The organism is Cupriavidus sp. IDO (genome assembly GCF_000812465.1).
Classification (GTDB): Bacteria; Pseudomonadota; Gammaproteobacteria; order Burkholderiales; family Burkholderiaceae; genus Cupriavidus.
Genome location: NZ_JWMA01000055.1, coordinates 56929 through 108713, shown reverse-complemented (window position 1 = coordinate 108713; position 51785 = coordinate 56929). Strand labels below are relative to the sequence as shown.

The window sequence follows — 51785 nt, the reverse complement described above, 5'->3', positions numbered from 1 at the left end:
CGGCGGCGGGCGCGAGCGGCGCGGCCACGGACACGACCTGGTGGGAAACCGCCCCGGGCATCGAGGCGAAGGGTGCCGAGGTGTGGCGAGCCCGCAAGCAGGGCGAGGACTTCCAGCGCTACAAGGTCGGCGTGTTCAAGCACGCAGGTGAGGGTCCGTGGCGCCAGGCGCTGCTGGCCGACCTGCTGCGTACCAAAAGCTCGATCTACGCCGACGTGCACCAGTACTTCTACGGCCACCCGCCGGTGGAGGCGTCATGAGCATCGAAGTCAAGGTTGCTAAGGGGCATGGCCAAATGGGCGGAGCTGCATGGTTTGACCGCCATCGCAAGACGCGGATGCGGGCCTACCACATCTTCAGCATCCGCCGCATGGTCTGCGCCGACGGCCATCTGTGGATCGCGATCATCGGCCCGTATGCCATTGCGTTCGGCCACAAGCTCAACAAGGGCCGTCGCCCGGCGGAAAAGGCATGACCCCCAAACAGGAGGAATCGTGAAGTCCATCAAATTCGCACTCGTCACACTCACCGCGGCTCTGACATTGACCGCTTGCAACGATGCGCAGGTCGCATCGCGCAATCTCTCGCAGGCCGCTGACAACTTCGAGATCAACCGCCGCGTCGTGTTCTACAACGGCATCACGGCTGACTACATGCTCAGCATCGAAGGGCTGTGCTCCCTCGATGCCGACAACGCCCGCAAGGTGTCCATCACCTGCAAGACGGGCCCCTCGACGTTCAAGAAGCACTACCTTGGCCTATCCGACAACGTGACCTACTTCATCGAGCAGTTGGAACCGGCCGGCGTCAGCACCTTCCACTACAAGGTGGTGTTCAAGCCATCGGTGATTTTGCCGGACATCGTCGTCAAGTGATTGCGGGGGGGAAATCGTGAGGGGCTGGCGGAATGCGAACGGACGAGGCCTGGCGGCACGAGTGCGAGGTGCGCTGGCCGGCGGAGCGGCCGGGGCAGGAGATCGCGGACTTCCTGCGCAAGGTGGAGAAGCATCGGGGCCGGCCGGCAGCGGAAAAGCTTCACTCCGACGTCCGCGCGGCCCGGAAGGTAGCCCGGGAAAGTACGGCAACCAGCGGATCGAACACGAAGGGATGACCTTCGACAGCAAACGCGAGTGGCAGCGATACCTCGAGCTTCGCACCCTCGAGCGGGCCGGCGAGATCGAATCCCTGCAGCGCCAAGTGGCATTCGAGCTGGCGCCTGCGGTGGTGATTCAAGGCCGGAAGCGCCCGGCGCTGCGGTACATCGCGGACTTCGTCTACCGGGAGAAGGGTGAGACCTGGGCAACGGTGGAAGACGTGAAGGGCAAGGTAACTGAGGGATACCGCATAAAGCGGCACCTGATGGCGGTACGGGGAATTCAGATCAAGGAGGTGCGGTGATGCTGGATCTGGACAAGCTCGAGCGCCAGGCAGTGGAGGGCAATTTGGACTGGCGCACCGCGCATGCACTCGTTTCCCATGCGCGCAAGCTGGAGTACGAGATTGCACGCCTGCGTAGCGCACAGCCCAACACTGGGGAGGTGTACGCATGGGAATCGACAACGGCTGCGTACATGAAGTACGTCACGGACGAGCGCTACCACAAGTTCTCAGCAGCTGTGCAGAAGTGGTATCAGCCGATCCGCTGCATGACAGGCCCGGTCATGCCTTCCGAACTGGATCTGGCCCTGACGGAGCAGGCAGCCCGCGCCGCCGGGTTTGAGGTTCGCCGGTACCGCGTCCGGGATTTGGAAGTGATCCATGTCCGGGAGCCTGGCGGTAGTTGGCGCCGCTATGACCCGCTGAACAACGACGGAGAGGCCTTCCGCCTGATGGTCAGTCTATGCCTGGCGGGGTTTGTGTACGGAATGGAATCGAAAGCGCACGGCGCGCCGGCTCTGCGGCGAGTAATCGTAGCCCGCGCCGCGGCGGAAGCCAGCATCACAATGGGAGAGGACTGATGCGCTGGACTGTGGAAGATGAGGGCAAGCTCCGCGAACTCTGGACAAGCGGGAAATCTTTCCGGGTCATCGGCGCCGAGCTTGATCGATCAGCCGAATCGGTCTACCGGAAGGGGAAGGACCTGGGTTTGGGCTCGAAGCCGTTTCAGGGCGAAACCTCCCCGACCTGGTTGCTGCTCACCCGGGTTTGTCAGGACCGCCGCGGGCGGACGGTACACGAGATGGCCCAGATTGCCGGGGCGAGCCGTCACACCATCGATGGCCTGATGCGAAACAAGGAAGCCGCCGGCGAGGCGCATGTGATGGGTTGGAAGAAGCGCGCCGGCTCGCCGATTCCCCTCTGGCTGCCGTTCCCCGGCAAGAGCAAGCCAAAGCCTGCGGCCATGACCAATACGGAGCGCTGCCGCGCGCGCAGGGCCAGGCTGAAGGAGGATGATCCGCTCGCCTACAAGGCCATGATCGATCGTAACACCCTCAATCGGGCCCGGCGTGTCGGTAGCGTGCGGAAGCAGCATTCGGTCGTGCGTGCTCTGTTTGGCATGGGAGTGCGGGCATGACGGCACGGGCGAAGGGCGGCGCGCTGGCCAGGCTGGCCGGCATGTGGTGTGGCAACCCGGAATTCCGTCGGATGGTGGCCAGCAGGACCGGCAAGCCGTGCGAGACATCTGACGACGCCAAGGCCTACATCCTGGAGCGGTGCGGAATCGACTCCCGGGTCCAGTTGGATCACGTACCAGCGGCCGAGGCCAAGTTTCACGCCAGCGTGCGCCTGCCGTGGGTGCGCTGGCAGCAGGGAGCGCGACGTTGATCCATCCGAGCTACATGTACCACCTGACGCCGGAGGAGGTTGCTATCCGGCGTCAGGAGGAGGCACTACGGGCGGATAGGGCGTGTGGGGGCTGCCTACACCGGTCGCCATTCGTGGATGCCACCGGGGAGCCGGCAAGGCAGTGCAAGTTCAAGAAGCGGGAATACGGGCGTAGGTGCGAGTTATTCGAACGGGGATAGGGATGACGCAAGACGAGAGCCAACAGATCGAGGAGCTGCTGCTCGCGTGGTACGCCTGGCAGGCATCGTGGGCCCCGGCGCTGGGAGCGGGGCGCGCGGATCCGGCCTGCCGGGATTTCCAGATCTCGAAACAGTGGCTCAGCCAGGACGAGCGTCGTGAGCTCGAGGAGCGCGCCGCCATCAAGCGTCAGTCCGAGCAGGTAGATGTGTGCGTGAGCGAGCTGGCGGACTGGCGCCACCGGGCGGCCATCCAGGTGAGCATGAAGAACAAGGCCTGTAAGGCCGAGGTGTTCCGGTCGGCACGGTTAGACGGCAAGGATCACGAGTACTACCAGGAGGCTAAGGCCGCTCTCCTGCCGATGTTACGGAAGCGCGGCCTGATTCGAACACAGGAGGCAGCTTGACCGAGAAGAACGAGAAGCAGGTAGAGCGCGAGGCGTTTGAAACTGAACTCACTTGGCGCGCGGATCCCATCCATTGGGATACCTGGCAGAAAGCATGCGCATGGCAACGAAGAGCCATGGCGCAGCAACCGCAAGACGAGGCGGCGGATACTAGCCGCGTCACGGTGGCCTATGACCTGTCTCCCGCCAATGTTGAGGGGAAAGTTCGTGACGGCCTGATTGCGATGGGATGGACTCCGCCGCCAGCCGCTCCCGTAGCGAAGGGGCTGACGCAGCAGATTATCGACATGCTCGAAGCCAGCGCCGCAGCATGGGACAACATGCTTGCAGACGAGCCCGATGAAGTCGTGCGCGACCGCATGCGGGCCAGGGCGAACGAAAACAGGGGCAACATCGAACGCATCCGCGCCATCCTCGCCCAAGCCGCCCCGAGCGCCAGCGCCGAGAAGTGTTTCAAGTGCGGACATGCTGCGCATGGCGATTCGTGCGTGAATGTCGCGCCGAACGCATCGCCTGAGCCAAAACTGGCGGTCTGGTATGGCTCGATGCCTGAGAGCAACGGCAATCGCAACTGGACAGCGATCCTGCACAACGGCGATGCGTGGGATGGGATCACACTTGACCGTTCCGAGTATCCCGACCGGGTTCGCTATGAGGCCGACCGCGCTCGATACCTGCTGGGTGAGTTGAAGGATAAGCCATGCATCTTGGACTATGACGCTGACAAGTGCGACGCGCCGGGCGCATCGCCTGCTGATCCTCGCATGGAGGCTTTAGCCGCCGCCGGAAGGCAGGTAGAGGAGTCCGCAGCCCGTCGCAAGGCGCGTGAGGCGAGGCTGGGCCTTTCTGGCGCATCGCCTGCCGCGCTGGCGGATGGTGAGATTCACCAGATGGAAGCCATGCGCGAGAAATGCCCGTGGGCCATCCAAACCGGAGAGCGAAACGCCTATATGTGTGGCTGGAGGGATAGGGCCAGTCTCGCCGCATCGCCTGCAGACCAGGTGGGAGAGGCGACCGCAGCCGCACGAGACGTGCTGGCCGAGCGCCGTCGCCAGGTCGAATCCGAAGGCTGGACGCCGGAGCATGACGACAAGTACATCCACGGTGATATGTCTAGCGCTGCAGGCTGCTATGCCACGCAGGGCCGCCACCATTACCCAACACCTGGCAATCCACCTCCGAACTGGCCGTGGGCCGCCGAGTGGTGGAAGCCGAAGGACTACCGCAGCAACCTGGTCCGCTCCGGCGCCCTGATCTTGGCAGAGATCGAGCGCTTGGACCGCGCCGCCATGAGCGCCAGCAAGGAGGGTGCGTGATGGGCTGGAGCCTCGGATATGACAGTAACTGGAGCCGGGACATTGGCTACGGCGTGCCTGCCATCTGCGACCACCCCGACTGCAACAAGAAGATCGACCGGGGCTTGGCGCATATCTGCGGCGGCGAGCCATACGGCGGGGAAAGCGGCTGCGGGCTCTACTTCTGCGCCAACCACCTTTATGTTGCGAAGGGGCCTATACGGTGTGCGCAATGCATGGATGGTCATAGTCCATTCATCGCCAAGCCAGACCACCCGGATTGGATTGTATGGAAGCTGGAGCACGCGAGCTGGCAGCAATGGCGCGACGAGAACCCAGCGGAAGTCGAGCGCATGAAATCCACGCTGGCCGCCATGAGCGCCACGCCACTGGCAGCCGAGACCATCAAGGAGCCGAAATAATGCCGACGGGCTACACAGCAGCCATTTCCAAGGGCATCCCTTTCAATGTCTTTGTCATGACCTGCGCACGCGCAATGGGCGCGCTGATCATGATGCGGGACGAACCTATCGACTCGCCTATCCCGGAACGCTTCGAGCCGTCTGATTTCTATACCAAGAAGGCGGAGGCGGCCCGCGCGGAAGTTCAGCGCTTGCGAGGCCTTTCAGATGCTGAGGCCGAGTGTGAGGCCGAAGCCGATCACCAGGCAATGTGCGCGCGGTATGCAGGGTATCGTCAGGAATCGGTGGATTTGCAGGCCAAATACGAAGCCATGCTCGAGCAGGTGCGCGAATGGCTGCCGCCAACACCTGACCATGAAGGATTCAAGGCATTCATGCTGGAGCAGCTTGAATCCTCCATCCGGTCCGACTGTGATGCTTCCTGCTGGCAAGACCCGGCCAAGCAGACGGGATGCGACTGGAGAGCGGCACAGATTGATTCCAATAGCAGGCTGGCGGAGCGCTCCGAGCAAATGCATCGAGAGGAAATCGAGCGCACCGAAGGTCGCAATGCATGGCTGAAGGCTCTCCGCGAGAGCCTGCCATCAACGGAAAACGAGTGCGCACTATCACATGCAGATCGCATGGCAAGCCGCCCGCGCCAGGCCCAGGCCGAGCCGGAGGGGTGGATTCCGGTGACTGAGCGGCTTCCCGAGGGTGACTGCGTCTTCACGCTGTGCTTCCGGGAAGGGCATACTTACGTAGATTGCTTCTACGACGGAAGCGATGGAGAAGAGCCTGCCTGGGAAGAGCAAATGCCATCGCACTGGATGCCGCTGCCAGCTGCTCCCGACGAATCCGACCTCAGCCCGCTGGCAAAGACGTATCCTCGTTACCAAGACTGAGAGGACGGAGATGGAACTGAACCTAGAACAGATCAAGGTGGCGGCGCTGGCGGTGACGCCGGGACGGTGGGAGGCATACGGAACCATCGTCCGGGATGTCGATGGCGGTGAGGATCAGTTGGCGCAAGGGCGTGACTTCGAGCACGCACGCTACATCGCTGCCGCCAACCCGGTCGTCGTGATCGAGCTCATCGAGCGGCTGGAGCGGGCCGAGGCGCGCGGCGACGCGGCGCTTGACATGGCCTTCAGGTATGGAGGGATAGACGGCGAACACCACAAGACTTGGGTCATCGACCAGATGTGTCGGGCGCTTCTCGGGGAGGGATATGATGCGTGGGTCGCAGAGGCCAAGGTTGGGGAGGATGGGCCAGAGACCAATGAGTGGGATGTCGGAGTCGCGCCGTGACGGAAATGATGAAAGCTGGCGAGTACCACCTGTTTTTTTGGGGCGAGATCAATAATGATGGTCTGGCGACGGCGAAGTTTGGCCCTGAGCGCAACTACTGGTTCGCGACGCCGGAAGATCGGGCAATCTTCAAGGCTGAAGTGTCGCTCTTTGCCAAAGCTGCCGGCCAGATCGTGTGCTTTAGTGAGAGCGATGGCCCATTGGCGATGAAGCGGACCATCGCAAAGATGACGCTCGTCTATGATGGCCAGCGTTACCCTTACGAGTACGACTTCGGGTACGGATACGAAGCCTACGGCGCAGAATATATGTTCTTCGATGGAAATTATGGCTGTGACTGCAATCTGAGCCTGTTTCTCCAGCGCGCATACCCAGACGCTGGGATACCCGAGTTGAAGTGTGGTGATGCGATTGAGGTCGATGACTTCGAGATTGAGTATCGGGATTGATGTGCCTCGATAGCAGTGTATTGCGTCGCCAATGGTGAGAGGAGATGGGTATGAGCGAAGTGAAAGCGAAGCCGCATAACACAGCCAGGCTTGCGCCAAACCTGTATTGCAAAGCCTGCGGCTGGCCGATCATCCACGTCTGCTGCAACGATGAGATGAGCGTGGAACCGTGGGGCACGGACTATTGGGGCTACTGTTCAAACAAGGGATGCAAGAACCACGAGGGCGAGGATTGGGGCCAGTGCGGGCTTGATTTCGCATTTCGGGATGACATGGCGCGGCCGGACGGGGAGAGGCGATGAAGGTATCTGAACTGGAAGGGGCGCTGCTGGACTATTGGGTAGCACGAGCGGAGGGGAATCTGACCCTCCAATCCACTGGGCCGGACGACGCAATCGTGGAGCAATATGGTGTCGGCGGCGAAATCGAAGGACGGTCGCCTCTGGCTAGCTGGGCGCCGTCGGAAAACTGGGACACGGGCGGCCCAATCATCGCGCGCGAGCGAATTGCACTTTGGGCATGCGACTCAGGATACAAGGCTGCTCACCCAGCCGTTGCAGATCACGGATACTACGACGTTGAACTGGGGGTCGTTGATGTTGGTGGCCTCGACGGCATGGAGGGCTCGACGCCACTGGTTGCCGCCATGCGCGCCTTCGTTGCCAGCAAGTTTGGCGACGAAGTGTCAGAAAAACCAAGCTTGTAAAACAAAAATCTCTTTGATATATTGACGACGTGGGGCGCGAGGTGCGCCCAAAGTAAGCCCGCTAGGTGAAAGCCAGCGGGCTTTTTGCATTGGAGCCCGCCATGTTCCTGCCGACCTACTGCTTCCTGCTGTGGGGTGTGGGCTCGCGCGCGGTGTCCGCCCAGCCTGGCACGCCAAGGAACAACCATGACCGTTCGCGCGAAATTCAAAGTGACCCGCCTCGCCCAAGTCGAGCACTGGGACAAAGCCAAGGGGCATATCCACGAAGTGGAGATGCAGCCGGTGACGTCAGGCTCGAAAGAGAACGAGGGCTTCTACGCAGCCACCCCCGGCGGCTCGATCAAGCTGATGACGATCAACGATGAGGCAGCCAAGCATTTCAAGCTGGGCGCCGAGATCTACATCGATTTCACGCCGGCGTAAGCCTGGTGGCATCTGGTTGGCTCCCCCATGCGAGCCGTCCCTCGTCTTCCCCGAAAGGTAACCATGGTAATCACTTACAGCTCCATCACCACCTGGTCTCGCGTCACCACCGCGCTTCGAGTGTTCGTTGTCACTGTCGCGGAAGCCGTGACCGACACGATCCGGTATTTCGTTTCCAAAGTCGTCGACTGGGCTCGTTCCGTCGTCGGCAAGCCGGCGCATCTGGCGCTCGCCGATACGCGGCCCATGGCAGGCCTGAACGCCCGCGAGACGTTCCATTTGCGCGCAGCCAAACGTGGACGCCCCGTGGTGATGCCACGTTGGCGCATGTGCGCATCGGTTTAAGTGTTACCGGGCTCCTTCAGGAGCCTCCTCAGCGAAGCGGAAGAGTGCCGGCGCGGCCGGGTGATCGGGCACCGAGCGTGCCAACGGCTTGTCCGTTTCGCTGAGGGTGAAGGGAGCAAGCTTCGCCGGACTGATCACCGGCATGCGCGAGATGAGCCCGCGCCATCCTCCCCCAATGTTCTGCTGGCGTAACGCTAAGCCTAGGTTCCCCGCTTAACGTTACGCCAGCGACACAGTTGTCTCCTCTCAGGCTTGCGCCTGGGTTTGTGCCTGCCGGCGGCGCCGAGCGGGCTTTTTTTATTTCCGCAATCTCGGTGCTGGCGGGTTTGTGGCGCTTCGCTCTTGCCTGGCGCGAATCCTCTTGAGGCGATCAGCGATATGGCAAAAACCGCGAAAACCGCAAAGACCGGGGCGTCCGAGGCGGCCAGGGAACCGGGCGTAACGCTCATTGGCGAGACCGTTCTGATGCGCTCGTCGCTCTGGCTGAATGGCCGGCGCACGGTGGCTGCCATCGTTACAGGCATCGAAGAGGAAAGTTTTGGTCTTGGTGGCGCGCTTGCGATCGTGTCCGTGACGGCATTCCCCCCAGGCTCGCCATCGCGCACGATGGGGGATGTCCCGTTGTACGCGACGGAGCCGGAGTCTGACGTGATCCCTGCCGCCTGGCCGAGGCCGTAGCATGCTCGACATCTCAGTGCGGTTCGACGTAAAGGCGCTGAACAAGCAGCTCGACGCACTGGCAGTAAAGCAACTGCCGTTCGCCACGGCACAGGCGATCAACGCCGTGGCGAAGAAACTGCAGGCAGCTGAGCGGGAGAACATGGCGAAGGTTTTGGACAAGCCGACGCCCTTCACGCTGAACTCTGTAAGCGTCAAGCTGGCCAACAAGAGCAGCCTGACGGCGATGGTGTATGTCAAGGACATCGCTGCGGCGTATCTGCTTCCATATGAGGCTGGTGGCCCGAACAAGCTGAACGCGCGCGCCCTGATCAAGCCGGTTGGCCAGAAGGTCAACCAGTACGGCAACCTGCCGCGCACGACGGTGAAGCGACTGGCCGCGAAGAAGAATGTCTTCATCGGGAAGGTCAAGACCAGCGCTGGTGAGGTGGACGGTGTGTGGCAGCGGTCCAAGGCGACGCGCGGCAAGAAGGCTGGCCTGAAGTTGCTGGTCAAGTTCCAGGACGCGCACGAGGCGAAGCAGCGGCTCGGGTATCAAGACCTGGCCCGCAAGGTGGTTGGCGCGTCGTTCAGGCGTGAGCTCGGCGCAGCGCTGGCGCGGGCGGTGGCTACGGCCAAGAGGTGACGCGATAGGCATGCGGCGGGTCCTTCCCCCTCCCTAATGCAGCGGGGGCAATTGCGCACCCCGATTTTCCCCCAGCTATGAACTTTGAAAGGTGTTCGCACCTGTTCGCACTTGTATGACAACCCCCATTTCCATCCGCGAGTTTGCGCGCCGCGAAGGATGCTCGGACACGCTGGTTCGGAGGGCTGTAAAGCAAGGCAGGCTGCGGCTTTCCGGGGAGAACGGGCTGGACGCTTCTCTCGTTGGAACGGCCTGGCGCGAGGCCAACGCGAAGGGTGCGAACACTGCGAACACCGGTGCGAACACCCCTGCGAACAGTTCGCAGCCTGTTCGCACTCCGGAGCCGGCGCGAACCGAAGCGCCGCTGAAGGTCGGCGACGACGAGGATCTGGCCGGCGCGGCTGATCGCCTGATCAAGTCGGGCGATGTCGATATGGTCGATTACGCGACCGCCCTTCAGAGGAAAGAGAATTACCTCGCGCTGCTTCGCCAGCTCGAGTACGAACAGAAGTCCGGTTCGCTTGTCGATCTTGAAACCGCAACTGCAATCCTCTTCGAGGAGTTCCGGGCACAGCGTGACGCATGGCTGAACTGGCCGACACGGGTCGGGCCGATCCTGGCTGCCGACCTGGGCGTTGAGGCCGATCGGGTAACTGAGGCCCTTACAGCGCATGTCCATAAGCAAATCGCCCAACTCGGCGAGCCGGAGGCCAATTTCTCGGAGCGAGAAGGTTGATTGGCTCCGCGCGTCTGTGCGCAAGGCATGGACGCCGCCGCCCCGTATCAGTGTGCCCGAGTGGGCGGACCGGTACCGGAAGCTGGCCAAGGAAGCCGGGAGTACATCTGGCAACTGGTCGACAGCGACGGTCGAGATCGCGCGCGGGCCGATGCTTGCAGTTACCGAGCCTGGCGTGCACGTGATCACCACAATGGTGAGCACCCAGCTGCTGAAGACAGCATTGCTCGAGAATGTGTTCGGGTACTTCGCGCACCTGGATCCATGCCCGATTCTGCTGCTGCAGCCGAAAGAGGATGCGGCGGAGCAATTCAGTAAGGAGCGGATCAGCCCGCTCATCCGGGTTACGCCAGCCTTGCGTGATCTGGTCGGTACCAGCAAGACGCGCAACGCAGACGAAACCCTGCTGTTCAAGGCGTTCCCCGGCGGCTTTCTGGCGCTGGCCGGCGCTGGCAGCCCGGACAACCTTGCGCGACGGCCGGTGCGGGTGATCCTGGCGGATGAGGTCGACAAGTACCCGGTGACGCGCGAAGGCGAGCCGATTGCGCTGGCCGAAGAACGTACCGCGACGTTTGGCGTCAACTGGCTGTCGATTCGGGCGTGCTCACCCACGGTCGAGGATGAAAGCCGCATCGAGGCCAGCTATAAGGAGTCGGACCAGCGGCGCGCATCCATGACGTGCCCCCACTGCGGTCACCGGATGTTTCCGGACTTCTTCAAGCACGTTGAATGGGAAAAGCGTCGCGACGAAAGCGGTAACGTCGTCGAGCATTTCCCGAAGACGGCTCGTATCTCCTGCGAGTCGTGCGGCCAGATCTGGTCGGAAGGTGACCGGCTTCGCGCGCTACAGACGGCGCGTTGGCATCAGACGCGGCCATTCGAGTGCTGCGGCGCTCGGCATGTTCCACTGGATGCATACGAGCGCGCATGGCGCGGTCCGGAAGACTCGCGCAAGTCAACCACCGACGCAGCAATAGCCGTGGTGTGGGACTGGTGGGAGAGTGACCGCCATGCGGTCTATCGCGCCAAATGCCCTGAATGCGGCGAATGGAAGGTCGACAACGAGCATGCTGGGTTCCAGGCCAGCAAGATGTTCAGCCCCTGGCAGAAGGACAAGCCTTCTGACATTGCCGCGAAGTGGCTAGCCGCGGGCGCGGACGAAGAGAAGAAGCAGACCTGGTGGAATACGCAGGCCGGGCTGCCTTATCGCCCGAACTCGGGTAAGGCGTTGCGCCTCGAGGCGCTCGTTGCGCGCGGCGAGGTTTGGGCGGCCGAGGTGCCGGATGGCGTTGCAGTGATCACCGTCGGCGTCGACACTCAGGGCGATCGCTTCGAATGCGAAGTTGTCGGTTGGGGTCGCAACGAGGAAAGCTGGTCGATCGATTACGAGGTGATCGAGGGCGATATGGAAACGCCCGATCCATGGGGCCGGCTGGATGACTACCTGAAGCGTATCTGGTATCGCGCCGATGGCCGCGGGTTCGAAGTAATGGCGGTGTGCCATGACTCGGGCGGCAATCACACCCAGAAAGTCTATGACTTCTCGAAGGCGCGGCTCGGCCGGAAGGTCTGGGCGATCAAGGGCGAGTCGGCTGTCAGCGGCAAGCGCAACCCGGTCTGGCCCATCAAGAAACCAACCCGGAAGACCAAAGCATCGTTCCGCCCGGTGATCCTCGGCGTGAACGCGGCGAAGGACACGATCCGCAATCGACTGCACCTTGAGGAGCACGGCCCCGGCTTCATGCACTTTCCGAGCGATCGGGACATCGGGTATTTCGAGCAACTGACGTCTGAGCGCTCGGTCGTGAAAGTCACGAATGGCCATAAGTACCGGGTCTGGGAGTTGCCGTCTGGGCGCGCAAACGAGGCGCTCGACTGCCGTGTGTATGCCTATGCTGCGCTGTGTGGTCTAACTCATCTTGGGTTGAAGCTGAACCGGCGGGCCGATCTCGTCGCTATGCCGCTCGACTATGACGCCGTTCAGCAGGTTTGGGCGCCTAGGCAGCCCGCTGAGCAATCCCCAGAACAGGCGCCGACGACGCCAGAAGCAAAGCCCGTCAGGAAGAAACTGACGGATCGCCTCGCATAGGAACGGAAATGGCCATCACTGACGGAATGAGTACCGCCGACATGCAATCGAGGTTGGCCGCGCTGCAGGCGGCCTACTTCGATCTGTCGGCCGGCGCGAAGATCGTGACCGGCACCTACAGCCAAGGCGACGGGACGAAGTCGGTCACATATCAGCAGAGCGACATTGCACAGATTCAACGAAGCATCCTGATGCTCCAAAAAGCATTGGGCCTCATCTCCTGCTATCCGCGCGCGCGAAGGATTCTCTTCTAAATGTCACTCATCGTCGATTCTTCCGGCAAGCCCTTCGGGGATCTGCCGGCCGGCGGTCGTGCGCGCGCTGATACTGGGTTGGGGGGTACGGTGCTCTCCGTGCCGCCGTACTCAAATGCCTATCCCTATGAGGCGTCGAGCAACCAGACGCCCGAGATGGGGAACTGGCAGCCCTGGATTCGCTCGCCGGATTCGGAAATCAACGTGTACCGCGACCAGATGGTTGCGCGTCACAGGGATCTGGCTCGCAACGACGGCTGGGCCAGCGGTGGCATCACCCGCATCCTGGACAACACGGTTGGCGCACACCTACGGTTGTCCGCGAACCCCGACTATCTGGCCCTTTCGATGTACGCGAAAGGGTTCGATGCGACGTGGGCGGACGAATTCCGCCGCGCTGTCGAGGCACTTTGGCGTGGCTATTCGGAAGACCTTGGCCATTACAACGACGTCACGCGCGAGCTGACGATCTCGCAAATGCTTCGCCTTGGCCTGAGGCACAAGCTGGTCGATGGCGATAGCTTGGTCGTCTCGTACTGGAAGCCAGAGCGCATCGGCCGCGGTGCGGCGAAGTATGCGACGGCGTTCCTGCTTGTCGATCCTGACCGCCTGTCGAACCCGTATCAGATGATGGATACGCGGAACCTGCGCGGCGGCGTGGAGATTGACGATGACGGCGTGCCGATTGCTTATCACATCCGCAAGGCCGAGCAGAACGACTGGTACAACGCCGTCGAGTCGATGGTATGGGAGCGCATCGAGCGCGAAGATCCGGACGGCTGGCGGCGCGTGATCCACGACTTCGAGCGCGACCGCGCCGGCCAGCACCGCGGCATCGGCGTATTCACCCCGGTTCTCAAGCACGCGAAGATGCTTGCGCGGTACTACGGCGTGGAGCTGCAGGCTGCCACGGTGGCCACGATCTTTGGCACGTACGTGACGAGTCCGTTCGACCCGGCAATGATCGAATCCGCCATGGACTCGGACGGCGGGGAGCTTGGTTTCTACCAGGATCTTCGCGCCGACTGGGCGAGAGAGCGGCCGGCGATGCTGAACAACGTCCGCGTGCCGACCCTGGCGCCTGGCGAGGAGATCAAGCAGGTCGCCGCGGCGCACCCGCACAGCGGTTTCGGTGAGTTCGCTCACGAAATGCTGCGCTCGCTCGCGGCTGCCCTGGGCGTTTCTGCCGAACAGATCACGCAGGACTGGTCGAAGACGAACTATTCGAGCGCCCGGGCGGCCTTGCTTGAGAGCTGGAAGACGCTGTCCCGGCGGAACACCGAGTTCAAGGTCGGAACCGCGACGCCCATGTATGCCACCTGGCTGCAGGAAGTGATGGAGCGCGGTGACTTGGACGAGGTGCTTCCGCGCAATTCCCCTGACTTTGTTGAAGCCGCAACGGCGTACGCGCGCTGCGACTGGCTTGGCGTGGCCCGGGGCTGGGTCGATCCAGTGAAGGAAAAGCAGGGCGCGATTCTCGGGCTTGATGGCGGTCTGTCTACCCTGAAGCGCGAGTGCGCGGAGCAGGGCCTTGATTGGGAAGAGGTATTGCACCAGCGCTCGATCGAGGTTGCCGAGTTCAAGCGCCTTGGCTTGCCGCCACCGAAATGGTTTGGCGATGCCGCAGCTGAAGCATCCGGGCCGGAAGAGGAGCCCCAACCGCAATGAAGAACTATCCATTTGCCGCGGCGCGGATCTTCGATGTGCCGGTAGCGATTCACCCGCTGAAAGGCCAGGTTATCGCGAAGGCTCTTGCTAGCCGCTTCGGTATCGGTGAAATCTCGTTTGCCGGCGACGCGCCGGTTATCGTCAAGCCCATGGCCTGGGACGAATCGGACGACGGCGATAGCGAGGCCTACGAGGAAACTCCCTACGATCTGAGCCAAGGTGTCGCAATCATCGACGTCTCCGGGACGCTGGTCCAAAAGAGCAGCAACCTGCGGCCATACTCGGGGATGCTCGGATACAACGCGATCCGCCATAACTTCCTCGCGGCACTGAATGATGATGAGGTCAAGGCCATCGTCCTGTCAGTGGACTCACCAGGTGGCGAGGTAGCGGGCTGCTTTGACCTGGCCGACCTGATCTACAACTCGCGGAGCATCAAGCCGACACTGGCAATCCTGAGTGAATGCGCGTACAGCGCGGCATATGCTTTGGCCAGCGCATGCGAGCAGATCACCGTTCCGCGAACAGGCGGTACGGGCTCGGTCGGCGTGATCTGCATGCACCTCGATCAGAGCAAGGCTATCGACAAGGCCGGTCTGGCTGTGACGATCATCAAGTACGGCGACCGCAAGGCAGACGGAAACCAGTTCACCCCTCTGTCGAAGGAGGCTCTGGAGCGATTCCAGGCTGACGTCGACGAGATGGGCGAGCTATTTGTCGCTACCGTCGCCCGCAATCGCGGCCTATCTGTCGATGTTGTCCGCGACACGCAGGCCACAACGTTTCTCGGCGCCGCCGGCGTCGAGATCGGCTTCGCCGACGCCGTGATGGCGCCGGACGAGGCGTTTCGATCCCTGCTCGCTGAGCTGGGCTGACACTCCCCACCCAAGAGGTTCCAAATATGAGTATTCGCACCCTCGCGGCGCGCGGGCTCTCGTTCGCCCATCTCGCCGGTTTGTCCGCAAAGGCCAAGGCCGAGGACGACGAAGAGAAGAAGGACGCCAAGGCCGAAGACGAGGAAGAAGAGAAGGAAAAGGCCAAGGCCGAGTCGGAAGACGACAAGAAGGAAGACGGCAAGTCTGCCAAGGCCGAGGACGACGAGGACGACAAGAAAAAGGCCGAGGAAGAGGACGAGAAGAAGGACGCCAAGGCCGAAGAGGACGAGGACAGCGACCCGGACGCTGAAGACGATGACGGCGAAATGCGCGGCAAGAGCGCAGCCGCGCGCGCCCGTCGCCGTGAGCAGGCTCGTTGCGCCGCGATCTTTGCCTCGAAGGCCGCCGCACGCAATCCGGTCCTGGCCGCCAACCTGGCATTCAAGACGCGCATGACGCGCGCCGAGGCGATCGCCACGCTGGAAGGCACGCCGGCCGCCGCTGGAAACTCGGATCGCGCCGCTCGCAACCCGGGTATCGGCGTCAGCGCGGCCAAGCAATCGCCTCAGCAGGCCATGGCGGCGCGCTGGGACGCAAACCTGAAGGCCGCCAATCCTTCCCGCCGCTAAACACTTTCGTCCGAAAGGAACTGAACCATGGGTAACCCCACTTACACGCCGTTTCAGGAGACACTCCATAACGGCGGCTTTATCGTCTCGCAGGCCAACGGCCATCAGTCCATCGATCAGGGCACGCTGACCGGCGGCGTCAAGGTTCTGGCTGGCACTGTGCTCGGCACCGTGACGTCGGCTGTCACCGCCGCCGCTGCGGCGCTCGGCGCGAACACCGGCAACGGCACGTTCGGCGCGATCACCCCGCAGGCTGCGCCGGCAACGATGATCGGTGTCTACAACATTCTTTTCACCGCAGCGACGGCCTTTACGGTCACTGCGCCGGACGGCCAGACCGCAACCGGCTCGACCGGCGTCGCATTCAGCGCCCTCGGTGTCGGCTTCACGATCACCGCCGGCGGAACCGCCTTCGTGGCCGGCGACACCTTCACCGTCACGACCACCGCTGCGCCTGGCAACCCGGGCATTACCTCGGCCGCTGGTGCCAACACCGGTAACGGCACGCTGGGCTCGCTGACCGCCGCTGGCTATGCCGCCAAGGTGGGTGTCTACGCTGTCGAGTTCGACGATGCGACCCACTTCATCGTGTCCGATCCGACGGGCGCGGAAGTTGGCCACGGTACGACCGGCGTCGCCTTCAAGGCAGGCGGCCTGTCGTTCACGATCACCGCCGGCGGTACCGCTTTCGTTCCGGGAGATAGCTTCGCTGTGACGGTAGCGGCTGGCTCTGGCAAGTACAAACCTTTCGACCCGGCCAACGTGGACGGTTCGCAGGTTCCCAGCGGCGTTCTGTTTGCCACCAAGGACGTCACGACCGTCGACAAGCCATGCGCCGTGGTCGTCCGTCAGTGCGAAGTGAACTCCTCCGAACTGGTGTGGCCGACTGGCATGAGCGCCGCCGCGATCACGGCCGCGCTGGCGCAGCTGAAGGCCCTCGGCATCCAGCCGCGGTAACGCGCAACTGATCTGACCAGCAAGCCGCCTCCGGGCGGCTTTTTCGTTTCCGCAAATCAATAGGCCGCCAGCAAGGCGGCTTTTCTTTTTCCCCGAAAGGAACAAGCCATGGCTGGCGAAATTATTGACATCTTTAACAGCGACGCATTCAGCGCGCTGACCCTGACGCAGGGCGTGCAACGCAACCCGTACCAACCGGGTGCGCTGGGAACCCTGAACATCTTCGACCCGAACCCGATCCGTACCACCGCAGTGTCGGTCGAAGAGCGCACCGGTACGCTGAAACTCATCGGCTTCAGCGAGCGCGGCACCGAAGGCACGCAGCGTACGACCGAGAAGCGCAAGATGCGCTACTTCGACGTGCCGCGGCTGATGCACGACGACACGATCCACACGTACGAAATCCAGAACATCCGCGAGTTTCCGGAAGGCCCGACCGGCCAGATCGTGACGGTGCCGATGCAGCTCGAGCGCGAAGTCGCCCGCCGCCTGGCTGGCCCGACTGGCTTGCTGGCCAGCGTCGAGTACACGAAGGAATACCTGCGCCTCGCCGCCGTGCAAGGTCTCGTGCTGGATCCGAAGGACGGCTCGGTCCTGTACAACTGGTTCGACGAGTTCCAGATCACGCAGGCCACCGAAACCGGCTTCAACCTGGCCGCCGGCACCGCCAACAGCCTGCGTCCGATCATCAACGGCATCAAGCGCTCGATGGCCCGCAAGGCGCAAGGCGCGTTCACGCAGCAGACGACCATCATGGCGCTGTGCGGCGATCAGTTCTACGACCAGTTCACCAACCATCCGGACGTGATCCGCACGTTCCTGAACTGGGAAGGTGCGAAGGACATTCGCAGCGCTGCATTCGGTGATGCGTTCAGTTCGGTCGATTTCGACAACATCCTTTGGGTGAACTACCGCGGTTCGGACGACAACAGCACCATCAAGATCGCTGACGACAAGGTGAAGTTCTTCCCGGTGAACGCGCCTGGCATCTTCCAGGAGGTCATGGCGCCGGGCGAGTCGGCCGAGTTCATCAACCAGCCGGGAGCGCCGGTGTATGTGCTGCCGATCGTCGATCGCGATCGCCGCATGTGGTGGAAGATGGAAGCGTACGCATACCCGCTCTATCTGTGCACTCGCCCTGAAGTCCTGCTGTCCGGTCGCGCGGGGGCGTAATGCCTATCAGCTGGGACAAGATGGTACTGGGCCCGCTGATGGGGGTCTTCGGCGAGGCGGTGACATACATGCCGGCCGCCGGAGGCTCCTATGCGATCTCTGGCGTGTTTGACGACGCGTACCTCAAGGAAGTGATGTTCGAGGACGCGTCGCAAGGCGTGACGGAAGTGAGCGCGGTGCTCGGCGTCCAGTTGTCCCAGTTCACCGCAACTCCGGTTCAGAACGACCAGCTTTCCGTGGCGAGCGTCAATACGACATACGTCGTGCGCGAGGTTCGCCCGGATAGCCGCGGCGGCGCAAAGCTGATGCTGTCGAGAGTGAGTAGCCCATGACGACATCCGCCGATATTCGTTCGCTGTTTGTGACGGCGCTCAAGGGTGCGACGAATGCAGGGCAGTCAGTCTACTCGCCGTTTGACTGGCCGACATCACCATCGTCATATCCGCTGATTCTCGTCCACACGCGGAAAGAGCGGAAGGTCTCTCTCGGGCCGAATACGCCTCAGTTTGACGTGTACACGACAGTCGAAGTCGTAGCCCGGACAAAGTCTGCGGCGCAGGTCGGAGATGCCGGTTCTGCCGTTGCATTGGCTGCCGCCGAAACCCTGAAGCTCCAGATTGAGACGGCGCTGATCAACAACCCGGCGATCTGGGCGGATCCGGCCGGCGGCCAGCGCATCGAGCAATTCACGTCGGTCGATTCGGAGATCAACACGAACTCCGAGGGCGATATGCCAATGGCAGAACTGGCTATGTCGATCGAGGTGAAGTTCTACCAGGGTCCGGAGTTGTTCTTCCCGATCCCGACCAACCCGCTGCAAACCGTGGACATCTACGTCGATACGGCTCAACCGTTCGATCCGAATGGCACGTATTCCAACCCGCCGTTCCCGTCTGCTGTGAAACCCGCACCACGCACCTCCGGGCCTGATGGCCGCAATGAGGGCGCTTTGACTATCACATTGCCCCAGTAGGAGCACCACTCATGAAGGTCTACCCGAGTCCCGGGCTCTCCGTGCGAGACCCGGTCACGAAGCAATTGCTCGACGAGAACGGTCTGGAGGTCGCTGACGGCGACCTGCATTGGGACCGCTTGCTGAGAGACAAGGACGTGACGCTGACGCCGCCGGCGAAAGCATCGAAACCCGCCATCGGGGGTGACAAAGCATGACTATCGGCTTCAAGCAGATTCCGTCGAATCTCCGCGTCCCGTTGTTCTATGCGGAAGTCGACGCCTCGCGGGCGAACACCGCGAACAGCAACCAGCGCGCGCTGATCATCGGCAACATTCTGTCGACCGGTGTTGCGGTCGCGAATACGCCGATCATCTCGCAGGGCGTGGCAGACGCGAAGACCCAGGGCGGCCAAGGTTCGATCCTCGCCCAGATGGTCGACACGTACCGCAAGAACGACACGTTTGGCGAACTGTGGCTGCTGCCGCTCTCCGACGACGCGTCGGCGGTCGCGGCCACCGGCACGATCACGTACACCGCAGCCAACACTGCGGTGGGTGTCCACTCGCTGTATATCGGCGGCATGCTCGTTTCGGTGACGCTGGCCACGGGTCAGACGGTCACGCAGATTGCGACGGCTGTCGCTGCGGCGATCAATGCGATCGGCGATCTTCCCGTCACTGCAACGTCGTCGGTCGGCGCTGTGACGATCACGGCCAAGAACAAGGGCCTCACCGGCAACGACATCGACATCCGCGTGAACTATCGCGGCGTGCCGGGTGGCGAAGTGACGCCGACGGGCCTGACGTTCACGATCGTCGGGATGGCGAGCGGCGCAGTGAATCCGAGCCTGACGACCGGCCTCGCGAACCTGCAGAGCATGCCGTTCGACTTCATCTGCATGCCGTACACGGACACGACCAGCCTGAACGCGCTGCAGTCGTTCCTGAACGACACGACCGGCCGCTGGAGCTGGAGCACTCAGGTCTACGGTCACTGCTTCCTCGCGTATCGCGGTACGAGCGCGTCGCAAACGACGCTTGGCCTGACTCGCAACGACCAGCACGCGTCGATCATGGGCTTCTACGACAGCCCAACCCCGAACTGGAGCTGGGCGGCAGCATTCTGCGCGGCTGCGGCATCGAGCGCTCGTGTGGATCCTGGCTTGCCGCTGCAGACGGTGGTGCTTCAGGGTGTGCTGGCGCCCCCGCTGGCCTCGCAGTTCTCCCTGTCGCAGCGCAATACCAACCTCTACGACGGCATCTCGACGTTCACGGTCGGCACTGATGGCACGGTGCGCATCGAGAACGCGATCACGACGTACCAGCTCAACGCGTTCGGCCAGCCGGATAACAGCTATCTCGAGGTCGAGACGATGTTCCTGCTGACGTACGTGCTGCGCTTCATGGCGACGCTGGTCACGACGAAGTACGCGCGCGTCAAGCTGGCGGCCGACGGCACCAGGTTTGCGCCGGGCTCGAGCATCGTCACGCCGAGCATGATCCGGGCCGACATCATCGCCGCGTATCAGACGCTGGAGTACAACGGCTTCGTGCAGAACAGCCAGGCATTCGCGGCAGGGGTCATTGTTCAGCAGAACTCGAGCAATCCGAACCGCGTCGACGTTCTCTGGCCGGGCACATTGATTAACCAGCTGCGCATCTTCGCGCTGCTCGCCCAGTTCCGCCTGAACTGATACCGCATCTAGGCCGCCTCCAGGCGGCTTCTCTATTTGGAGGGCCAGATGGCCGATACCACCAACCGTCTTGCCGGGATTGCGTTCATCTCGGTCGATGGCCAGAGCTACATGCTTCAGGCCGATCTCACGTATCGCGTCTCGACGATCGAGCGTGAGTCGCTGATCGGTCAAGACGCCGTCCACGGCTACAGCGAAAAGCCGTCGACGGGCATGATTTCCGCGACGCTGCGTGATGCGAAGAATCTGAGCGTTGCTTCGCTCAACTCGATGACCAACTCCACGGTCGTCCTGCAGCTTGCGAACGGCAAGACCATCATCGGCCGCAACATGTGGACCGTCGACGTTCAGGAAGTCAAGACTGCCGAAGCGACGCTCGATGTGAAGTGGGAAGGCCCGAGCGTTACGGAGGCTTGATATGCAACCCGAAGAAAAAGTCCTGAAACTCCGCAAGCCCGTCAAGCTCGGCTCTGGCGAAGATGCCATCACCTATGAGTCGCTGAACCTGCGCGAGCCGACGGCCGGCGAGCTCGACAAGGCAATGTCCGCTTCGACCAACATCGGCATCGGCATCATGCTGATCCATCTGGTTGCCGGTGTGCCGAAGCTGGCCGTCGAGAAGCTCAGCCAACGCGATTTCACGGAGGCGAACGAGTATCTCGGGGGTTTTACCGACGATGGCCCGACGGATGCGGAAGCGTAGTCGCCGATGTCACGCACTTCTTCCGCTGGGGGCCAGAGGATGCGTGGCGGCTGAGCCTGTCTCGCCTGCAATGGTGGGTTGAGCAGGCGATGCGAATCAAACAGCAAACGGAGCAGTAAATGGCGGCAGCATCGACGTTCCAGGTCACGATTTCTGCGGTCGACAAGGCTACCGCCTCGATTCGCAAGATCAAGGCGTCGATTGCCAACGTCACCAAGCCGGCTACCGATCTCAAGGCGTCGTTTTCTGCCTTGAGCAAGGAGGCCGGTCTTGACCGCGTCGCCAAAGGCATCAAGTCCATTGGCGGAGCGGCGCAGGATGCTGCGCGCCATGTCGCCTCCATGGTTCCGGCCTTTGCCGCCATCGCTGGCATCGGGACCGTGGCCGGCATTGCCGCGCTCGCGACCGAGTTTGGCAAGGCCGGCGCGGAGATCGGGCGCACGTCTGGCGTGATTGGGGTATCGGCTAGCGAGCTCCAGGCGTTCCGAGGTGCCGCAAAGCTTGCAGGCCTGTCGTCCGAAGACATGACCGGCAGCCTCAAGACTCTTGGGCGAACCATCGAGGATGCCACCTTTGGGCGAAACCAGGACGCCCTGGTGATGATGCAGAAGTTTGGCATCACGCTGCACAAGACCAAAGACGGCGCCGTTGACGCGACCCGGGCGCTCAAGGAGGTGGCTAACGCCATCGTCGCGCAAAAGGGCAATGTCCAGGCGCAGTCCCTCATAGCCGGCACGTTCGGCGTGGAATCGCTGCTCCCTTTGCTTCAGAAGGGGGAGAAGGGCATTGACGAGTTCGTCGCCAAGGCTCGCGCGATGGGTCTGGTCCTGAGCGACAAGCAGTTGGCGAAGGGCGAGCAGTTCAACGCCAATATGCTCAAGCTGGAGGCGTCCGCCACAAAGCTGAAATATGCCTTTGGCGATGCCATGGCGCCGGCTGTGGAACGAGTTATCAACGCGGTCGGCAGGCTGGTGGAAAAGTACGGCGATGTCGCAGCGACAAAGATAGCCGAGTACGTGGAGAAGTTTGCTACCTGGCTAGATCACGTCGATTGGGAAAAGACTGCGGATTCGTTGGGAAAGTTTGTGGATTCCATCGGCGGCGTGAAGGGCATCGCCATTGCCATTGCGGCAATTTCGTTTGCCGGGCCGATCGCTGGCGTCCTCAGCCTAATCTCGAATCTGACCCTGCTGGCGACCGTAGCGGCGCCGGCGGCAATTCGGGCTTTGGCAGGCCTTGGGACTGCAGCTGCCGGCGCGAGCGCTGGCGCGGCGGGTGCTGGGGCGGCGGGTGCGGCGGGCGCGGGAGCAGCTGGCGCGGCGGCAGGCGGTGGCCTACTGGGGACGCTGGGGAGATTTCTGGTCAACCCGTTCACGGTTGGCGCATTCCTTGGCCTACGCTCCGGAGATCTGAATTCCGGAGAGGATGAGGAGCTCGCCCGCCGACGTGGGTCTGCATCAGGGCAGGCGTCGGCTAGCGATGCAGTGGGATTCTTCCAGAGCAAAGGGTGGACCAAGGAACAAGCGGCCGGAATCGTTGCCAACTTGCGGCAAGAGAGCCAGATGAATCCGGGGGCAGTGGGCGACAATGGGAAGGCCTATGGAGTCGCGCAATGGCATCCGGACCGCCAGGCCAATTTTGCCAAGTGGGCCGGAAAGGACATACGGAAATCGAGCTTGGACGAGCAACTGGCTTTCGTTGACCACGAACTCAGGAAGGGTACCGAGCAAAGCGCCGGACGCGCGCTGGCCAGCGCCAAGACGGCGCAGGAGGCCGGCAACATCGTTTCCCGCCTATATGAGCGACCGGCGAATTCTGATACCGAGGCTGCGCGCAGAGCCCAGGGTGCTGGGTCGATTGTGGCTGCGAATCAGCCGGGCGCGACTGGAGATGCCGGCAAGGTGCACGTCGAGATTCAATTGACGGGCGCTCCCGCCGGCACGAAGGCGTCGGTGCGATCGACTGGAAACGCGAGCGCCTCAGTCCGGATTGGAAACGCTAACGTAACAGGGCCGTCCGTATGAGCTTTTCAGCAAAAATCGGCGATGCCGTCGGCAGCATTGGCGGAGTCGCAAAGGCGGCCAGTGATCTCGCGAAGCTGTTCGGCGGCGGAAGCGACTACTGGAAGCGACTGCGCCAGGCAAGCTACAACGGCGTGCCGTTTGCGGTCTTGAGCGAAAGTGGTAGCTTCGGGCGACGCTCTGTTGTCCATGAATACCCTAACAAGGAGACTCGGCCGTGGGTCGAGGACTTGGGGAAGCAGACTGGCGTTTTTCGCCTGACCGGCTTCCTTGTTGAAAACAGCCTTGTATACGGCGGCGGCTCGGTCTTCGACCAGCGCGAACGGCTTAATAGGGAGATCGTTGGCTTCGCGAATGGCAAGACGAGCGCCCCTGGCCTTGGCACGCTAATCCACCCAAATTGGGGGGCAGTTAAGGTCAACTGCATGGAGGCGGAGTTCGGCACCAGCTGGGATCGCGGCAGGGTGGTTGAGGTCCGGTTCGTGTTCGTCCTGGGCGGGGATCGCCTCTACCCGCAGGCGCAAAAGCCGACCGCTAGCGCTGTCGCGAGCGCGGCATCAGCGGTCAATGCGGCGTCGCTACTGAGCTTCGTCAAACGCATCGCAAGTGCGGTCGTCGCCGGCGCCCAGGTCATCCAATCGGCTGTTTCGACGGTCATCGGGTGGTATCAGGCGGTCACGACGCTGATTCACGACGTCAAGCGGTTCTGGAACTCCATTTCGACGTTGGCGGGAAACTTTGGGCGCCTCTTCGGCGGTGGAAATACCGGTTATGCGGGGGCCAACAAGAAGGCCGCCAGTACCGCAACGGTTTCCAGTCTGATCTCGGCCGACACAGTGAACCGTGCGGCAGTGGCAACGGCCGGAAGCGCGCTTACTGCGGCGGCGGCCAACGTAGGAACCGACCAGGCGACGTTCGCCGGTGCCGCTCAGGGTGTTGTTACCGCTCTGGCTGCATCCGCAGCTTCCCCGGCTGACGCAATCCGGTTGCTGTCTAGCCTGATGATGTACAGCCCGACGGCCGTTGTTGGGGCGTCGCAAGTCGCGCTAGCCCAGACGACGATGCAGAACTGCTGTGCCGATCTGTTCCGGCGCGCGACGGTTGCCCAGATTGCCGTGTCCGCGTCAGTCTATCAGCCGACCTCGGCAGACGATGCCTCGTCGACGCGCGACAGCATCACGGCGCTTCTCGATAACGAGATCACGATTGCCGCGAATCAGGGCGAGGACGGCGTATATACGGCACTCCGGACCCTGCGTCAGTCTGTTGTCGCCGACCTTGATGCGCGCGGCTCTGGCCTGGCAGCAATAGCGGTATTTAGCTTTGGCAACACGCTGCCGGCGCTCACCCTCGCTAACCGGCTGTATCGCGACGCGACCCGAAGTGATGAACTTGTGGCGCAAGCGGCGCCTATCCATCCTGCATTCGTTCCGACCAGCTTCAAAGCACTCTCGAGCTAAGCGATGGTTGATGATGAAATCCTGCTCTCGATAGGCAACTACATGCTGTCGGGGTGGACGAGTTTGCGCTGCACAAGAGGCATCGAGCGGTTTCCAAGCGATTTCGAGCTTGGCATGACCGAACTGTTCCCAGGGCAGGCAAACGATGTGGTCGTGCAGCCAGGTGATGAATGTCTGTTGGCGATTGGTGGTGACCCGGTTGTGGTCGGATACGTAGACCGGGTTGTGCCGAGTATCAGCGCGAATATGCATGAAATCCGCGTCGCGGGGCGAGGCAAATGCCAGGATTTGCTCGATTGCGCGGCGGAGTGGCCAAACGGTCAAATCAGCAACTGCACGGCGCTGGATATAGCTTCCAAGTTGGCCGTGCCGTACAACATCACGGTCGACTGCGATGTGACAGGCCTGCCAATCATCCCGCAGCAGAACATCATGCTCGGCGAGACGGCGTACGAGATCATCGAACGGTCTGCGCGGTTCAATGCGCTGCTTGTTTACGAGGATCGCTATGGGCATCTCAGGCTCGCCCGCGCAACGCAGACCGATGTAATGGCGAGCGGCGTACAGGAAGGCATCAACATGGAGAGCGCTTCCGTCGAGCGGTCGATGGATCAGCGCTACTCCGAGATCGTGGCCGTGATGATCGGCACGAACAACCTTCTTGACCTGAATGCGGTCAATGCGCCGGCCTTCACGGCAACAGACCCGAATGTCACCCGGCACCGCCGGCGCATCATCATCTCGGAAGCGGGCGAACTTGGATGGGAAATCGGCAAGCAGCGAGCGGTGTGGGAAGTCGCTCGGCGTCTCGGCCGCTCGGAGGTTGTCCGCCTGTTCGTCGATAACTGGCGAGACGTCGAGGGCAACCTCTGGGAGCCCAATAAGCTGATTGATGTGCTTATTCCATCTCTGAAAGTTGCAGGGGACCAGGGCGGTACGGTGCCGAAGCGCTACCTCATCAGTGAGGTGACATATCACCTCGGGCTAGAAGGCACGCACGCCGAGTTGACGCTGATGGCTCCCGAGGCATTCATGCCACAGCCGGTCCTTATTCAGCGGCAATTCGCCGACGTCATCGGAACAGTCCCGCAGCAATGAACGATCAGCATGGAATTCTTGAGCGCGCCGCGCGCCGCGTGCTGCTCTCGCTCGCCCGCGCGCTGGTGACGACCGTCAATGATTCTGGCGGCGTCCAGATGATGCAGGTCAAACTGAACGCCTTGGAGACGCGCGACAACACGCCGCGCATGTCCGAGTTCGGGCTTTCGTCGAATCCACCGGTTGGGTCGGACGCCATTGTCGTGTTCCTTGGTGGAGACCGGTCCAATGGAGTCGTGCTCGGCACGGTGCATCAGCCGTCCAGGCCGAAGAACCTCGCGCCTGGCGAAACGATGCTCTACAGCCAGGACGGCAAACAGATCTACCTGACTGCTTCGGGCGGCATCGTGGTCGATGCGAAGAATCAGGCGGTGACGGTCAATAACGCCACGACGGTGACGATCAAGGCCGCAACGAAAGTGCGCATGGAAACACCGCGCTTTGAGTGCACGGGCGACGTCGTAGACAACTGCGATACGGGCGGCCGCAGTATGGCCTCCGAACGGGTCATCTTCAACGGCCACAACCACGATGTGCATAACGTCCAGGGCGGCGGTAGCACGATTACCTCCAACGCACCGAACCAAACCGAATGACCGATACGACGACAGTTTGGGACGTGGCGAACGCCCGCGGCGATTGGCAGATGTCCGGTGCGTTGCTCGCGACCGGCAACGACCTTTCGACAGCAGTTCTGATCTCCCTCTTTACCGATCGCATCGCTGAACCGGATGACGTGATTCCAGACGGATCAAACGATCCCCGTGGCTGGTGGGGCGACGAATTCAGCGCGGTCAAGATCGGCTCTCGGTTATGGCTGCTGACCCGAGCGAAGCAGACGCAAGAGACGCTGCAGCGGGCCTATGACTACATCGTCGAGGCGCTGCAATGGATGATCGATGACGGTGTCGTGGCGAAGTTCGACGTCCTGGTTGAGTGGACGGCGGCAGGCGAACTCGGCGCGCAGGTCGTCGCATACAAACAGGACGGCTCGACGGTGGCGAACGCCTACACGTGGGCATGGCAAGGACTTAACTGATGCCGTATTCCAGACCACTGCTGACCGATTTGCAAACGCAAGTCGCGTCCGACATCGCCTCCAGCGTGCCGGGCTCGGATCCGCTGCTGCGTGTTGCGAACCTGAGAATCACCGGCAACGTCCAGGCTGGGCTTGCGCACCTCCATTACGGCTATCTCGATTGGATCGCAAAGCAGGCCGTGCCTTGGACGTCAACCGACGAGTATCTGGCGGGATGGGGAGCGTTGAAGGGCACCTATCTGAAGGCTGCCACTCCTGCCATTGGCTCGGTCACGTTTCCTGGCTCGTCCGGGACCATTCTGGCCGGCACGACTGTCGTCCGTGGCGACGGCTTTACGTACACGACCAACGCAGACGCGACCATTTCAGGATCGTCGGTCACTGTCGCGGTGACCGCAACGGCGCCCGGGGCGGCCGGAAATTGTGCCTCTGGCACGGTCATGACGCTTGGCACTGCGATCGCCGGTATTCAATCCGGTGGCACTGCATCGGCTGCCTTCACTGGCGGCGCTGACGTCGAGACGCAGACCGCGTTCAGTGGCCGCGTGATGTCCGCATTCCAAGCCTCGCCGCAAGGTGGTGCGCAATCGGACTATAAGACTTGGGCACTTCAGGTCGCCGGTGTGACGCGCGCATGGGTGGCACCGAACGGATTCGGCACCGGAACCGTGGTCGTCTATTTCATGATGGACGTGTCGGAAGCGGCGCACCAAGGCTTTCCGCAAGGAACAAACGGCGTTTCGCAGTACGACCAAGGCCCCGGAGGCGTGCCACGCGGCACAGTGGCGACTGGCGATCAACTCACGGTCGCTAACTACATCATCAATCTGCAACCCGTAACGGCGCTGGTCTACGCATGCGCGCCGATTCAAAACTCGGTCAACTTCACGCTCACCGGCACAAGCTCTTGGAGCACGTCGACGCGGAATGCTGTGTCCGCAGCTATTTCCGGCGTGTTCCTCGCCAATGGAGTTCCTGGCGGCACGATCAATCTGTCCGACATCGAATCGGCGATCGGCGCGGTACCCGGTACGGCGGGATTCGTCATTACGTCTCCAGCCGGCAACATCACGAACACCGCAGGCCAGCTTCCCGTATTGGGCACTGTGACGTTCAACCCGTGAGGTGAGTAATGCTAGCGCCCAATCTCACCTCTGCTGACTACCTGCGCGCGTTCCAGGCATTGATGCCGCGCGGTCGGGTATGGCCGCGCGACCCTGATGCGGTTCAGACGCAGGTCTTTACCGGCCTGACACAGATTTACGCCCGGAACACCGCTCGAGCGAACTACCTGCTCGTGGACGCCTTCCCGGCGACGACATATGAGCTTCTCCCCGAATGGGAATCGACGCTCGGGCTCCCAGATCCGTGCGCCGGAGAGTCGCCAACGGTCCAACAAAGACGGGCGCAAGTCGTCGCGCGCCTGGCGAATAGCGGCGGCCAGTCTGCGGCGTATTACATTGGTTTCGCGGCGAAGCTTGGCTATGGAATCACGGTCACGAACTTCGCACCGTTCCACTGTGGGCAAAGCACGGCCGGCCAGCAACTCGGAAACACGGACTGGTTTTTCGCCTGGTCGGTCAACGCGCCACTCAACACCGTAGTCCGCTTCGCGGCGGGCCAATCCACCGCCGGCGAGCCGCTCGGCAGCTGGAACAACAACGTCCTCGAATGTGAATTGAACGCCGTGAAGCCCGCGCACACGGTCTTGCAGTTCCGCTACTCGTAAGGAAATCCATGTATCAAATCGATAACTCGACTGCGGCAGTGTCGCAGCCGGCGGCAACTGCTGCCGGCACGGCAGGCTTTTTCACCGACGGCAATCCCGCGACATCCACGCCGGCGACGATCGTACCGGCTGAATGGCTCAATGCCGTGATGATGGAGCTGTCCAACGTCGTCACTGGTGCCGGACTGACTCTCAGCAAGCCGACGTACACCCAGGTGCTATCGGCAATCAAGCGGCTCGGCCAGAACACCATAATCCTCGCCGACACTGGCGCGGCGAACGCCTACACAGCGACCAATGCGACGCCTCTGGTCGCGGGTACGTGGGGTGATGGTGTTGTGCAGGCGATCAAGATCGCCCACGCGAACACCGGACCATCGACCTACGCCCCGGACGGCCTCACGGCGATCCCGATCTACGGACTCGGCCTGCAACCGCTGCAAGGCGGCGAGCTGGCGCTGAACGGGACCGCAGTGCTGATGCATGCGACCATTGCTGGCGTGAACAGCGGCAACCCGATCGCCGTGCTCATGGAGTGTGCAGGAGGAGCGCAGCAGATCGCCCCCGCCACGCAGAGCGGGCATGCAGTGCAGATGGCTCAGGTGCTCGGCTTGGGCCAGACGACGCAAAGCCTGACCGGGTCTCGCGCGATTGGCACTACCTATACGAACAGCACTGGCAAGCCGATATTCATCGATATACAAATTCAATTACCCACGGCAGCCGGATTCAACCTGCAGAAAGGTGGCGCCACTGTTTTGGGGGCTGGAAACAACGGAAGCTCATCAGCTAATTATTCTGCCTCGACAATTGTGCTCGCCGGGCAAACCTACGGCGTGACGGCGACTGCAGGCTCAAGCATCAACGGCTGGTACGAAACGCGCGCATAAGGACACGATCATGAAATACTTCCGAGACACCGACACGGGAGCCGTTTTTGCCTTCGAGGACAACGTGGTCGCCGAACACGTCGACGGCGCTTGGGTCTTCTCCGCTGACGGCGAACCGCTGCCGGGCCCATACCCAGGGACACTTACCCAGACCGACGACCCCACGTCGCCAGTCGTGGCGCCGACGCCAGAACAGCTCACCATCACCCGCGATGCGTTGCTCGCCGCAGCCGCACTGCGCATCGCTCCCTTGCAGGATGCGGTCGACCTGGAGATCGCGTCGGCCGCCGACGTCGCGAAGCTGAAAGCTTGGAAAGAGTATCGGGTCGCAGTCAGCCGGACTAATCTCACGGACGGGGCCCTCTCCTGGCCTGTAAAGCCGGAGTAGCTCCATCCGACAGCCCTGGTAGGGCTGCCAAGTATGCGAAAATCGTGTCACAACACAGATCGCTGCTTTGCAGTCCGCTTAATGATCACAAACCTACAGGTACTACGGGCGCTGGCCGCGCTGGCCGTGGCTTTCTATCACACGAGGTTCCAAGTTGGTGGTGTCGGCACGGACTTCTTCGGCGTCTGTGTGTTCTTCGTCATCAGCGGATTCATCATGACGCATATCTCGCGCAGCAGCGTGGATCTGTTCATGACGAAGCGCTTAGTGCGCATTGTGCCTCTCTACTGGATAGTGACGATCTTCTTCTTGTTGTGGAATAACCTCGGCTTTGCCAACCCGCTTTATACCTTTCCGCTTTTCTCGAATTGGATCGCTAACGATCCGCACCAGTTGCTGGTTTGGTTTGGTGCGAACAATGGCCTAGGCGACGCGACATTGCAGTCGAATCTCCTGAAGGATTTGCTTTTCCTGCCTTACAAGAATCACGCTGGTGATATGCATCCGATTCTTGGTGTGGGCTGGACTTTGAACTTGGAGATGTTCTTCTACGTGCTGTTCGCCGCAGCACTGCACCTTAGCCAGCGCTGGGCGCCGCTGTTTGTTGTGCTGGCGCTGATGGCGATGAAGCTGACTGCAATCGTGTTCGATGACGGCTTTGGAATTCTGTCGTTTTACTCGCATCCATACACGTTCTGCTTCGTGCTGGGGATTGGCGTCTTCTACGTCTGGCGTTTCATTGCCGCCGCCGCCGTCACATGGAACCGGAGGCTCATGACGGCTATTGCTGTGGCATTTGCGGCTTGGTACGGTGCGTTCTGCTTCCAGTTGTTCACGTTCGACGCGCCCGGCAGCGTGCTGCACTTGACCATCGCCTTCTTGGCTTGCGGGATGGTTGTTGCACTAGCGCTGGCCATGCATTCTGCGGGGGTGCGGTGCAATTCGCGGTGGCTTGTTCTCGTAGGCAACGCGTCGTATGCGCTATATCTTACGCATCCCATTGTGGTTGAGACTATTGGTAACCTTGGGCAGAGGTGGGGATGGCTTGATATTAGCCGGAGCGCGCCCGGTATGGTCCTGACTTTGGCGGTATCTGTGGTAGTTGCCATTGCTGTCTATGCTTTCGTGGAACAGCCACTGCTTTCGGTGTTGCGTAGGAAGCTAGAAGGGAGCGGCGGCGCTAAATCACGCGCCACCGCTTAGGCCGGTCAATTGCCGACGGGACAGGGAATATCACTGAGCGGCCCTGTATGGGTCGCCATCCCGATGGTCGCGTGACCCGTTGGGTTGTACACATCGGTAACCCACATACGCGATTGCCTATCCGGTAAGTTGGCGCCGTCGATCAGGAATGGATCGCCAGTCTGGTCATTGCCGGGCAGCATGTCGACAACCAGGCTGCCATGGTTGTCGAACGTCACAGTTCCCGTTCCGGCATCGCAGGCGTGATAGACGGGCGTGAAGAGATGGCCGGCTACGCTTGCAAGAAAGTACGTGTTGTAGCGGCCGTTCTGCATTTGAACCCATCCGCCACCGTAGACGCCCGTACCGATCTGCAAGCCTTTGAGCGGGCCGGAATCCTTGATGCACGGGCCGAGCGGTGAATCGCAGGTAGCAGAGAACGTTTCCCACACATTTTCTGGTGTCATGCTGTCGTAGAAGAACTTCCACTTCGTGCCGTTGAATACCATCCACGAATTGGCGAGGTTCGTATCGACGGTGCCCGGTGTCATGAACGGAATAGGGGGCGCCAGGTTGTTGATGCCGTCTTCAGAATGGGTGACATAGATGGTGCCCGGCGTGTTGCCGACGCTATTGGAAAAATAGACGTACACCTCGGCGTCGTGCTTTACGACGAAGTTGCGGCAGGCGATGGTCTGACCCATCTTGCCCTGGCCGAGAATCGGGTTCGCCGGGTTCTTTACCCAAGTGATGCCGTCCGTCGATGTAGCTGTCCCGGTGGAGCATTTCTCCCAGCCGCCCGAATACCACATTGTGTAGAGGCCGGTCGAGGCGTCGTACAGAACAGACGGTTCTGCGACGAAGCCCTGTGCGCTGCCGGGGCTGAATTCCCAAGTTTGTGAGGGCGTAAGGACTTGCGCCGGATGGCGAGTCCACGTTTCGGCGTCCTGAACTGGAGCTGCCGGCGCGCTGGGGGCTGCTGGGGCTGGCTGGGTGGGCGCGGCTTGTTGCGACACAGTTGACGGCGCGCTATCACCGCCTCCGCCACCGCATGCAGCGAGCGTGCATGAAGCGATGGCCGCTATGGCTCCTGCTCGCCACCGGGCGCCAGGTCGATAGACGCCCCGGCACGGCGCATGCGATCCAGCACGCGTTTGATCGTTGTGTCGTCCAGTTCCAGCCTGGCCATAGCGAAGAACAGAATGTGCGGGCTGATCTCGCGCGGCGTCTCGCCGCCCGTGTACTTGCGCCATTGACGGCCGCCCTGCACACCGAACAGGTCGGCCATTGCCGCACTGCTCAGCTTCAGTTCCTGCTTCAGTCGCTCCAGATCCTGCGGCTTCGGAGGGGTGTATTTCATGTGGGATTTGACGGCGAAACGCCGCCCAGAATGAGCGCTTCATATTGACCTCTCGGCTGTAGTGGGTCGCGCGAATGCGCAACCGCTAGGAATGATGGTAGGCCCAACGGGCCTATCAGTCAAGTTTCTTTATCGCCCGCTTCAGCGGGCTTTTTCATTTCCGCCATAGAGCGGGCAAACACCGGGGTCTCAACATGTCCGAACCATTCACTGCCGGCAGTGCTGCGGGAGTAGCCGGCTGGAAACTTCTGGGCGGCGCGGCAGGCGCTGGTGCAATCGGTGCGGGCTTAGCTTCCATCGTCGTCATGAGCATCACACCTCCGCGTAGCCCCCGCGAGTGGGCAGTTGGATTGACCAGCACGGTTGTCGGCTCGATAGCCGGCGGCTCGGCGGTCATTATGCGATTCGGCCTGCAGTCGTGGGCGCACGACCCCTTTGGCCTAGTAGCCATGCTGGGGCTTGTGTTTGCCTGCGGGCTCCCAGCCTGGGCCATCGTCAGATGGGTCTTCAATTTCATCGAGAAGCGTAAGGACGCGAGCCTCGATGACGTGGTTGCCGACGTGCGCAAGGGGCTTGGCCAATGATCACGGCAGCCATCCTACGGGCGATCATGCCAGGCGCCGGAAGGCGGGCGGACACGTTCCTGTTGCCGCTGACGGACGCCATGACGCGCTTCGACATCGAAACGCCGACGCGCGCGGCGGCGTTCCTCGCGCAAGTCGCGCACGAGTCGGGCCAGTTGGTCAACACGCGCGAGATCTGGGGCCCGACGCAGACCCAGCGCCGGTACGAGGGTAGGGCGGACCTCGGCAACACCCAGCCGGGCGACGGATTCCGATTCCTTGGCCGCGGCTTGATCCAGATAACCGGCCGGAAGAACTACCTTCTTTGCGGCCGCGGCCTTGGCCTCGACCTAGTCACGATGCCAGAGCTGCTCGAGCAACCGATGGCCGCCGCGGCGTCCGCTGGCTGGTACTGGCAGACGAACAACCTGAACCGCTTCGCCGACTCTGGCGATTTCAAGGCGCTGAGCATCGCCATCAACGGGCGGAACAAGGCCACCGGCCTGCCGAACGGGTGGGATGACCGGCTGAAGTACTGGGCGCGCGCGAAGGTCGCGTTGGGAGTGAAGGCATGAGCAAAGCGAAGATTGTCCGCGATACCGAAGGGCGGTTCTACGGCATCAAGTGGATTTGCCCAGGTTGCGACGCGGGCACGCGTGGATCTGGAGTTCACATCCTTCCGGTGAATTGGCTACCGCCCGGCGAAACGGAAAAATCGCCGCACGTAGCAGGCAAGCCGCATTGGAGCTTCAACGGCGATCTCGATCGCCCGGTATTCGGGCCGAGCGTACTGAGCAACTGGGATCAATGGCAGGGCGACGGCGTGCCGGCCAAGAAACACATCTGCCATTCGTTCGTCGGATGCAATGGCGCGGCGCCGGGCCAGATCATCTTCCTCGGTGACTGCACGCACGCGCTAGCAGGCCAGACCGTGGATCTTCCCGACCTCGACTGACCTCCCTCATCCCCATCTAAGCCCCGCCGCGCGCGGGGCTTTTGCTTTCTGGAGGGCCTATGGCCGTCACCGAAAACCATCTTGAGCACGAAACACTGGTCGTGGACGTGGAAATCCCGGGACATGAGGCGCGCACCACCACGTCGCTGTTCCGTCGCACCCGGCTAGAACTTCTGGCGCGCGAGAAGTGCTGCTTCATCTGCGGCAGGACTGCGGAGACTAGCGGCCATCCGTTGGAGGCCCATCACCACCCCGTAGAGCGGTCGCTGGCTACCGGTTGGTCATGGGACTTGTTTGCGCTCGACTGCAAGGCTGGCCTGTGGGGCGCTCATGCGCAGGCGTTCGATTGGGACAATTTCGACCCGGCCACCGACCCCTATGCCTTCGTGGACGATATGCGCTGCAACGGTCTGGTTCTGTGTAAGGACCACCACGTAGGTAAGGACGAGGGCATTCACACATTGCCGTTCCCGATATTCCTGTTTCAAAGGTATGCCGTCGAGGGCTACCAGTTCTCGCCCACGGAGGTGATCCACCATGCTGACCCTGCTTAAGACGATCTTCGCCACGCCCGGCCGCATCTTCTTCGCCGCGGTGCTGATCATCCTGGCGCTGTCCGGCGCATCGGTGCTGGTCTATCGGCACGAGCGGGACGCGGCGCGCGCCGAGCTGGCGCAGGCCAAGACTGATCTGGCCAAGGCGCAGTCTGACAACCGCGAGCTGTCCGGCTTGCTGGGCAAGCAGAACGCCGCAGTGTCCGACCTAGAGGCGCAGGCCAAGCTACGGCAGTACCAAGCAGCGAAGGCCGACGCCGACGCCCAGGCTGCCCAGTCCATGTACACGCTTCTGGCCGGCAAGATGCAGGCGCAGACTCCGGGCGCTGACCAGTGCGCGTCGCTGCACGGTCTGCGCCTGACCTTCGTGAAGGAGCGCCCATGACCCGCGCGCTGATGCTGTGTTTGCTGCTGGCTGGTTGCGCGGCCGTGCCGCAGGTGGTCGAAAAGCCGGTAGAGGTGAGGGTGCCTGTGTCGGTGCCGTGCAAGACGGCCGACATTCCGGAGCCAGACTGGCCGCTGGCGCATGTGCCGGCCACGGCCAGCGACTTCGAGTGGTTCCGGGCGGCGCTGGCCGAGCTGGCGCTACGCGCCGGGTATGAAGTCAGGCTGAGGGCGGCGGCCGAGGCGTGCCGCTGAGCGGGGCTAGCACCGCGGGCGCCCGCCAGCTTACTGCTTCACCCAACCCATCTTGGCATATGCCAGCGAGCAGTTATCAATCTCGTGCTGCGCGATGATGGGAAAGATACCCGGCGTTGTGGCGTTGCATTGAGCCACTTGGCCAGAGGTCGGATCTCGGAAGACGGCAGGCGTCGCGCAGCCGGCAAGTGCGGTGGTGATGAGGAAGGCAGTGGCGATTCTGAGCATATGGCTTCCATGCAATGGGGTGGGCGAGCGGGTGCTGGCTAGCGCGCAAGTCTACCGCCTGAACCCGCTGGGCGTATTGTCTTCCAAAGCGCACTATGGCGTAATTCGAAAGTGTGTGGGTGAGGTGCCATGCAAAGCATTGGCTCGAGGGGGCATTCTGGGGGGGTAGCTGGAAGGCGGTGTGCTATGATTTTCACTTATGGCTAAACATCGAACTATGACAGCGGTTGCTTCCCACAGGCATCGCCCCGGAGAGGGAGCTATCGTTGATGTTCGCGTCCAGCAGAGCGTTGGCGTGAATGGCCTCACCGCTGTATCAGTAGGTATTGACCTAGCGAGTGCACCGGTGCCGGATCGGCGATATGTGGCGGATCGAGCATCCGTTCTGGTTCGAGACGGCGTGACGAACTTGCTGTTTGGACAGGAAAGAATTAGCGGCAACGAGTTGCGCTCCTTGCTAGTTGTGAAGATGACGCCTGTAGGTGTGCAGCATTTCATGGATGCAATCGGGGCTATGCCGAAGCCGACGGTGAAAGAATTGATGGCCGCTGTTGGTGCGCCCTCTGAGGCGCTCAGATCGATTGATAATGAGCCTGATCAGACTGTGGCGTTTGCAGCAAATCTGGTAGCGTCAAGCTTTGCCGGTTTTGAGGCATGCTTTGACTTTTATCAAGCCTCTGCGTTTTCGATGGCGCACGTCTCTGCGACACAGAAACTTGCGGTAGACCCGGTTGTGAGGGTCGAGATGCGCATCGGGCTAGCCGATGCCTTGTTGGACGAGTTGCAACGTACCCGTACCGGCGGTCTCCTGTCGCATTGAATTGGAGTTGCAAATGGATGGATTTGAAACTTTCGATGTGCGCGCTTGGGTCGAACGCGGCCTTACTAGACACATTCGAGGTCGTGCAACTCGTGTGGTTCGCAACGCTTCGCGTACAGGGCGGCAGGTTGCAGCAAAGGTTAGCTTGGCAATAGTTGCGTCGGCCACGGCTTTGACTTCCGTTCCTGCGTTTACCGCAGCGGAAGTCTCCTATATTGCGCAGCGCGGCACTGATCTTCGTGCCGCTCATTCAGCCGAGGATGGTTCGGACCACGTTCCCGCCGGATATTGGGGCGCATCGATGGCAGCGATTCGCTCATGGGAGCAGCTTCCAGAGCCTGAGCGTAGGTACGAGATCCCCCCTTTTATCTGATTGCCTGTGAATGACACTACTTGGTGGGGTGATGGGCTCCATCAACAGCTTTCATACAGTGACATCGTTGTTGGGGTTCCACTGTTTACGCAGGCTCATCCCACCGAGTACTTGTCACCTGTGACGCTAAAAGGCGGTTTGAAAGGGTATTCAGCGGGTGAGCCAACAAATGCAGCAAAGACGTCTGGGAATCTGTTCGCGCTCGCAAAGGGCGCAATCACTGATGTGATCGTGGTGTCCCATGATTGCGAGCTGGACAAGCCTCGGGAAAATCCGCGTGTCATAGTTGCGCCGATCAAGCGTCTTTCCGCGCTCGGGAATGATGAGCAGCTGCACAGGGACATCCTTGGGCAGTTGCTGTACCATTTCATGCCTTTGCCGGATATACCGTCGCTGGGAACGTGCGTAGCGGATCTTAGGGGGATCCGAGCCGTTGATCGGGGCGCAATTGATCAGGGCAATCGGGTTGCAAGCATGACCCCGTCGGCAAGGTTGCGGCTTGACGCACAGCTGGTTGCATTTTTCCTTAGGCGCAAGTTACCTAGCGATTCCGCTCCAGACGCATCATAGAAAGCTAAACGACAGCCCCTAGAATGCGGCCAGGATGCTGTCCTCTGGCCGGTCGGGTTCGCGCGCACCATCGGTGCTGCATAGTCCGGCCTTTCATCCGGCCGCTGGGCGGCTCGATGCCGAAAATGTCCCGCAGGACCTGGCGCTGCACTGGGGGCGTAGTTCGTGCCCATCTCGGTCTCCGGGATGCGGGGCAGAGTCCGTCATGGTAACTGACGTGCCTATGGCTGCCGGAGCGTGAAGCGGACCGTTTTCTCGTCCAGGGCCACCCACGGCCCGACAGCGAGGCGTAGCAGCTGGCCATCGTACCAATACGACAAGTAGTCTGGTCGCCATTTGAGCGCACGCAGGTGGCGCGCCTCCATTCCGGCGACGACCAGGTAGCCGGCCGCCGCTGCAACTGCCTCGCAGGGTAGCCTCAACTCTTCGCTGTCATCGCCGAAGTAGTGGGCCTCAAGAAAGATGGTGGTGGGCGTCATGATTGGTGCTTGTAGTGGGCTCTCGAAATCTTTGCGCTCGCACAGATTTCTGTCTGACAGCTAGCTTTTTGGTCAGAATCCGCTCGTTCGCGCAGATTTTTCTATCACGAGGCTTCGACGGGCTCGGCCCGATAGGCGGCCCAATACAGATGCGAGTGCTTGTGGTGCCGAACCTTGTTGACCTGGGCATAGAAACGGACCGGACCGATGCCGTCCACTTCCATCAGGACTTCCTGCCGCTGTCCTTCAGTCGTGGGCGGCGGGAGAAGGCGCTTAACGTCTGAAATGATGTCACCGCGGATCTGCGCGAGGATGCCGTTGCCGGCGTCGGCCTGCGCGGTGCCAGACGGAAATTGGCAGCCGGAAGCATTCTTGCTGTTGCCCATCGATCAGCTCCGGCCAGGGACGATGCGGACGCCATCGGGCGAGACTTCGATCTGGGGCGCGTGACCATAAGAGCGCAGCCTCCGGACATCCTCTCGGGCCGAAGCTGGAATGTCATTCCGGCAGGTCAGGGCTCTGCTGCTGATATGGAAGGTGCCGCAGCTCGGACAGGTGTAGCGGAAGCCGCGTGTCGCGGCGCGCATGCGCTCGGCAGCGGCGGAGCAGAGGGGGCAATTTGCGGGTTCGGGTGACATGTTGCGCGGCTCACTGGCACTGTATAAATGTACAGTATATAGACCGGCAAGCATGTCGCAAGGGGAGGGCCAAAATTTTCCAACGGGCACCCGGAGAGCCGCATAAACACTGGGGGTGACTTTTCCGCGTGGTTGGAAAATCGGAAAGCTAAGTATCTGAGTTATAATCTAAAAAGTGACTTGTAGTGCCGGATTGTGATTCCTGTCGTCGTGGGTTCGAGTCCCATCAGCCACCCCAAGAATCTTTCTTAGAAGACAGCCACTTATAAAGTGGCTGTTTTTCTTTCCGCCTCCAACGCGGGCTGCCCTGCCAGTTCAGGCCCGACATGCACCGTGCTTCGCCAAGTGTCGCCCCACCCGGGGCCGGCGGGCATCGCTCTTATCGCATTCGCGTGCATCCCGCCCGCCACGAGCCTGTGGCGCCGAACCACTGCTGCGCAGTCGCCCGCCAGGGCCGACGTCCCATCGCCGCAGCACCGCTCCACAGGATCTCCATGACCTACCGGCTCCAGGCCGCGCTGACCACTGCTGCTTTCAAGCTTCTTGCCGCATTGCCATATGGCGTGACCGCACGCCTGGGTGATGCGATCGGCAAGCTGCTCTACCGCATTCCCAGTCGCCGCCGCCGTATCGTCCTTACCAACCTGATGCTGTGCTTCCCGGACATGGACGAAGACACGCGCCAACAGCTGGCACGGAATCACTTCGGCCACGTCCTGCGCAGCTACCTCGAGCGCGGCGTGCAATGGTTCGGCAACGCCGAGCGCCTGGGCAAGCTGATCGAGCTGGACACCCGCATCGACCTGGCTGCCTGCTCGGAACAGCCAACCATCTTCCTTGGCTTTCACTTCGTCGGCATCGAGGCCGGTTGCATGTTCTATTCGATGCGCCATCCGGTGGCGTCGCTATACTCCCGGATGTCGAGTCCGTTGCTGGAGGCGATCTCGCTAGCGCAGCGCGGCCGCTTCGGCGCCGAGATGATCCCGCGCAGCGGCAGCGGCAAGCAGGTGGTGCGTGCGCTGCGCGCGGGCTGCCCCGTGATGCTGGCTGCGGACATGGACTTCGGTACCCCCGATTCTGTATTCGTGCCGTTCTTCGGCGTGCCCGCCTGCACGCTGACCTCGGCCTCGCGCCTGGCCAGCATCACCGGTGCGCGCGTGGTGCCCTTTACCACCGAGGTGCTGCCTGACTACCGCGGCTACCGCCTGCGCGTGTTCGACGCGCTTGAGGGCTACCCTTCAGGTAGCGTGGAAGAGGATTCCCGGCGCATGAACGCCTTCCTGGAAGCGCAGATCGCGACCATGCCGGAGCAGTATTACTGGATCCACCGGCGATTCAAGAATCGACCCGTTGGCATGTCGCCCGTGTACTGATCGGCGAATACCGGCACGTTTGAAGACGCACGCTGCCCGCATGCCGCGGGTTCTCGCATTGGGCAAGCAAGCAACTGCAAACGTCTGAGGCGCGATCAACCGTCAGCAATTGTGAGCATCTTGAGCAAGGGTGGCGGCCCTCCCTCATTCTTTTGGTTTCCACCCGCCATCCCGTCCGATGAAAGCCGGCGTTGCCGGCCGTGGTCCGGCCCGGCTAGGCTGTATGGCGGATATGCCGCTTGCCTCCCGCGGACTACTCTTCCGGGAAAACTACAGGCGGGAGACGCGCATGTACCGAGGAATCGTGGTCGTCGGCCTCTGCCTGCTCGTCCTCCAGGGCTGCGCGACAAAACACTATGGGCGGGTCGGCACGGTGACCGAATTTGAGCGCCAGGCCATGACTTGCCGCGAGATTGCGCTTGAGCAGGCCAGGGTCAGCGGCTTCCGGCAGCAGATCGACCAGGAAAGCCAGTTCGATGCCCGCTCGATCCTTGCCTTCCTGGGCGACTTCGGCATCGGCAATGCGCTGGAGCGGAACGCTGCCACGGAGAATGCCTCGGCGCGTGCGGCGGCCCTGCAGGCGTTGAGTGCGCAGCGCGGCTGTGTCTCGCAAACGGTCGCGGCAAGGGCGGCGCAGCCGGAAATGGCGCCTGCGCCCCAGCCGGGGCGATATTCGGCAACTGTCGAAGCCCTGGCGCAGCGCGACATGTGCATGCCGGTGGGGCACGCCCTCGTGACCGGCACCAGCCAGGCCGGCGATACCTATCAGGTGAACTGCATGGGCGGCATGACCAGGGAGTACGCCTGTGCTGGCCAGAGTTGCGGGGTAGCCAGGTAGCACCGGGCCTGGAGGCCATATGCTGGTCGCGATCGTAAGCACCGAGACAACTGGACTCACCCCTGCGGATGAGCCCATCAGCATAGGCTTACTGCTTGTGGAGGTAGCCCCCCGGCTGGGCTCGCTCGTACGGGAGGTTGACAGCTACTATGGCTCGCGGGAGCCAGACGTCCCCGTTGAGCCGGCTTCCACCGGTGTCCACGGGATGACCATCGAGATGCTTCGCGGCAAGCGATTCGACATGGATGCCGTCAACGCGATTCTCGACGCCGCCGACGTGCTGGTTGCCCACGGTGCCGATTTCACGGCCAGGATGCTGGCGACCGTGCTGCCCGGCATTCCGGCCAGGCGCTGGCGTTGCTCGATCCGGCAGCTCAAGTGGGCCCAGTACTACCAGGTGCCGAACCACAAGCTCGACACGATCTGCGATCACCTCGGGATATTCCGGCCTCGCCCGCAAATTGCGCTGGACGATTGCCTGTCCCTGGCGAAAGTCCTCTTTTTGCGCACCGGCACCAGCGAGAGGGCGGGCACCCATATGGCCAATCTGCTGGCTCAGTCCGACTTCGTGCCGGCTACCCCGACGATGGTCCAGGTTGTGGCGCCTGCGCCATTGATCGAGCCAAACGAGCGCGCGGAACCCGCCGATCCATGGCTGCCGAAGGCCGCGCCGGAACGCAACGATGGCCCCGTCCGCGCGCTGATGCTTGTGGCGATGATGGTCGTCGGCGTAGCTGCGGTGCTTATCTGGCCAGATCTGCTGCGGTGGTAACCGGCCGCAACCGCGTGACCTGACGGCCGTCATGGTCTTCGCGAACGCTGGCTGTCCTGTACCATACCCGCCTCGCATTCATTGAAGGGTTGTCATGTCGGGTCGGGCGAAGATTGTCTCGGGTAGCTTGGCGCTATCCATTCTGTTGGCTGGCTGCGCGACGAGCATGTCGGCGAAGGATATCCGTGCACTGCCGGCCAAGCGCATGGTCACGCAGGTCAAGCTGAATGAGGTGGCCCAGTGCCTGCGCAATAATCTCGGCGATGACACCAGTGTTGTGACATACCCGGATGGCCGCGTGGAAATCGGCATCGGCAACCGGACCTCGGCCGGGCAGTTCGACTATGTGTATCTCGTGTCCCTGGGCGTCAAGGCCGACGGAACGTCCATCGAGCTGCGCAAGACCGGCGCCTGGTTCCCGCAACTGAGCCCCCATGAACTCGATGCCGAAACCAAGGCCTGTGCACGGACCTGAGGCGCCCTTCCGGCCTATCTCCAAGGCCCGCCGATGCGGGTCTTTTTCTTTGCGACCTGGAATGGATGCGCGCCACGTTGGCGCGGCTACCCAGGGGGAATCGCCATCTCTGGCAACTGTCCCGCTCAGGCAGCGAGCTTGGCTGGCTCGTCCAGTTCCAGCATGCGGCAGATCGCGGCCATGCTGCCAACCATGGTGCGGCGTTGCGCGCCCTGGTAGATACGCACGCCTTTCGACTGGCGGAAGGGCACCGGCTTGACTGGACGGCGGGCGGCGGCGTGGTGGATTTGCGGCATGGCTACACCTCTTTTTTGGGCAAAGCGGGGTCAACACCCGGCGAGCCGGGCGGCGTCAGCAAAGCAATGGAAGCGGGTGGCCCGGGGCAGGCAATGCCTGCCGGCAGGTCAGAAGCCGGAAGAGCGGATCAGTCCGACGGCAATGCCTTCCAGCGAGAATTCCTCGCGGCCGGGCTCCACGACGATATTCGGGAAGTCCGGGTTCTCCGCGATCAGTTCGATATGGCCGCCCCGGCGTTGCAGGCGCTTGACGGTGACGTCGTCGCCCAGCCGGGCCACGACAATCTTGCCGTTTGCCGCTTCACTTGCACGGCGCACGGCCAGCAGGTCGCCGTCGAGGATGCCGGCATCGCGCATGCTCAGCCCGCGCACGCGCAGCAGGTAGTCAGGGCGCTCGTCGAAGACGGAAGCATCGACCTGGTACTGGCGGTCGATATGCTCGGCGGCAAGGATGGGGCTGCCAGCGGCCACGCGGCCAACCAGCGGCAGCGTCAGCTGCAGCACGCCGGCCATCGGCAGCGAGAACTGGTCGGGCATCTCCGAATCGCTGCGCGCCACCTTCAGGCGGATGCCGCGCGACGCGCCCGGGGTCAGCTCGATCACGCCCTTGCGTGCCAGCGCCCGCAGATGTTCTTCCGCGGCATTGGGCGAGGAGAAGCCGAACTCCGCAGCAATCTCGGCACGTGTAGGCGGAAAGCCGGTATGGCGGATCGTGTTGCGGATCAGATCGAAAATCTGCTGCTGCCGGGGTGTCAGGGTCGCCATGGGATCGCCGGTTCGTGCATTCGTCCACAGGTTGCTGGACTGGGCACTGTATGTTTAAACAGTATGCTGTGATTTTATACAGTATCAGACCAAGTGCAAGCAGAATTTCCGAGTCATCGTATCGACCTGAATGATGGCCTGCGTTTGTGAGGGCATGCGGCAGTGCCACGGTTACAATCGGCGGCATTCTTCCACCTCCCTTCAGCCCCCATGCCTCATCTGCCTCGAATCGTTGTGCTCGCCACCGGCGGCACCATTGCCGGCGCTTCCAGCAACCCCGCCAGCAGCGCGCACTACCAGGCGGCAACGGTGCCGGTGGCTTCGTTGCTGGCCGCGGTTCCGGCGTTGAACTCGGTGGCGCGGATCGAAGCGGAGCAGGTGGCCCAGGTCGACAGCAAGGACATGTCGTTTTCGCTGTGGTCGACGCTGGCGGCGCGCGTGGTGCACTGGTCTGCGCAGGCGGATGTGGCCGGCATTGTTATCACGCATGGCACCGATACGCTGGAGGAAACGGCGATGGCGTTGCACCTGTCGCTGCCGTGCGCGGTACCGGTGGTGCTGACGGCTGCGATGCGTCCGTCGACGTCGCTGTCGGCGGACGGGCCGCTCAACCTGCTCGATGCGGTCCGGGTGGCAAGTCATCCGGATGCGGCGGGCAAGGGCGTGCTGGTCGTGCTGAACCAGCAGATCCATGCCGCACGCGATGTCACCAAGGCGCACACCTCGGCGGTAGACGCCTTTGTTTCTCCGCTGGCCGGCCCGCTCGGCTTTGTGCAGGACGACTATGCGCGGTTTGCACATGCGCCTGCACGCCAGGCGCATGCCGTCATGCCGATGCCTGCCAGCTGGCCGGAGGTAGAGATCGTGGCCAGCTATGCGCAACCGGGGCGGGTGGCAATCGACGCCATGGTGGCGGCAGGCGTGCGGGGGCTGGTGGTGGCCGCCGCCGGCAATGGCTCAATCCATGAAACGCTGGCAGAGGCGCTGGTGGACGCCAATAGCGCCGGGGTGGCCGTCGTTCGCAGTTCCCGCACGGGTGCCGGCCATGTGGCGTTTCCGGCAGTTCCGCGACCGGCCGATGGGCTCTTTGTGTCTGCCGCCGACCTCAATCCTTATAAGGCACGGGTTCTGCTCGCGATGGCGCTGGCGAATGAGCCGGGGCTGGCCGCTGACCCCGCCAGGCTGCAGGCCGTCTTCGCGGGCGCATGAACGGACTTGCGGGGTTGTCAATATCCGGGCTATACTTTAAGGCTATTCAACCTTGCTACACCGGACTGTGACGCCCGGGTGGCTTATCCAAAAGGAGCGTCAATGCGTCATTACGAAATCGTATTTATCGTCCATCCGGACCAGAGCGAACAAGTGCCGGCCATGATCGAGCGTTACAAGACGCTGGTCACGTCGCAAAACGGCCAGGTTCACCGCGTGGAAGACTGGGGCCGTCGCCAGATGGCTTACATGATCCAGAAGCTGGCCAAGGCTCACTACGTTTGCCTGAACATCGAATGCGGCAAGGACACCCTGGCCGAACTCGAGCACGCGTTCAAGTTCAACGATGCCGTCCTGCGCCACCTGATCGTGCAGACCAAGAAGGCTGAGACCGCTCCTTCGCCGATGATGAAGGAAGTGCAGCGCGAAGAAGCCCGCAAGGCCGCGCAAACGACCACCGAAGGCCAGGCCGCCTGAGTGCGGACTGCGGTGCGTGCCATGGCTGACAGCGTCAGCCGCGGCACGGGTGTAAACAGCAAGGATTGCAAACAGCAAGAGGCCCCGCGTTGAACCAGCTTCGGCTTGCCGCCACCCTGGCGGAACGCGATGCCCTTCGCTATACCCCGGCCGGGGTGCCCGTCGTGAACTGCATCCTGCAGTACGCCGGCGAGGCCGTCGAGGCGGAAACGCCGCGCCAGGTCGAGTTTGCAATCGCAGCGATGGGAATCGGCCCGGTGGGCCAGCGGCTGGAGCGGCTACCGCTCGGCACGCTGCTCGACTGCGAAGGATTCCTCGCCCGCAAGCACCGCAACAGCAAGGCTCTCGTCTTTCACATCACCGGATGTAAAGCATTCGTAAAGGATTGAATCATGGCATTCGTCAAACGTGACAACAAGAACAAGAAGCGCTTCCAGCAACAGAACCCGCTGTTCAAGCGCAAGCGCTTCTGCCGCTTCACCGTGGCTGGCGTGGAACAGATCGACTACAAGGATCTGGACACCCTGAAGGACTTCATCGGCGACAACGGCAAGATCACGCCGGCCCGCCTGACCGGTACCAAGGCCCACTATCAGCGTCAGCTGGATACGGCCATCAAGCGCGCGCGTTTCCTCGCGCTGATGCCGTACACCGACCTGCACAAGAACTGATAGTCCAGGCCATAGGTCCGTAAAGGAGAGAACACGATGCAAATTATTCTGCTGGAAAAAGTCATCAACCTGGGCAACCTGGGTGACATCGTTCGCGTGAAGGACGGTTACGCCCGTAACTTCCTGATCCCGAGCAAGAAGGCCCGCCGCGCTACGCAAACCGCGATCGCCGAATTCGAAGTCAAGCGCGCCGAGCTGGAAAAGGCCGCCGCCGAGAAGCTCGCCGCCGCGCAAGCCGAAAGCGAGAAGCTGAACGGCCTGACCGTCCAGATCACCCAGAAGTCGGGTGTGGACGGCCGCCTGTTCGGTTCCGTGACCAACGCCGACATCGCCGATGCCCTGGGTGCCCAAGGCTTCAAGGTTGAAAAGGCGCAGGTTCGTCTGCCGAACGGCCCGCTGAAGGTCGTTGGCGACCACCCGGTCACCGTTGCGCTGCACACGGACGTCGTGGTCGACGTGACCGTGTCGGTCCTGGGCGATCAGGTCTAAGACGCGACAGCGCCTCTGCCGGCAGCCGGTCTGTCCGTCTGTCAGCCGAAGCAGGAAAGGCAGGAGCCATGCTCCTGCCTTTTTTTATTGTCCGCACACGGACTGAGCGGCCGGCGAACGGTTCTGCTTACGCCACAACCATGCGTGTCAAGGGCTGTCTCCGGATTGTTGCGATCAAATGTCCGGCGATGAGCGTCCGCCCGCCGTTATAATCCCACCCCATGAACGCGCCCGTCGCCGATCCCCAACTCGACAGTCTCAAGGTCCCACCGCACTCCATCGAAGCCGAGCAATCGGTTCTCGGCGGCCTGCTGCTGGATAACGCCGCCTGGGACCGTATTGCCGATTTCCTGTCCGAAGCGGATTTCTATCGATTCGACCATCGCCTGATCTTCCAGAGCATTGCCCGGCTGATCTCCGCCACTAAACCTGCCGACGTCATTACCGTCTACGAAATGCTGCAGGTGGCCGGCAAGGCCGAAGAAGTGGGCGGGCTGGCCTACCTCAATTCGCTGGCGCAGAACACGCCGAGCGCGGCCAATATCCGGCGCTATGCGGAAATCGTGCGCGAACGCTCGGTGCTGCGCAAGCTGGTGACGGTGGCCGACGATATCGCATCGGCGGCCTTTGCGCCGAAGGGGCGCGAAGTCCGCGAGTTGCTCGACGAGGCCGAGTCCAAGGTCTTCGCAATTGCCGAAGAGGGCTCGCGCGGCCAGAAGGGCTTCCAGGAGATCCAGCCGCTGCTGACCCAGGTGGTCGAGCGCATCGACGAGCTGTACCACCGCGATTCCAACACGGACGTGACCGGCGTGCCGACCGGCTTCATCGATCTGGACAAGATGACCAGCGGCATGCAGGCGGGCGATCTGATCATCGTGGCCGGCCGCCCGTCGATGGGTAAGACGGCGTTCTCGCTGAACATCGGCGAGCACGTGGCCGTGGAGCAAGGTCTGCCGGTGGCCGTGTTCTCGATGGAAATGGCGGGCACCCAGCTGGCCATGCGTATGCTCGGCTCGGTGGGCCGCCTCGACCAGCACCGGTTGCGTACCGGGCGCCTGCTGGACGAGGACTGGCCGCGGCTGACGCATGCTATCCAGCGCATGAACGATGCCCAGCTGTTCATCGACGAAACGCCGGCGCTGAACCCGATGGAACTCCGTGCCCGTTCGCGGCGCCTGGCGCGTCAGTGCGGGCAGCTTGGCCTGATCATCATCGACTACCTCCAGCTGATGTCAGGTTCCGGCGGCGGCGAGAACCGCGCGACGGAAATTTCCGAGATATCGCGTTCGCTCAAGGGCCTGGCCAAGGAACTGAACTGTCCGGTCATCGCGCTGTCGCAGCTCAACCGAAGCCTGGAACAGCGCCCGAACAAGCGTCCGGTGATGTCCGATTTGCGAGAATCCGGCGCTATCGAACAGGATGCCGACGTGATCCTGTTCATCTATCGCGATGAAGTCTATAACCCGGACTCCCAGGACAAGGGCACGTCCGAGATCATCATCGGCAAGCAGCGTAACGGCCCGATCGGCACCGTGCGCCTGACCTTCCTCGGCCAGTTCACGAAGTTCGACAACTTCAGCGGCGGCCCCGCCTTCTTCGACAACGACAACTGACGAAGTCAAGCCCGTTGCACCAGGTTGCACCTGGTCGTCTCGTTTGCGTCAAATCGACGGGCATTGCGTTCACAACCCTGTAAAATATTGCGCTTTGATGACAGCCGCCTGACAAGGCGGCTGTCTTGTAGTGCGTTCGCACCATCCAGCAACAAACTCAGCAGCGCCTTCGCGCTTCGACAAGGAACATTCCATGTTCGGCCGATTCATGCCCACCGAGGGCAAGTTTTTCGAGTATTTCAACCAGCATGCCGACTGCGCGGTGACTGCCGCCCATGAGCTGGAGGCGCTGGTCAACGACCTGCCCAATGCCGAGGCGCATGCCCGCCGGGTCCAGGCCACCGAGAAGAAGGCCGACCGCATTACCCACGACACCATCGACCTGCTGCACAAGACGTTCATCACGCCGCTGGACCGCGATGAAATCCACAAGCTCATCACGACCATGGATGACATCCTGGACCTGATGGAAGACGTGGCCGAGACCATCTCGCTGTACGACGTCACCAGCCTGACCGATGAAGCGCGCCGCCTGGCTGCAATCTGCGTGCAGTGCTGCGATCAGGTCAAGATCGCCGTCGGCCTGCTGGAAGACATGGGCAACGCCAGCACCATCCTGAAGACGGCGCAGCAGATCGACCAGCTCGAATCCGAAGCCGACCGCGTGATGCGTTCCGCGATGTCGAAGCTGTTCCGCGAGGAGACCGACGTGAAGCGCCTGATCAAGCTGAAGGCCATCTACGAGCAGCTCGAGACGATCACCGACAAGTGCGAGGACGTTGCCAACATCATCGAAGGCATCGTCCTGGAAAACGCCTGAGGCGGAATCGGCATGCAGACCATTCAAATGAGCCTGTGGGTGATCGCCCTGCTGGTAGCGCTCGCGCTGCTGTTCGACTTCATGAACGGCTTTCACGACGCCGCCAACTCGATCGCCACCGTGGTGTCCACGGGCGTGCTCAAGCCGCACCACGCGGTGGCGATGGCCGCCATGTGCAACGTTGTCGCGATCTTCATCTTCCACCTTAAGGTGGCGGCGACCGTCGGCACCGGCACCATCGACGTCCACATCGTTGACCACTACGTCATATTCGGGGCGCTGATGGGCGCCATCGCCTGGAACGTCATCACCTGGTATTACGGGATTCCGTCGTCGTCGTCCCACGCGCTGATCGGGGGGCTGGTGGGTGCGGCGGTGGCCAAGGCCGGCACCGGCGCGCTGGTCGGCAGCGGGTTGCTGAAGACCGTGGCCTTTATCCTGATCTCGCCGCTGCTGGGGTTCATCCTCGGCTCGCTGATGATGGTGGTGGTGGGCTGGACCTTCTTCCGCACGCCGCCGTCGCGCGTGGACCGCTGGTTCCGCCGCCTGCAGCTGGCCTCGGCATCGCTGTACAGCCTGGGGCACGGCGGCAATGATGCGCAGAAGACCATCGGCATTATCTGGATGCTGCTGATCGCCAGCGGCCACGTTGCCGCGGGCGGCGAGCCGCCGATCTGGGTGATCGCGAGCTGCTACGTGGCGATCGGCATGGGTACGCTGTTCGGCGGCTGGCGGATCGTGCGGACCATGGGCCAGAAGATCACCAAGCTCAAGCCGGTCGGCGGTTTCTGTGCGGAAACGGGCGGCGCGCTGACGCTGTTCTTCGCCTCGGCGCTGGGCGTGCCGGTGTCGACGACGCACACGATTACCGGCGCCATCGTTGGCGTGGGTTCGGCGCAGAAGATGTCGGCGGTGCGCTGGGGCGTGGCTGGCAATATCGTCTGGGCCTGGGTGCTGACGATCCCGGCCTCGGCCTTCATGGCAGCGATTGCGTGGTGGATCGGCCGCCAGATCCTGTGAGTCCGGCCATCTCCACATGAACAACGAAGCCAGGCGCTGCCTGGCTTTGTTGTTTTTGGCTCCCCTCGTCAGATCAACGGTTGGCGAAGGCGGCGATGGGATCGTCGTCGTCCGAAGGCGGTGGTGGCGCTTCCGGCGCCGGCAGCGGGGCAGCGGGCACCGCAGGCAAGGGTGCCGGCGCGGGCAAGGGTGGCTGGTTGATCGCCGCCACCACGCGCCGCGCGCCGTTGTAGCGCGACGCCCAGTAGGACTTGCCCATGTCCTCCAGCCGCACCGTGCCGCCGGTGGAGGGGGCGTGCACGAAGCGGTTCTGGCCGACATAGATGCCGACGTGCGAGTTGGCGCGGCCGGTCGTATTGAAGAACACCAGGTCGCCCGAGGCGACTTCGCTGCGATCGAGTGCGGTTCCGCGCTCGCCCATGGCCTCTGTCGTGCGCGGCAGGTTTACGTTGGCGGCGCGGGAAACCACATAGCGGACCAGTCCGCTGCAGTCAAAGCCTGCATCGGGCGTGTTGCCGCCGTAGCGGTATGGCGTGCCGACCAGCGACATGGCCTGGATCGAGATCTCCTCGAGCCCGGCGCTGGGATCGATCATCGGTTTACCGGGCGTGCGCGGCAGAGCGCCGTGACGGGAGGGCGGGCTCGCGGCGCAGGCGGCCAGCAACAGAACCGTTGCACAAAGCAGCGGAAAGCGCGCCGAGGCGAGCGCAGCCTGCGGGCGCAGGTTCAGGATAGGACGAAGGGTGGTACGGCGCAGGGGCATCCTCTTGATCCGGTCGCCGGGCCTTGCTTGCGCCGGCGACCATGCCGCTACCAGCGAAGCTGGGCGTTGCGGGTGCCGGTGCTGATCTTGATGGACTTGGCCTGGCCCTTGTAACTGGCTTCGATATTGTAGCTGCCTTCCGGCGCACGTATCAGGCAGCGCGGCCCTGCGGCCCTGAAGGAGGCGACCTCCTGCTCGTCGCGGATCAGGCGTACGGCGACGTCGGACAGGTATTCGCCTTCGGCGCCCTGCGTGAACAGGATGCCCATATTGAAGCTCTTCTCCTGCGCGGCAAGCTGTTTGCGCTCGTCTTCCGCGATGCCACCGCAGACATAGCTGACCGGGCCCATGGTGCGGATCACCATATCTTCGCCCGCATGCGCAGGGCGCCAGGAAGCGGCCAGCGCGATGCCGGCTCCGACCAGCGCGGCGAGGACCAGCTGTTGCCTCCGCAGGTGAGGGCTGGCCACGGCGCGCGCCAGGCTATCGCTGCGGGTGCGGTATCTGTCGGGCCAATGCTGGTTGTTCATCGATACCTCCAATCGACTGGATACGAGGGAATACGAGAGAACACGCGGAAATCATAACCGGAAAACGGAGGCCCGCAAGTCAAGACAGCCGGCGCCCGGGGAGGCGTCGGCTGTCTTGGCTTGCAGGATGATGATGTGCTGGTGACTTAAAGCACGTCGCCGGCGTGGTCCGCCAGGCGCGAGCGTTCGCCGCGTGCCAGCGTGATGTGGCCGCTGTGGCTCCAGCCCTTGAAGCGGTCCACCACATAGGTCAGGCCGGACGAGCCTTCGGTCAGGTACGGCGTATCGATCTGCGCGATATTGCCCAGGCAGATGATCTTGGTACCGGGGCCGGCCCGCGTCACCAGGGTCTTCATCTGCTTCGGCGTCAGGTTCTGCGCCTCATCGATGATGACGAACTTGTTGACGAAGGTGCGGCCGCGCATGAAGTTCATGCTCTTGACCTTGATGCGCGAGCGGATCAGCTCCTGGGTGGCAGCCCGGCCCCATTCGCCGGCGCTGTCGTCGCTCTTTTGCAGGACTTCGAGGTTGTCGTCGAAGGCGCCCATCCACGGCTGCATCTTCTCTTCCTCGGTGCCGGGCAGGAAGCCGATGTCCTCGCCCACCGGCACCGTGGCACGGGTGACGATGATCTCGTTGTACTGCTTCTGGTCCAGCACCTGCTCAAGGCCCGCCGCCAGCGCCAGCAGGGTCTTGCCGGTACCGGCCTGGCCGAGCAGCGTGACGAAGTCGATGTCCGGGTTCATCAGCAGGTTGAGCGCGAAGTTCTGCTCGCGGTTGCGGGCGGTCACGCTCCACACGTTGTTCTTGTGGTGCGTGTAGTCCTTGAGCGTCTGCAGCAGCGCGGTCTTGCCATTGATTTCCTTGACCTGGGCATACAACGGCAGGCTGCCGTCCACCGGCTCCAGGTAGACGAACTGGTTGACCAGGAACGACGGCACCAGCGGGCCCGTCAGGCGGTAGAACATCGCACCGGACTTCGGGTCCTGCCAGCTTTCCACGCCCTTGCCATGTCTGGCCCAGAAGTCGCCGGGCAGTTGCATTACGCCCGCATAGAGCAGGTCCTTGTCTTCCAGGACCTGGTCGTTGAAGTAGTCCTCGGCGGGCAAGCCAAGGGCGCGCGCCTTGATGCGCATGTTGATGTCTTTCGACACCAGCACCACCTGGCGCTCGGGGTATTGCTGCTGCAGCGCGCTGACCACGCCCAGGATCTGGTTGTCGGCCTTGCCTTGCGGCAGGCCCTCGGGGAGCTTGATATCGTTCAGCCGGGTCTGGAAGAACAGCTTGCCCTGCGCGTCGCGGTTGCCAAGCTTGGCCAGCGGGAGGCCCTCGTCGAGCACGCCGTCGGTGCCG

72 protein-coding genes, 1 tRNA gene and 1 pseudogene (2 of these 74 only partly in view) are annotated in these 51785 nt (G+C 62.3%); 64 read left to right on the top strand and 10 right to left on the bottom strand.

All coding sequences use genetic code 11. The features are described from left to right. The 44 genes and pseudogenes from RM96_RS36360 to RM96_RS17735 all read left to right on the top strand — a co-directional run. Nucleotides 1-260 carry the end of a helix-turn-helix domain-containing protein gene (locus RM96_RS36360; RefSeq protein ID WP_052279571.1) on the top strand. 715 nt of this gene lie to the left of the window's left edge, so the window shows 260 of its 975 coding nt (coding positions 716-975); its start codon lies beyond the left edge, outside the window; its stop codon occupies nucleotides 258-260. After that, a complete protein-coding gene (locus RM96_RS17950; RefSeq protein ID WP_039012480.1) occupies nucleotides 257-475 on the top strand; it encodes a hypothetical protein in 219 nt (72 codons plus the stop codon). Before RM96_RS36360 ends, RM96_RS17950 begins: the two co-directional genes overlap by 4 nt. A 16-nt stretch (nucleotides 476-491) precedes the next feature. Beyond that, complete coding sequence (locus RM96_RS17945) at nucleotides 492-875, top strand: beta-sandwich lipoprotein (RefSeq protein ID WP_443112259.1); 384 nt, start codon at nucleotides 492-494, stop codon at nucleotides 873-875. Between the two features lie 32 nt (nucleotides 876-907). Then, nucleotides 908-1111 carry a DUF7696 family protein gene (locus RM96_RS40865; protein ID WP_052279570.1) on the top strand — a complete coding sequence of 68 codons (204 nt, stop codon included), beginning with the start codon at nucleotides 908-910 and terminating at the stop codon, nucleotides 1109-1111. Continuing rightward, nucleotides 1087-1398 (top strand): annotated as a pseudogene (locus tag RM96_RS40860) (DUF1064 domain-containing protein); the annotation flags it as partial. The gene RM96_RS40865 and the pseudogene RM96_RS40860, both read left to right, overlap by 25 nt. Further along, nucleotides 1398-1958 carry a hypothetical protein gene (locus RM96_RS36350; RefSeq protein ID WP_052279568.1) on the top strand — a complete coding sequence of 187 codons (561 nt, stop codon included), beginning with the start codon at nucleotides 1398-1400 and terminating at the stop codon, nucleotides 1956-1958. The pseudogene RM96_RS40860 and the gene RM96_RS36350, both read left to right, overlap by 1 nt. Then, the gene (locus RM96_RS17930) at nucleotides 1958-2515 is read left to right on the top strand and encodes a hypothetical protein (RefSeq protein ID WP_039012479.1); all 558 of its coding nucleotides are present in this window, start codon (nucleotides 1958-1960) and stop codon (nucleotides 2513-2515) included. Before RM96_RS36350 ends, RM96_RS17930 begins: the two co-directional genes overlap by 1 nt. Next, the gene (locus RM96_RS17925; RefSeq protein WP_039012478.1) at nucleotides 2512-2766 is read left to right on the top strand and encodes a hypothetical protein; all 255 of its coding nucleotides are present in this window, start codon (nucleotides 2512-2514) and stop codon (nucleotides 2764-2766) included. The genes RM96_RS17930 and RM96_RS17925 overlap by 4 nt, the downstream gene beginning before the upstream one ends. Nucleotides 2767-2968: 202 nt before the next feature. After that, the gene (locus RM96_RS17915; protein WP_039012475.1) at nucleotides 2969-3370 is read left to right on the top strand and encodes a hypothetical protein; all 402 of its coding nucleotides are present in this window, start codon (nucleotides 2969-2971) and stop codon (nucleotides 3368-3370) included. After that, the gene (locus tag RM96_RS36345; protein WP_052279567.1) at nucleotides 3367-4686 is read left to right on the top strand and encodes a hypothetical protein; all 1320 of its coding nucleotides are present in this window, start codon (nucleotides 3367-3369) and stop codon (nucleotides 4684-4686) included. The genes RM96_RS17915 and RM96_RS36345 overlap by 4 nt, the downstream gene beginning before the upstream one ends. After that, nucleotides 4686-5087: a hypothetical protein gene (locus RM96_RS17905; RefSeq protein ID WP_039012474.1), complete on the top strand. Its 402-nt coding sequence runs from the start codon at nucleotides 4686-4688 to the stop codon at nucleotides 5085-5087. Before RM96_RS36345 ends, RM96_RS17905 begins: the two co-directional genes overlap by 1 nt. Then, the gene (locus RM96_RS17900) at nucleotides 5087-5971 is read left to right on the top strand and encodes a DUF551 domain-containing protein (RefSeq protein ID WP_039012473.1); all 885 of its coding nucleotides are present in this window, start codon (nucleotides 5087-5089) and stop codon (nucleotides 5969-5971) included. Before RM96_RS17905 ends, RM96_RS17900 begins: the two co-directional genes overlap by 1 nt. A gap of 10 nt (nucleotides 5972-5981) precedes the next feature. Beyond that, a complete protein-coding gene (locus RM96_RS36340; protein WP_052279566.1) occupies nucleotides 5982-6377 on the top strand; it encodes a hypothetical protein in 396 nt (131 codons plus the stop codon). Beyond that, nucleotides 6374-6826: a hypothetical protein gene (locus RM96_RS17890; RefSeq protein ID WP_039012471.1), complete on the top strand. Its 453-nt coding sequence runs from the start codon at nucleotides 6374-6376 to the stop codon at nucleotides 6824-6826. Before RM96_RS36340 ends, RM96_RS17890 begins: the two co-directional genes overlap by 4 nt. A 50-nt stretch (nucleotides 6827-6876) precedes the next feature. Beyond that, entirely contained in the window at nucleotides 6877-7128 is a 252-nt protein-coding gene (locus tag RM96_RS17885) for a hypothetical protein (protein ID WP_039012470.1), read from the top strand. After that, the gene (locus RM96_RS17880) at nucleotides 7125-7532 is read left to right on the top strand and encodes a phage protein NinX family protein (protein WP_039012469.1); all 408 of its coding nucleotides are present in this window, start codon (nucleotides 7125-7127) and stop codon (nucleotides 7530-7532) included. The genes RM96_RS17885 and RM96_RS17880 overlap by 4 nt, the downstream gene beginning before the upstream one ends. 186 nt (nucleotides 7533-7718) lie before the next feature. Beyond that, nucleotides 7719-7955, top strand: a complete 237-nt coding sequence (locus RM96_RS17875) for a hypothetical protein (protein ID WP_039012468.1) — start codon at nucleotides 7719-7721, stop codon at nucleotides 7953-7955. 63 nt (nucleotides 7956-8018) lie between these two features. Beyond that, entirely contained in the window at nucleotides 8019-8300 is a 282-nt protein-coding gene (locus RM96_RS17870) for a hypothetical protein (protein WP_039012466.1), read from the top strand. Nucleotides 8301-8678: 378 nt separating this feature from the next. Next, nucleotides 8679-8978 carry a hypothetical protein gene (locus RM96_RS17865; protein WP_039012465.1) on the top strand — a complete coding sequence of 100 codons (300 nt, stop codon included), beginning with the start codon at nucleotides 8679-8681 and terminating at the stop codon, nucleotides 8976-8978. Between the two features lies 1 nt (nucleotide 8979). Beyond that, nucleotides 8980-9603, top strand: coding sequence for a hypothetical protein (locus RM96_RS17860; protein WP_039012463.1), 624 nt, complete (start codon nucleotides 8980-8982; stop codon nucleotides 9601-9603). A 115-nt stretch (nucleotides 9604-9718) separates the two neighbouring features. Beyond that, nucleotides 9719-10339: a hypothetical protein gene (locus RM96_RS17855; RefSeq protein ID WP_039012462.1), complete on the top strand. Its 621-nt coding sequence runs from the start codon at nucleotides 9719-9721 to the stop codon at nucleotides 10337-10339. Beyond that, nucleotides 10275-12428 (top strand): phage terminase large subunit family protein, encoded by a 2154-nt coding sequence (locus tag RM96_RS17850; protein ID WP_338011417.1) that lies wholly within the window; start codon nucleotides 10275-10277, stop codon nucleotides 12426-12428. The genes RM96_RS17855 and RM96_RS17850 overlap by 65 nt, the downstream gene beginning before the upstream one ends. 8 nt (nucleotides 12429-12436) lie before the next feature. Then, nucleotides 12437-12682, top strand: coding sequence for a gpW family head-tail joining protein (gene gpW / locus RM96_RS17845; RefSeq protein ID WP_039012461.1), 246 nt, complete (start codon nucleotides 12437-12439; stop codon nucleotides 12680-12682). Then, a complete protein-coding gene (locus tag RM96_RS17840) occupies nucleotides 12683-14350 on the top strand; it encodes a phage portal protein (RefSeq protein WP_039012459.1) in 1668 nt (555 codons plus the stop codon). Next, nucleotides 14347-15225 (top strand): S49 family peptidase, encoded by an 879-nt coding sequence (locus tag RM96_RS17835; protein WP_039012458.1) that lies wholly within the window; start codon nucleotides 14347-14349, stop codon nucleotides 15223-15225. The genes RM96_RS17840 and RM96_RS17835 overlap by 4 nt, the downstream gene beginning before the upstream one ends. A gap of 26 nt (nucleotides 15226-15251) precedes the next feature. Then, entirely contained in the window at nucleotides 15252-15854 is a 603-nt protein-coding gene (locus tag RM96_RS17830) for a hypothetical protein (RefSeq protein WP_052279565.1), read from the top strand. A 27-nt stretch (nucleotides 15855-15881) separates the two neighbouring features. Further along, on the top strand, nucleotides 15882-16811 hold the full coding sequence (locus RM96_RS36335) for a head decoration protein (RefSeq protein ID WP_052279564.1): 930 nt from the start codon (nucleotides 15882-15884) through the stop codon (nucleotides 16809-16811). Between the two features lie 108 nt (nucleotides 16812-16919). Further along, entirely contained in the window at nucleotides 16920-17984 is a 1065-nt protein-coding gene (locus RM96_RS17815) for a major capsid protein (protein ID WP_039012457.1), read from the top strand. Further along, a complete protein-coding gene (locus RM96_RS17810; RefSeq protein WP_039012456.1) occupies nucleotides 17984-18316 on the top strand; it encodes a head-tail joining protein in 333 nt (110 codons plus the stop codon). The genes RM96_RS17815 and RM96_RS17810 overlap by 1 nt, the downstream gene beginning before the upstream one ends. Next, nucleotides 18313-18957: a hypothetical protein gene (locus RM96_RS17805; protein ID WP_039012455.1), complete on the top strand. Its 645-nt coding sequence runs from the start codon at nucleotides 18313-18315 to the stop codon at nucleotides 18955-18957. Before RM96_RS17810 ends, RM96_RS17805 begins: the two co-directional genes overlap by 4 nt. An 11-nt stretch (nucleotides 18958-18968) precedes the next feature. Beyond that, nucleotides 18969-19154 carry a DUF2635 domain-containing protein gene (locus tag RM96_RS17800; RefSeq protein ID WP_039012454.1) on the top strand — a complete coding sequence of 62 codons (186 nt, stop codon included), beginning with the start codon at nucleotides 18969-18971 and terminating at the stop codon, nucleotides 19152-19154. After that, complete coding sequence (locus RM96_RS17795) at nucleotides 19151-20632, top strand: phage tail sheath subtilisin-like domain-containing protein (protein ID WP_039012452.1); 1482 nt, start codon at nucleotides 19151-19153, stop codon at nucleotides 20630-20632. The genes RM96_RS17800 and RM96_RS17795 overlap by 4 nt, the downstream gene beginning before the upstream one ends. A gap of 48 nt (nucleotides 20633-20680) precedes the next feature. Beyond that, complete coding sequence (locus tag RM96_RS17790) at nucleotides 20681-21049, top strand: phage tail tube protein (RefSeq protein ID WP_039012451.1); 369 nt, start codon at nucleotides 20681-20683, stop codon at nucleotides 21047-21049. Between the two features lies 1 nt (nucleotide 21050). Next, nucleotides 21051-21335, top strand: coding sequence for a phage tail assembly protein (locus RM96_RS17785; protein WP_039012450.1), 285 nt, complete (start codon nucleotides 21051-21053; stop codon nucleotides 21333-21335). A gap of 119 nt (nucleotides 21336-21454) precedes the next feature. After that, nucleotides 21455-23359, top strand: a complete 1905-nt coding sequence (locus RM96_RS17780; protein WP_039012449.1) for a phage tail tape measure protein — start codon at nucleotides 21455-21457, stop codon at nucleotides 23357-23359. Next, the gene (locus RM96_RS17775) at nucleotides 23356-24816 is read left to right on the top strand and encodes a DNA circularization protein (RefSeq protein ID WP_039012447.1); all 1461 of its coding nucleotides are present in this window, start codon (nucleotides 23356-23358) and stop codon (nucleotides 24814-24816) included. Before RM96_RS17780 ends, RM96_RS17775 begins: the two co-directional genes overlap by 4 nt. A 3-nt stretch (nucleotides 24817-24819) precedes the next feature. Next, the gene (locus RM96_RS17770; RefSeq protein ID WP_039012446.1) at nucleotides 24820-25914 is read left to right on the top strand and encodes a phage baseplate assembly protein; all 1095 of its coding nucleotides are present in this window, start codon (nucleotides 24820-24822) and stop codon (nucleotides 25912-25914) included. After that, nucleotides 25911-26510, top strand: a complete 600-nt coding sequence (locus RM96_RS17765) for a phage baseplate assembly protein V (RefSeq protein ID WP_039012444.1) — start codon at nucleotides 25911-25913, stop codon at nucleotides 26508-26510. The genes RM96_RS17770 and RM96_RS17765 overlap by 4 nt, the downstream gene beginning before the upstream one ends. Then, the gene (locus RM96_RS17760; protein ID WP_039012443.1) at nucleotides 26507-26953 is read left to right on the top strand and encodes a phage GP46 family protein; all 447 of its coding nucleotides are present in this window, start codon (nucleotides 26507-26509) and stop codon (nucleotides 26951-26953) included. The genes RM96_RS17765 and RM96_RS17760 overlap by 4 nt, the downstream gene beginning before the upstream one ends. After that, nucleotides 26953-28077, top strand: coding sequence for a baseplate J/gp47 family protein (locus tag RM96_RS17755; RefSeq protein WP_039012441.1), 1125 nt, complete (start codon nucleotides 26953-26955; stop codon nucleotides 28075-28077). Before RM96_RS17760 ends, RM96_RS17755 begins: the two co-directional genes overlap by 1 nt. 8 nt (nucleotides 28078-28085) lie before the next feature. After that, nucleotides 28086-28682, top strand: a complete 597-nt coding sequence (locus RM96_RS17750) for a YmfQ family protein (protein ID WP_039012440.1) — start codon at nucleotides 28086-28088, stop codon at nucleotides 28680-28682. Between the two features lie 8 nt (nucleotides 28683-28690). After that, nucleotides 28691-29572 (top strand): hypothetical protein, encoded by an 882-nt coding sequence (locus RM96_RS17745; protein WP_052279563.1) that lies wholly within the window; start codon nucleotides 28691-28693, stop codon nucleotides 29570-29572. Nucleotides 29573-29582: 10 nt separating this feature from the next. Then, entirely contained in the window at nucleotides 29583-29960 is a 378-nt protein-coding gene (locus RM96_RS36330; protein WP_052279562.1) for a tail fiber assembly protein, read from the top strand. A gap of 81 nt (nucleotides 29961-30041) precedes the next feature. Then, on the top strand, nucleotides 30042-31163 hold the full coding sequence (locus tag RM96_RS17735; protein ID WP_039012438.1) for an acyltransferase family protein: 1122 nt from the start codon (nucleotides 30042-30044) through the stop codon (nucleotides 31161-31163). A 5-nt stretch (nucleotides 31164-31168) separates the two neighbouring features. Here the strand turns inward: RM96_RS17735 and RM96_RS17730 are convergent, their stop codons facing one another. Continuing rightward, nucleotides 31169-32158, bottom strand: coding sequence for a hypothetical protein (locus RM96_RS17730; RefSeq protein ID WP_152624139.1), 990 nt, complete (start codon nucleotides 32156-32158; stop codon nucleotides 31169-31171). A gap of 65 nt (nucleotides 32159-32223) precedes the next feature. Continuing rightward, nucleotides 32224-32502, bottom strand: a complete 279-nt coding sequence (locus RM96_RS17725) for a hypothetical protein (RefSeq protein ID WP_039012436.1) — start codon at nucleotides 32500-32502, stop codon at nucleotides 32224-32226. Between the two features lie 194 nt (nucleotides 32503-32696). Here RM96_RS17725 and RM96_RS17720 point away from each other — a divergent pair, with 194 nt between their 5' ends. The 6 genes from RM96_RS17720 to RM96_RS17695 are packed head-to-tail and all read left to right on the top strand — an operon-like array spanning nucleotide 32697 to nucleotide 35213. Further along, a complete protein-coding gene (locus RM96_RS17720; protein WP_039012435.1) occupies nucleotides 32697-33086 on the top strand; it encodes a hypothetical protein in 390 nt (129 codons plus the stop codon). Beyond that, entirely contained in the window at nucleotides 33083-33640 is a 558-nt protein-coding gene (locus tag RM96_RS17715; RefSeq protein ID WP_039012434.1) for a glycoside hydrolase family 19 protein, read from the top strand. The genes RM96_RS17720 and RM96_RS17715 overlap by 4 nt, the downstream gene beginning before the upstream one ends. After that, the gene (locus RM96_RS17710) at nucleotides 33637-34020 is read left to right on the top strand and encodes a hypothetical protein (RefSeq protein ID WP_039012433.1); all 384 of its coding nucleotides are present in this window, start codon (nucleotides 33637-33639) and stop codon (nucleotides 34018-34020) included. The genes RM96_RS17715 and RM96_RS17710 overlap by 4 nt, the downstream gene beginning before the upstream one ends. A 59-nt stretch (nucleotides 34021-34079) precedes the next feature. Next, nucleotides 34080-34574: a hypothetical protein gene (locus tag RM96_RS17705; protein ID WP_039012432.1), complete on the top strand. Its 495-nt coding sequence runs from the start codon at nucleotides 34080-34082 to the stop codon at nucleotides 34572-34574. Continuing rightward, entirely contained in the window at nucleotides 34558-34959 is a 402-nt protein-coding gene (locus tag RM96_RS17700; protein ID WP_052279561.1) for a hypothetical protein, read from the top strand. The genes RM96_RS17705 and RM96_RS17700 overlap by 17 nt, the downstream gene beginning before the upstream one ends. Continuing rightward, nucleotides 34956-35213, top strand: coding sequence for a hypothetical protein (locus RM96_RS17695; RefSeq protein WP_039012431.1), 258 nt, complete (start codon nucleotides 34956-34958; stop codon nucleotides 35211-35213). The genes RM96_RS17700 and RM96_RS17695 overlap by 4 nt, the downstream gene beginning before the upstream one ends. A 30-nt stretch (nucleotides 35214-35243) precedes the next feature. Here RM96_RS17695 and RM96_RS17690 read toward each other — a convergent pair whose 3' ends face one another. Continuing rightward, nucleotides 35244-35441 (bottom strand): hypothetical protein, encoded by a 198-nt coding sequence (locus RM96_RS17690; RefSeq protein WP_039012430.1) that lies wholly within the window; start codon nucleotides 35439-35441, stop codon nucleotides 35244-35246. Nucleotides 35442-35736: 295 nt separating this feature from the next. Here RM96_RS17690 and RM96_RS17685 point away from each other — a divergent pair, with 295 nt between their 5' ends. Further along, on the top strand, nucleotides 35737-36261 hold the full coding sequence (locus tag RM96_RS17685; RefSeq protein WP_152624138.1) for a hypothetical protein: 525 nt from the start codon (nucleotides 35737-35739) through the stop codon (nucleotides 36259-36261). Nucleotides 36262-37425: 1164 nt separating this feature from the next. Here the strand turns inward: RM96_RS17685 and RM96_RS17675 are convergent. Together RM96_RS17675 and RM96_RS17670 are read right to left on the bottom strand one after the other, a co-directional pair. Further along, nucleotides 37426-37683 carry a hypothetical protein gene (locus RM96_RS17675; RefSeq protein WP_039012427.1) on the bottom strand — a complete coding sequence of 86 codons (258 nt, stop codon included), beginning with the start codon at nucleotides 37681-37683 and terminating at the stop codon, nucleotides 37426-37428. 104 nt (nucleotides 37684-37787) lie between these two features. Next, entirely contained in the window at nucleotides 37788-38069 is a 282-nt protein-coding gene (locus RM96_RS17670) for a hypothetical protein (RefSeq protein WP_039012426.1), read from the bottom strand. Nucleotides 38070-38449: 380 nt separating this feature from the next. Here RM96_RS17670 and RM96_RS38660 point away from each other — a divergent pair. From RM96_RS38660 to RM96_RS17650, 5 genes are all read left to right on the top strand, one after another. Beyond that, nucleotides 38450-38559, top strand: a tRNA-His gene (locus RM96_RS38660). A 256-nt stretch (nucleotides 38560-38815) separates the two neighbouring features. Continuing rightward, nucleotides 38816-39694, top strand: a complete 879-nt coding sequence (locus RM96_RS17665) for a lipid A biosynthesis lauroyl acyltransferase (protein ID WP_039012425.1) — start codon at nucleotides 38816-38818, stop codon at nucleotides 39692-39694. A gap of 289 nt (nucleotides 39695-39983) precedes the next feature. After that, complete coding sequence (locus RM96_RS40000) at nucleotides 39984-40532, top strand: hypothetical protein (protein WP_063925995.1); 549 nt, start codon at nucleotides 39984-39986, stop codon at nucleotides 40530-40532. 19 nt (nucleotides 40533-40551) lie between these two features. After that, nucleotides 40552-41304, top strand: a complete 753-nt coding sequence (locus RM96_RS17655) for an exonuclease domain-containing protein (RefSeq protein ID WP_039012424.1) — start codon at nucleotides 40552-40554, stop codon at nucleotides 41302-41304. Nucleotides 41305-41470: 166 nt separating this feature from the next. Next, the gene (locus RM96_RS17650; protein ID WP_082016585.1) at nucleotides 41471-41779 is read left to right on the top strand and encodes a hypothetical protein; all 309 of its coding nucleotides are present in this window, start codon (nucleotides 41471-41473) and stop codon (nucleotides 41777-41779) included. 125 nt (nucleotides 41780-41904) lie between these two features. Here RM96_RS17650 and RM96_RS39380 read toward each other — a convergent pair whose 3' ends face one another. Next, nucleotides 41905-42075 carry a hypothetical protein gene (locus RM96_RS39380; RefSeq protein WP_193752474.1) on the bottom strand — a complete coding sequence of 57 codons (171 nt, stop codon included), beginning with the start codon at nucleotides 42073-42075 and terminating at the stop codon, nucleotides 41905-41907. A gap of 108 nt (nucleotides 42076-42183) precedes the next feature. Then, the gene (lexA, locus tag RM96_RS17645) at nucleotides 42184-42840 is read right to left on the bottom strand and encodes a transcriptional repressor LexA (RefSeq protein ID WP_039012422.1); all 657 of its coding nucleotides are present in this window, start codon (nucleotides 42838-42840) and stop codon (nucleotides 42184-42186) included. Between the two features lie 210 nt (nucleotides 42841-43050). Here lexA and RM96_RS17640 point away from each other — a divergent pair, with 210 nt between their 5' ends. From RM96_RS17640 to RM96_RS17605, 8 genes are all read left to right on the top strand, one after another. Continuing rightward, nucleotides 43051-44049 carry an asparaginase gene (locus RM96_RS17640; protein ID WP_039012421.1) on the top strand — a complete coding sequence of 333 codons (999 nt, stop codon included), beginning with the start codon at nucleotides 43051-43053 and terminating at the stop codon, nucleotides 44047-44049. Nucleotides 44050-44151: 102 nt separating this feature from the next. After that, nucleotides 44152-44526 (top strand): 30S ribosomal protein S6, encoded by a 375-nt coding sequence (gene rpsF, locus RM96_RS17635; RefSeq protein ID WP_039012420.1) that lies wholly within the window; start codon nucleotides 44152-44154, stop codon nucleotides 44524-44526. A gap of 89 nt (nucleotides 44527-44615) precedes the next feature. Continuing rightward, nucleotides 44616-44915, top strand: a complete 300-nt coding sequence (gene priB, locus RM96_RS17630; RefSeq protein WP_039012419.1) for a primosomal replication protein N — start codon at nucleotides 44616-44618, stop codon at nucleotides 44913-44915. A 3-nt stretch (nucleotides 44916-44918) separates the two neighbouring features. Continuing rightward, nucleotides 44919-45197, top strand: coding sequence for a 30S ribosomal protein S18 (gene rpsR, locus RM96_RS17625; protein WP_006163606.1), 279 nt, complete (start codon nucleotides 44919-44921; stop codon nucleotides 45195-45197). Between the two features lie 36 nt (nucleotides 45198-45233). Further along, a complete protein-coding gene (rplI, locus tag RM96_RS17620; RefSeq protein WP_039012414.1) occupies nucleotides 45234-45686 on the top strand; it encodes a 50S ribosomal protein L9 in 453 nt (150 codons plus the stop codon). 221 nt (nucleotides 45687-45907) lie between these two features. Further along, nucleotides 45908-47299: a replicative DNA helicase gene (locus tag RM96_RS17615; RefSeq protein WP_039012413.1), complete on the top strand. Its 1392-nt coding sequence runs from the start codon at nucleotides 45908-45910 to the stop codon at nucleotides 47297-47299. Between the two features lie 193 nt (nucleotides 47300-47492). Next, the gene (locus RM96_RS17610) at nucleotides 47493-48119 is read left to right on the top strand and encodes a DUF47 domain-containing protein (protein WP_039012411.1); all 627 of its coding nucleotides are present in this window, start codon (nucleotides 47493-47495) and stop codon (nucleotides 48117-48119) included. 12 nt (nucleotides 48120-48131) lie between these two features. Further along, nucleotides 48132-49139 (top strand): inorganic phosphate transporter, encoded by a 1008-nt coding sequence (locus RM96_RS17605; RefSeq protein WP_039012410.1) that lies wholly within the window; start codon nucleotides 48132-48134, stop codon nucleotides 49137-49139. A 73-nt stretch (nucleotides 49140-49212) separates the two neighbouring features. Here RM96_RS17605 and RM96_RS17600 read toward each other — a convergent pair whose 3' ends face one another. From RM96_RS17600 to RM96_RS17590, 3 genes are all read right to left on the bottom strand, one after another. Beyond that, nucleotides 49213-49902 carry a C40 family peptidase gene (locus RM96_RS17600; RefSeq protein WP_039012406.1) on the bottom strand — a complete coding sequence of 230 codons (690 nt, stop codon included), beginning with the start codon at nucleotides 49900-49902 and terminating at the stop codon, nucleotides 49213-49215. 47 nt (nucleotides 49903-49949) lie between these two features. Continuing rightward, the gene (locus RM96_RS17595) at nucleotides 49950-50432 is read right to left on the bottom strand and encodes a hypothetical protein (protein ID WP_039012404.1); all 483 of its coding nucleotides are present in this window, start codon (nucleotides 50430-50432) and stop codon (nucleotides 49950-49952) included. Nucleotides 50433-50578: 146 nt separating this feature from the next. Continuing rightward, on the bottom strand, nucleotides 50579-51785 hold the 3' portion of the coding sequence (locus RM96_RS17590; protein ID WP_039012403.1) for a PhoH family protein. It continues 497 nt past the right edge of the window; only the last 1207 of its 1704 coding nucleotides appear in the window; its start codon lies off the right edge, out of view — the gene reads right to left on this strand; its stop codon occupies nucleotides 50579-50581.

Bases quoted from the DNA above. Each gene is read 5' to 3' on its own strand.
- RM96_RS17950 (WP_039012480.1), top strand. From the start codon at position 257: ATGAGCATCGAAGTCAAGGTTGCTAAGGGGCATGGCCAAATGGGCGGA.
- RM96_RS40865 (WP_052279570.1), top strand. From the start codon at position 908: ATGCGAACGGACGAGGCCTGGCGGCACGAGTGCGAGGTGCGCTGGCCG.
- RM96_RS36350 (WP_052279568.1), top strand. From the start codon at position 1,398: ATGCTGGATCTGGACAAGCTCGAGCGCCAGGCAGTGGAGGGCAATTTG.
- RM96_RS17930 (WP_039012479.1), top strand. From the start codon at position 1,958: ATGCGCTGGACTGTGGAAGATGAGGGCAAGCTCCGCGAACTCTGGACA.
- RM96_RS17925 (WP_039012478.1), top strand. From the start codon at position 2,512: ATGACGGCACGGGCGAAGGGCGGCGCGCTGGCCAGGCTGGCCGGCATG.
- RM96_RS17915 (WP_039012475.1), top strand. From the start codon at position 2,969: ATGACGCAAGACGAGAGCCAACAGATCGAGGAGCTGCTGCTCGCGTGG.
- RM96_RS17905 (WP_039012474.1), top strand. From the start codon at position 4,686: ATGGGCTGGAGCCTCGGATATGACAGTAACTGGAGCCGGGACATTGGC.
- RM96_RS17900 (WP_039012473.1), top strand. From the start codon at position 5,087: ATGCCGACGGGCTACACAGCAGCCATTTCCAAGGGCATCCCTTTCAAT.
- RM96_RS36340 (WP_052279566.1), top strand. From the start codon at position 5,982: ATGGAACTGAACCTAGAACAGATCAAGGTGGCGGCGCTGGCGGTGACG.
- RM96_RS17885 (WP_039012470.1), top strand. From the start codon at position 6,877: ATGAGCGAAGTGAAAGCGAAGCCGCATAACACAGCCAGGCTTGCGCCA.
- RM96_RS17880 (WP_039012469.1), top strand. From the start codon at position 7,125: ATGAAGGTATCTGAACTGGAAGGGGCGCTGCTGGACTATTGGGTAGCA.
- RM96_RS17875 (WP_039012468.1), top strand. From the start codon at position 7,719: ATGACCGTTCGCGCGAAATTCAAAGTGACCCGCCTCGCCCAAGTCGAG.
- RM96_RS17870 (WP_039012466.1), top strand. From the start codon at position 8,019: ATGGTAATCACTTACAGCTCCATCACCACCTGGTCTCGCGTCACCACC.
- RM96_RS17865 (WP_039012465.1), top strand. From the start codon at position 8,679: ATGGCAAAAACCGCGAAAACCGCAAAGACCGGGGCGTCCGAGGCGGCC.
- RM96_RS17860 (WP_039012463.1), top strand. From the start codon at position 8,980: ATGCTCGACATCTCAGTGCGGTTCGACGTAAAGGCGCTGAACAAGCAG.
- RM96_RS17855 (WP_039012462.1), top strand. From the start codon at position 9,719: ATGACAACCCCCATTTCCATCCGCGAGTTTGCGCGCCGCGAAGGATGC.
- RM96_RS17850 (WP_338011417.1), top strand. From the start codon at position 10,275: ATGTCCATAAGCAAATCGCCCAACTCGGCGAGCCGGAGGCCAATTTCT.
- gpW (WP_039012461.1), top strand. From the start codon at position 12,437: ATGGCCATCACTGACGGAATGAGTACCGCCGACATGCAATCGAGGTTG.
- RM96_RS17840 (WP_039012459.1), top strand. From the start codon at position 12,683: ATGTCACTCATCGTCGATTCTTCCGGCAAGCCCTTCGGGGATCTGCCG.
- RM96_RS17835 (WP_039012458.1), top strand. From the start codon at position 14,347: ATGAAGAACTATCCATTTGCCGCGGCGCGGATCTTCGATGTGCCGGTA.
- RM96_RS17830 (WP_052279565.1), top strand. From the start codon at position 15,252: ATGAGTATTCGCACCCTCGCGGCGCGCGGGCTCTCGTTCGCCCATCTC.
- RM96_RS36335 (WP_052279564.1), top strand. From the start codon at position 15,882: ATGGGTAACCCCACTTACACGCCGTTTCAGGAGACACTCCATAACGGC.
- RM96_RS17815 (WP_039012457.1), top strand. From the start codon at position 16,920: ATGGCTGGCGAAATTATTGACATCTTTAACAGCGACGCATTCAGCGCG.
- RM96_RS17810 (WP_039012456.1), top strand. From the start codon at position 17,984: ATGCCTATCAGCTGGGACAAGATGGTACTGGGCCCGCTGATGGGGGTC.
- RM96_RS17805 (WP_039012455.1), top strand. From the start codon at position 18,313: ATGACGACATCCGCCGATATTCGTTCGCTGTTTGTGACGGCGCTCAAG.
- RM96_RS17800 (WP_039012454.1), top strand. From the start codon at position 18,969: ATGAAGGTCTACCCGAGTCCCGGGCTCTCCGTGCGAGACCCGGTCACG.
- RM96_RS17795 (WP_039012452.1), top strand. From the start codon at position 19,151: ATGACTATCGGCTTCAAGCAGATTCCGTCGAATCTCCGCGTCCCGTTG.
- RM96_RS17790 (WP_039012451.1), top strand. From the start codon at position 20,681: ATGGCCGATACCACCAACCGTCTTGCCGGGATTGCGTTCATCTCGGTC.
- RM96_RS17785 (WP_039012450.1), top strand. From the start codon at position 21,051: ATGCAACCCGAAGAAAAAGTCCTGAAACTCCGCAAGCCCGTCAAGCTC.
- RM96_RS17780 (WP_039012449.1), top strand. From the start codon at position 21,455: ATGGCGGCAGCATCGACGTTCCAGGTCACGATTTCTGCGGTCGACAAG.
- RM96_RS17775 (WP_039012447.1), top strand. From the start codon at position 23,356: ATGAGCTTTTCAGCAAAAATCGGCGATGCCGTCGGCAGCATTGGCGGA.
- RM96_RS17770 (WP_039012446.1), top strand. From the start codon at position 24,820: ATGGTTGATGATGAAATCCTGCTCTCGATAGGCAACTACATGCTGTCG.
- RM96_RS17765 (WP_039012444.1), top strand. From the start codon at position 25,911: ATGAACGATCAGCATGGAATTCTTGAGCGCGCCGCGCGCCGCGTGCTG.
- RM96_RS17760 (WP_039012443.1), top strand. From the start codon at position 26,507: ATGACCGATACGACGACAGTTTGGGACGTGGCGAACGCCCGCGGCGAT.
- RM96_RS17755 (WP_039012441.1), top strand. From the start codon at position 26,953: ATGCCGTATTCCAGACCACTGCTGACCGATTTGCAAACGCAAGTCGCG.
- RM96_RS17750 (WP_039012440.1), top strand. From the start codon at position 28,086: ATGCTAGCGCCCAATCTCACCTCTGCTGACTACCTGCGCGCGTTCCAG.
- RM96_RS17745 (WP_052279563.1), top strand. From the start codon at position 28,691: ATGTATCAAATCGATAACTCGACTGCGGCAGTGTCGCAGCCGGCGGCA.
- RM96_RS36330 (WP_052279562.1), top strand. From the start codon at position 29,583: ATGAAATACTTCCGAGACACCGACACGGGAGCCGTTTTTGCCTTCGAG.
- RM96_RS17735 (WP_039012438.1), top strand. From the start codon at position 30,042: ATGATCACAAACCTACAGGTACTACGGGCGCTGGCCGCGCTGGCCGTG.
- RM96_RS17725 (WP_039012436.1), bottom strand. From the start codon at position 32,502: ATGAAATACACCCCTCCGAAGCCGCAGGATCTGGAGCGACTGAAGCAG.
- RM96_RS17720 (WP_039012435.1), top strand. From the start codon at position 32,697: ATGTCCGAACCATTCACTGCCGGCAGTGCTGCGGGAGTAGCCGGCTGG.
- RM96_RS17715 (WP_039012434.1), top strand. From the start codon at position 33,083: ATGATCACGGCAGCCATCCTACGGGCGATCATGCCAGGCGCCGGAAGG.
- RM96_RS17710 (WP_039012433.1), top strand. From the start codon at position 33,637: ATGAGCAAAGCGAAGATTGTCCGCGATACCGAAGGGCGGTTCTACGGC.
- RM96_RS17705 (WP_039012432.1), top strand. From the start codon at position 34,080: ATGGCCGTCACCGAAAACCATCTTGAGCACGAAACACTGGTCGTGGAC.
- RM96_RS17700 (WP_052279561.1), top strand. From the start codon at position 34,558: ATGCTGACCCTGCTTAAGACGATCTTCGCCACGCCCGGCCGCATCTTC.
- RM96_RS17695 (WP_039012431.1), top strand. From the start codon at position 34,956: ATGACCCGCGCGCTGATGCTGTGTTTGCTGCTGGCTGGTTGCGCGGCC.
- RM96_RS17690 (WP_039012430.1), bottom strand. From the start codon at position 35,441: ATGCTCAGAATCGCCACTGCCTTCCTCATCACCACCGCACTTGCCGGC.
- RM96_RS17675 (WP_039012427.1), bottom strand. From the start codon at position 37,683: ATGACGCCCACCACCATCTTTCTTGAGGCCCACTACTTCGGCGATGAC.
- RM96_RS17670 (WP_039012426.1), bottom strand. From the start codon at position 38,069: ATGGGCAACAGCAAGAATGCTTCCGGCTGCCAATTTCCGTCTGGCACC.
- RM96_RS17665 (WP_039012425.1), top strand. From the start codon at position 38,816: ATGACCTACCGGCTCCAGGCCGCGCTGACCACTGCTGCTTTCAAGCTT.
- RM96_RS40000 (WP_063925995.1), top strand. From the start codon at position 39,984: ATGTACCGAGGAATCGTGGTCGTCGGCCTCTGCCTGCTCGTCCTCCAG.
- RM96_RS17655 (WP_039012424.1), top strand. From the start codon at position 40,552: ATGCTGGTCGCGATCGTAAGCACCGAGACAACTGGACTCACCCCTGCG.
- RM96_RS17650 (WP_082016585.1), top strand. From the start codon at position 41,471: ATGTCGGCGAAGGATATCCGTGCACTGCCGGCCAAGCGCATGGTCACG.
- RM96_RS39380 (WP_193752474.1), bottom strand. From the start codon at position 42,075: ATGCCGCAAATCCACCACGCCGCCGCCCGCCGTCCAGTCAAGCCGGTG.
- lexA (WP_039012422.1), bottom strand. From the start codon at position 42,840: ATGGCGACCCTGACACCCCGGCAGCAGCAGATTTTCGATCTGATCCGC.
- RM96_RS17640 (WP_039012421.1), top strand. From the start codon at position 43,051: ATGCCTCATCTGCCTCGAATCGTTGTGCTCGCCACCGGCGGCACCATT.
- rpsF (WP_039012420.1), top strand. From the start codon at position 44,152: ATGCGTCATTACGAAATCGTATTTATCGTCCATCCGGACCAGAGCGAA.
- rpsR (WP_006163606.1), top strand. From the start codon at position 44,919: ATGGCATTCGTCAAACGTGACAACAAGAACAAGAAGCGCTTCCAGCAA.
- rplI (WP_039012414.1), top strand. From the start codon at position 45,234: ATGCAAATTATTCTGCTGGAAAAAGTCATCAACCTGGGCAACCTGGGT.
- RM96_RS17615 (WP_039012413.1), top strand. From the start codon at position 45,908: ATGAACGCGCCCGTCGCCGATCCCCAACTCGACAGTCTCAAGGTCCCA.
- RM96_RS17610 (WP_039012411.1), top strand. From the start codon at position 47,493: ATGTTCGGCCGATTCATGCCCACCGAGGGCAAGTTTTTCGAGTATTTC.
- RM96_RS17605 (WP_039012410.1), top strand. From the start codon at position 48,132: ATGCAGACCATTCAAATGAGCCTGTGGGTGATCGCCCTGCTGGTAGCG.
- RM96_RS17600 (WP_039012406.1), bottom strand. From the start codon at position 49,902: ATGCCCCTGCGCCGTACCACCCTTCGTCCTATCCTGAACCTGCGCCCG.
- RM96_RS17595 (WP_039012404.1), bottom strand. From the start codon at position 50,432: ATGAACAACCAGCATTGGCCCGACAGATACCGCACCCGCAGCGATAGC.